Origin of the sequence: Mixta hanseatica, assembly GCF_023517775.1 — a bacterium.
Taxonomy (GTDB): Bacteria; Pseudomonadota; Gammaproteobacteria; order Enterobacterales; family Enterobacteriaceae; genus Mixta; species Mixta hanseatica.
Map to the genome: position 1 here is coordinate 973,498 of NZ_CP082904.1, position 55,843 is coordinate 1,029,340.

Here is a 55,843-nt window from a genome sequence, read left to right on the forward strand (position 1 = left end):
CGTCCGCCCCGTGCGGATGAAAAGGTCACGATACGTTTCCAGGCCCAGGGCCGTTTTGCCATTGAGGGGCGCAACGGCCATCGGCCGATAAAAAAACTGTGGCAGGAATGTGACGTTCCGCCGTGGCGACGTGAAAGCACGCCGCTGATTTTTTACAATGACACGCTTATCGCCGCGCTGAATACTTTCGTTTGCCGCGAAGGCAGCAGCGTCGCGGGAAATGCCTGGCATATTGCCTGGCATCGTTAAATGGAGAAGAGAGATGAAAGCCTTGATGGTGGTGCTGGCCTGTTTTGCCGCGCCCGTGCTGGCTGCGGGTAACGTTGCCGCTGGTCAGGAGAAATCCGCCGCCTGCCAGGCGTGCCACGGCGCGGAGGGAAAAGCTTCTGTTTCACTTTATCCTCACTTAGCCGGACAGCATGCGGACTATTTACAGCATGCGCTGCAGGCCTATAAGAAAGGGGAACGGAGTGGGGGGCAGGCAGAGGTAATGAAAGCGTTTGTCAGTGGACTCAGCGATGAGGATATGGCGGATTTGGCAGCATATTATCAGTCGTTAAAGCCGTGAAACCCGTGGGCGGGCAAGCCCGCCCAAAGGGTTAATCCGACTCGCTGACGACAACGGTGCCCAGCTCAGGATGGCTAAAGCTGGCAATATGATCAAGGCGCAATTCGCGCACCTCACCGGCCAGTTCAACCACCAGATACTCTACGTTTTTACGCATGACCATATCCTGAGCTTTCACCTTAAGCTGCTCGCCATTCTTGAGTTCAAGAATCAGTGACCACTGTTTTTGGCAGGCGAGCTCCAGACTATCGTAATCGTCGCAATTGATCGGTTTGTAGGCTTCATTCGTCAACATAATCGCTCACCAATAAGTTTGCAGCGGCATACGCCGCCTGTTCCCTGACAGAAGAGTTTAGCGCAGAATTGGCCGCTATCTCGTTCAGTGTTTTTAACGCGCAACCTATGGCGTCGGGCACGTATCCCAGTTCGCCGCCGCCGATTTCGGCGTACTTCTGACGAACCAAATCACAATATTTCTGCACATGCACCTCCTTCCAGAGCGTAAATCTCTGACTCCAGCGACTATAACATAGGCTTCTACGGGAAATCAGTCGTTCACAGCGTTTTATCCGTAGACAATAAGTATTGACCTTCAGCGCTGGCGAGTCACACTCTACGCTATCAGTAACGGCAAACAGCGCGCCCATATCAATGAAACACCGGAAGATGGGCGGCATAACGGTAAATTTTTATGATTGTACTATCACGCAATGTGACCATTAGCGACAGCGAGCTGGAGATTACCGCCATACGGGCGCAGGGCGCAGGCGGCCAGCACGTTAACAAAAGCTCGACGGCGATTCATCTGCGCTTCGATATTCGCGCTTCCTCACTGCCTGATTTCTATAAAGAGCGCCTGCTTAACGCTAATCATCATCTGATTACCTCAGACGGCATGGTAATTATTAAGGCGCAGGAGTATCGCAGCCAGGAGATGAACCGCGAGGCGGCGCTGAAGCGGCTGGAAAATTTGATCCGTGAGCTGACGGTGGTGGAAAAAGCCCGACGTCCGACGCGTCCGACGCTGGCATCAAAACGCCGCAGGCTGGAAGGCAAAGCGCAACGCAGCAACACCAAAGCGCTACGGGGAAAGGTGCTGTAGTTTTCAATATTTTAGATCGTAACAACTAAGATTGTAATGACGATTGAAAGCAATGCTTGAAGACAATTGCTGATGAAATTAACCATCAGCAAATCTGTAATTTTCGAGGATAGATGATATTGGTGGAAATTCCTCTTCCAGAGCATTGCGAAATGCCTTTGCTTTCGCGTAGAGACCACACTCAATCAGTAAAATAAGGATTGCAATATCGATATGGTATCCTGAGCTATGTAACATACCATAGTGGATTAGTTTGTCTTTTTCTCGATAACTGCTTAACGCCTCTAGTTTAACCATAAGCTCATTTCGTCGCTGCATAACTAGCGACATTGTTGAGTAATATAAATAATTGCTTTTATCCTCATTTAAATGAAACATTTGCTTTGATAAATCCATTAAACTAAGATAGTCACCTTTTCTTAGCATGATCTCTGCTAAAATAACCATAAAACTGAAAGTATATTGGTTTGCCATGACGTTTCTTTTAGTGATAGCATTTTGAGGGTAGTATAAAATGCAATCTTTAATCATTTTTTCTATTTCCTCATCAGGTAAGTAACCGGATCCATCTCGGCAGTAAAAGTACTTCCACCTTATTTCGCTTGGTTCTTTTTTTATTGTTTTCTTCAAGAGGTTTATGTTTCTTTTTACCTTTTCTTTGTTTTTTAAGATCTCACTCTTATATCCTTCATGTCTAATATTTATATCTACTGTAAGTTGATTAAGTAATCCATTTATGTTACGTACTTCCTCATGCACGTGGCCAAAGTAATAAAATTTTTTACTATTATAAAAGCATCTTCTAACGCCTACAGATTTATGATTATTGTGATCAATAATTACAGGGCATATTGTAATTTTCTCATTTAAATCTAGTAGTTCAAATTTACGAAGTAATTTTTTAAATAAAGTAAAGTCATGGGGTGGCATCACAGTTTCATCAGCATCTATATAGGATATCCATTTCCCTGTCGCTTTTGACTTTGCATAATTTCGTATTTGTGAAAAATTATCTTTCCATTTCCTTGTGAAAACCTTTATTTTATCGCACTGGTAAGTAGTGATTAAATTTAATGTATTATCAGTAGAGCCTGTGTCGATTATGACTAACTCATCTACGTAATCTTTTATACTTTCTATGCATTTAACAATATTATCTTCTTCGTTTTTTACTATAATGATGGCCGTTAGCGTTGTCAGTTCATCATTGAGTAAATATTTCATTTCCTCTTCGTCTAACTTTACTATTTTATTGTTTTTTTCATTCGAGATGCAGTTTATTACTTTAATTAAACTTATTTGCTCAAACCAACTTTTTAGTTGCGTTGATTCCAAAAGGAATTTGTTGTAATTTTTTTGATTTAACAACATTAGGCTTTTCATTGTAACCTCTATTTAAAGGCATATAATGCTTAAATATGCCTTTATTTGTGCTTATTTATCGTGAAGTACAAATAGGACTAGAACCAAAACCTGCGTTTTCGCCAGGCTTAGAAGGCGAGTAAAAATCCCCCGGCCATGAACAACTGAATCTCCCATTAAATATCCCGCTCATTATTGCTCCCCAGATCATAGACGGCCCAGGATTATAACAGCCAGAAACTTGCCTTAATTGAGCTTCGCTTGTGATTTCTTTTAATACTTCGTTCTTTTTTTTCATAAATTGATCCTTTTTTTATATAATCGTTTAGCCATTACCACCGAATGCTTTGGTTGGCATTTCAATGTTTATATTGTAAGGTATTCGATGGCTATTTTTTAATTTTCAATTTATAGGTGCCTGGCTTTCATTAGGTTTTCAACTAATTTAAAAGTATCTTTGAATAGGGTATAAATATCTTATTTTTTTCAAAGTACATAAGGAATTATAGAATATGGACATAGTTATTATAGTTTACGCGGCACCGCCGGTTTTAGGCGGAGGGTATTGCCCTTCTCCCTCTGTATTCTCTTTTCATCCGCCGGAGGAAAATTTTATTAAGGCGCTATCGGCACAGTTAAAAGAGGAAAATATGTCCTGGCAGGCCCATCTGGACGATACTTATAGCGATATTGATAAGTTAATGTATAAGGCTAAAGCGTTAGTATGCGCACCGGGGTTACAGTATCAGTTCAGAACCAGAGGTTTTGATAAGAGTCGCATTCTGTATCTCACTACTATGGAGTATTTTTACAGTGATACGAGACGTGTAATAGAGATGCTGCGCAAGGTAATGACTCCAACTTATTGATAGTGTTTTATGTTCAGATAATGCCCGATGACTTTGTCATGCAGCTCCACCGATTTTGAGAACGACAGCGACTTCCGTCCCAGCCGTGCCAGGTGCTGCCTCAGATTCAGGTTATGCCGCTCAATTCGCTGCGTATATCGCTTGCTGATTACGTGCAGCTTTCCCTTCAGGCGGGATTCATACAGCGGCCAGCCATCCGTCATCCATATCACCACGTCAAAGGGTGACAGCAGGCTCATAAGACGCCCCAGCGTCGCCATAGTGCGTTCACCGAATACGTGCGCAACAACCGTCTTCCGGAGCCTGTCATACGCGTAAAACAGCCAGCGCTGGCGCGATTTAGCCCCGACATAGCCCCACTGTTCGTCCATTTCCGCGCAGACGATGACGTCACTGCCCGGCTGTATGCGCGAGGTTACCGACTGCGGCCTGAGTTTTTTAAGTGACGTAAAATCGTGTTGAGGCCAACGCCCATAATGCGGGCAGTTGCCCGGCATCCAACGCCATTCATGGCCATATCAATGATTTTCTGGTGCGTACCGGGTTGAGAAGCGGTGTAAGTGAACTGCAGTTGCCATGTTTTACGGCAGTGAGAGCAGAGATAGCGCTGATGTCCGGCGGTGCTTTTGCCGTTACGCACCACCCCGTCAGTAGCTGAACAGGAGGGACAGCTGATAGAAACAGAAGCCACTGGAGCACCTCAAAAACACCATCATACACTAAATCAGTAAGTTGGCAGCATCACCGCTGCGCAAGATTGATGCTACAGGAAAATGAAGTGCTAATAATAAACGTTTGAATATCATTTACCAATACAGGATGGGCTAAAAACCCTTACTCACCGGCTGGCCGGTTTTCAGGGTTATCAGCGTGGCGCTACAGCAGGGGAATTACTTCTCGCCCTGAATCGCTTCTACCAGGAACTCCACAATACGATCGCGTTTGATCATCTGTTTTTCACCGGCGCGACGCGCTTTATATTCGATATCATCGTTATCCAGGTTGCGATCGCCCAGTACGATAGTGTGAGGAATACCGATCAGCTCCATATCGGCAAACATCACGCCCGGACGCTCTTTACGATCGTCCAGCAGTACGTCAATGCCTTTCGCGCGCAGTGTGGCGTACAGCTCTTCCGCCAGCTCTTTCACGCGGAAAGATTTATGCATATTCATCGGCAGAATAGCAACCTGGAACGGCGCCAGTGCGGCAGGCCAGATAATGCCGCGATCGTCATGGTTCTGCTCGATCGCTGCCGCAACGATACGGGTAATCCCGATACCGTAGCAGCCCATGGTCAGCGTCTGGTTACGGCCGTCTTCGCCCTGTACCGCCGCTTTCATCGCTTCTGAGTATTTGGTGCCCAGCTGGAAGATATGACCTACTTCGATACCGCGCTTGATCAGCAGCGTACCTTTGCCATCCGGGCTTTGATCGCCTTCCACCACGTTACGCAGATCGGCTACCTGCAGCGGCTCGGCCAGATCGCGGCCCCAGTTGATGCCGATAAAGTGCTTACCGTCGATATTCGCGCCTGCGCTGAAATCGCTCATTTTCGCTACGGTGCGATCGGCGATAACCGGCAGCGTCAAACCAACCGGACCCAGTGAACCCGGACCGGCGCCAACCGCGGCGCGAATCTCTTCTTCGCTGGCGAAAGTCAGCGGCGCGGCGACGATATCCACTTTTTCCGCTTTGATTTCGTTCAGTTCATGATCGCCACGTACCAGCAGCGCAACCAGCTGGTGGCCGCTCTCTTCGCGTGCTTTAACAATCAGCGTCTTAACTGTTTTCTCAACCGGCAGATTAAATTGCGCAACCAGCTCAGCGATAGTTTTGGCGTCTGGCGTATCAATCTGCGCTAACGACTGCGCAGGGGCAGGGCGCTCGCCGATCGGCGCAACGGCTTCCGCCAGCTCAATGTTCGCCGCGTAATCAGATTCGGTCGAGAAGACGATGTCATCTTCGCCGCTCTGCGCCAGCACCTGGAATTCATGCGACGCGCTGCCGCCGATAGAACCGGTATCCGCCTGCACCGCACGGAAATCCAGCCCCATACGGCTGAAAATTTCGCTGTAGGCGCGGTACATCGCATCGTAAGTTTCCTGCAGAGAGTCCTGCGAGGTATGGAAGGAGTAAGCATCCTTCATGATGAACTCACGTGAGCGCATTACGCCAAAACGCGGGCGCACTTCATCGCGAAATTTAGTCTGGATCTGGAACAGATTCAGCGGCAGTTGCTTATAAGAGCTCAGCTCATTGCGAATCAGATCGGTAATCACCTCTTCGTGCGTAGGGCCGAGTACGAACGGACGATCGCCGCGGTCAACCAGACGCAGCAGTTCCGGGCCGTACTGCTCCCAACGTCCGCTCTCCTGCCATAGGTCCGCAGGCTGTACCACCGGCATAGAAATTTCAATCGCACCGGCGTTGTTCATCTCTTCGCGCACGATGTTTTCAACTTTTTTTAGTACGCGTAAGCCCGTCGGCAGCCAGGTATAAAGGCCTGAGGCCAGTTTACGAATCATCCCGGCACGCAGCATCAGCTGATGGCTGATCACTTCGGCATCGGACGGCGTCTCCTTAAGCGTGGAGAGCAGATAGTGAGTAGTACGCATCTGTAATATTCCAGTTTGGGCGGAAAACAGTCAAAGCATGACCTGAAAATAGTGGCAGCTAGTGTACCAGCGAGTGATGCCCCTCAAAAGAGAGCGAGAACAAATTAGCGCGGATCAAGCGCCACGACTTCAGTGCCCTCAGCGGTAACGCGCCAGCGCACGTTAAAATCAAGCAGCCAGACGGCATATTCACGATCCGGCTCTTCGCCTTTGCGATAGGCCGGTCGCGGATCCTGCGCCAGCACCTGACGAATAAAACGCGCCAGCTGTGGATAACGCTGTTGGTGGCGAATCAGCTGCTGCTGCGCATGGGCAGAAAAACGCACCGGCATCTCGGCGGGGGGCGCGCTTTGTGCAAAACCGGCACGCGCGGACGGGATCGCTTCCGCGAAAGGCAGATAAGGTTTGATATCGACAATCGGCGTACCGTCGATCAGATCAAGACTGCCCAGTTCCAGGATAACCTGGCTTTTCTGACAGCGTACGGCTTTCAGTTCAACCAGCGACATGCCGATAGGATTAGGCCGGAACGTTGAGCGAGTAGCGAATACGCCCATACGGGCATTACCGCCCAGGCGCGGTGGACGCACCGTAGGACGCCAGCCGCCCTCCATGGTTTGATGGAAGACAAACAGCAGCCACAGATGGCTGAAATCTTCCAGGCCGCGCACCGCTTCCTGCTGATTATAGGGAGGAAGTAAGTGCAGCTCGCCGCCGCCATCTTCAATCAGGCCGGGCTGCCGCGGTACTGCGAATTTCTCTTTCCAGGGTGATTTAATCACGCCAACCTGCGCGAAAGAAAACTGGCTCATTTACCGGATACTTTTAGCGCCGTGCCCTGACAGATCGCCTGCCGATAACAGCCTTTGCTTTCGTTGACGATTTCACATTTATGCAGCAGCACCGCATTAGCTTTTAAATAAGAAGCACGGATCTGCATACGCTTACGCGCGGTATTGATGTTTGGCGGCGAGTCCTGACGGTTGGTCTGGCAATCTTCGCCTGATACTTCGCCTAAGTCGCGGAAAGGATTGCTGAGTAGCTCGGTCGTATCGGTATACAACTTCACCGGAGCGGGGCGCGCTACCGGGCGGGCAGGCGTTTCCGTGGTGGTCGGCCGGGCTTCGGGCGCGGTAATCGGCTTATAGGGCTTATGTAGCAAAGAGCAACCTGTCAGCGAAAGCGCCAACAAACAAAGCGGTAACGCGCGCATCTACTTATCCTCATTTCTAAAAATTGGCGTTATTGAAACAAGCAATGGGTTAAATAACAAGTTGCGATAACATTTGCTTAAACGTTAAAAAGGCGGCCCGGCGGATTAACCAGCAAGCGTAAAGCTTATACCGGTTAATCAGTGGGCCGCCTGATGGATGCGGATAATGCTCTGTTAAGGCAAGGGAATTACCAAAAAACGCTAAGCCTGAGCCGGTTACCAGCCTTTAACCGCACCGCCGTTAAAGATTTTGTTAGCGGCCTCTGCCACGGTGTCAGACTGATACGCCTGAACAAACTTCTTCACATTTTCCGCATCTTTATTATCTTCGCGCGCAACAATCATGTTCACGTAAGGAGAATCTTTATCCTCAACAAAGATACCGTCTTTGGCTGGCGTCAGGTTAATCTGGCTGGCGTAGGTGGTATTGATTACCGCCAGAGCAATCTGATCGTCATCCAGTGAACGCGGCAGCTGCGGTGCTTCCAGCTCAACAATCTTCAGCTTTTTCGGATTCTCGATAATATCCAGCGAGGTCGGCTGCAGGCCTACACCCTCTTTTAACTTGATCAGACCCACTTTTTGCAGCAGCAGCAGAGAACGGCCAAGATTAGTCGGGTCGTTCGGAATGGCAACCTGCGCGCCTTCCTGCAGCTCATCTAACGATTTTATCTTTTTAGAGTAGCCAGCAATCGGATACACAAAGGTATGACCTACGTTAACCAGCTTATAGCCGCGATCCTTGATTTGCGCATCAAGGTAAGGCTGGTGCTGGAAGGCGTTAACATCGATATCGCCCTTGCTTAACGCTTCGTTAGGCAGCACGTAGTCATTAAAAGTCACCAGCTCAACGTCCAGACCATATTTATCTTTTGCGACTTTCTGCGCGACTTCAGCAACCTGCTGTTCAGCACCAACAATAACGCCGACTTTAATATGGTTCGGGTCTTTCTCTTCCTGACCACATCCTGCCAGCGCCATAGCACTTAGCAGCGCGCCCACAGTGGCAATCTTTTTAAACAAAGACATATCCTTTCCTTAATAGAGAGTATTGAGGTTACTTATTTATGTGTGACAGCACGAACGATGCGGTCGCCACAGAATTGAATGAGATAGACCAGTACTACCAGTAAAACCAGAACGGTATTCATTACCGTGGCGTTATAGCCGATGTAGCCATACTGGTAACCAATCTGCCCTAAGCCGCCGGCACCTACGGCACCGCCCATAGCAGAATAGCCAACCAGCGTAATCAAGGTAATAGTGGCCGCATTTACCAGACCCGGCAAGGCTTCCGGCAGCAGAACTTTACGAATGATCTGCATCGGCGTGGCGCCCATCGCCCGTGAGGCTTCAATCAGCCCGGTAGGCAGCTCCAGCAAGGCGTTTTCCACCATACGCGCGATAAAAGGCGCGGCGCCGACGGTTAGCGGAACGATGGCCGCCTGTAGCCCGATGGAGGTGCCGACAATGGCGCGGGTGAAAGGGATCATCCAGACCAGCAGGATAATAAACGGAATCGAGCGGAAAATATTCACCAGCGCGGACAGTACCCGATACAGCTTGTTATTGGCCATAATCTGGCCTGGACGGGTGATATAAAGTAGAACGCCCACCGGCAAGCCCAGCACAAAGCCAAAAAAGCCAGAGACAAAGGTCATCATCAGCGTTTCCCATACGCCGCGACCCAGTAACCACATCATTGCCTCAGACATACCCTAATACCTCTACTTTTACATGATGCTGTTGTAAATAAGCAATTGCGCCTTCGGTCTCTGGTTGGCTGCCGTGCATTTCCGTCAGCATGATGCCGAATTTCACGCCGCCGGCGTAATCCATCTGAGCGCTGATAATATTGTTATTAACATTAAAGCGACGGGCGGTTTCCGACAGCAGCGGAGCATCAACCGACTGACCGGTAAACTCCAGACGCAGAAGAGGCACGCTGTTGGCGGTAGACTGCGCCTGCAAACGCTGCTGATAGTCCTCAGGAATATCAAGGTGCAGCGTCGACTGAATAAATTGCTGAGCCAGCGGCGTTTTCGGATGAGAGAAAACTTCGCTGACGCTGTCTTTCTCGATCAGCTGACCGTTGCTGATAACCGCAACCTGATCGCAGATGCGTTTGACCACATCCATTTCATGCGTAATCAGCAGAATGGTAATGCCAAGGCGGCGGTTGATATCTTTTAGCAGTTCAAGAATGGCGCGGGTGGTCGCCGGATCGAGCGCGCTGGTGGCTTCATCACACAGCAGGACTTTCGGGCTGCTTGCCAGCGCACGCGCAATCGCGACACGCTGTTTTTGACCACCGGAAAGGTTGGCAGGCCAGGCGTCTTGCTTATCGGCCAGGCCAACCAGATCGAGCAGCTCGGTCACGCGTGCTTTGATCGTGGCGCGCGGAGTGTTATCCAGCTCAAGCGGCAACGCCACGTTGCCAAACACGGTGCGGGAGTTAAGCAGGTTAAAATGCTGGAAAATCATGCCGATTTGACGGCGAGCCAGCGTAAGCTGACTTTCTGAAAGCGTGGTGAGCTCCTGCCCATCAACCAGAACGCTGCCGGAAGTAGGACGTTCCAGCAGGTTAACGCAGCGGATAAGCGTACTTTTACCGGCGCCAGATGAACCGATAACGCCATAAATTTGTCCAGCGGGCACGTGTAGGCTAACGTCTGACAACGCAGTGATGGTGCGCGTGCCCTGCTGAAAGACTTTAGTAATATTGGAAAGTTTTATCATTGAGTTATTAGTTATCTGTTGCGGTGAAGTTGTCCGTGGTGTTTTTTCTTTTGTCTTACTAACGCGACAAAATTTGAAACGGATGGTAAGGCATCCAGACGTCTAAATCAATCAGAGAGAGTCAATCTGCCATTCTCTCTTTTATTGCAATCATGCGATACTGAGCCACAAATTTGGCAGCAGGAGTTACTACGTGACGGCTAAAGTCCCGGCGATATTTCTTGATCGCGATGGCACAGTGAATGTGGACCATGGTTATGTCCATGAGATTGATGATTTTCAGTTTATCGACGGCGTCATTGAGGCGATGCAGGAACTGAAAAAAATGGGGTATGCGCTGGTGCTGGTGACTAACCAGTCCGGTATTGCGCGCGGTATGTATAGCGAAGATCAGTTTATGCAGCTAACAGAGTGGATGGACTGGTCGCTGGCGGATAGAGATGTAGATTTGGATGGTATCTATTATTGTCCGCATCATCCTGAAGCAGCGGTAGAGAGCTACCGTCAGCAGTGCGACTGCCGTAAACCGCAGCCGGGTATGCTGCTGAGCGCAATGAAAGAGCTGAACATCGATATGGCCGCTTCTTATATGGTTGGCGATAAGATTGATGATATTCAGGCGGGCAAAACAGCAGGCGTGGGCACAACGGTATTAGTGCGCAGCGGTGAAACCGTTACGGCGGAAGGCGAAAAAGCGGCTGATTGGGTAATAGATAGTCTTGCCGACCTGCCAAAACGGATAAAACAGGGGTAAAAACAGGCGTTCTGCGCGAAATTTCAGCGAACGGTAAAAAAGTTGAAATTAGCGCTTGCGAGGTCTCGAGAACTCCCTATAATGCGCCTCCATCGACACGGCACAACGGCTTACGCCACGCGGTGTTGAGCGGTTCAGCGAAGTCTGAATCGCCGGAGAAAAACTTCTGAAAAAGGGGGTTGACTCTGAAAGAGGAAAGCGTAATATACGCCACCTCGCGACAACGGCACGAAACGCCGGTCGCACCGCTCTTTAACAATTTATCAGACAATCTGTGTGGGCACTCACGGACGGGATATCGCAAAAATAATTGCAGTATCAAGTCTCAGAGTGAACACGTAATTCATTACGACGTTTTTCTCGAGCATCAGACTTTTAATTGAAGAGTTTGATCATGGCTCAGATTGAACGCTGGCGGCAGGCCTAACACATGCAAGTCGAACGGTAACAGAGAGCAGCTTGCTGCTCTGCTGACGAGTGGCGGACGGGTGAGTAATGTCTGGGGATCTGCCCGATGGAGGGGGATAACCACTGGAAACGGTGGCTAATACCGCATAACGTCGCAAGACCAAAGTGGGGGACCTTCGGGCCTCACACCATCGGATGAACCCAGATGGGATTAGCTAGTAGGTGGGGTAACGGCTCACCTAGGCGACGATCCCTAGCTGGTCTGAGAGGATGACCAGCCACACTGGAACTGAGACACGGTCCAGACTCCTACGGGAGGCAGCAGTGGGGAATATTGCACAATGGGCGCAAGCCTGATGCAGCCATGCCGCGTGTATGAAGAAGGCCTTCGGGTTGTAAAGTACTTTCAGCGGGGAGGAAGGGAGTGAGGTTAATAACCTTATTCATTGACGTTACCCGCAGAAGAAGCACCGGCTAACTCCGTGCCAGCAGCCGCGGTAATACGGAGGGTGCAAGCGTTAATCGGAATTACTGGGCGTAAAGCGCACGCAGGCGGTCTGTCAAGTCGGATGTGAAATCCCCGGGCTCAACCCGGGAACTGCATTCGAAACTGGCAGGCTAGAGTCTCGTAGAGGGGGGTAGAATTCCAGGTGTAGCGGTGAAATGCGTAGAGATCTGGAGGAATACCGGTGGCGAAGGCGGCCCCCTGGACGAAGACTGACGCTCAGGTGCGAAAGCGTGGGGAGCAAACAGGATTAGATACCCTGGTAGTCCACGCCGTAAACGATGTCGACTTGGAGGCTGTGAGCTTGACTCGTGGCTTCCGGAGCTAACGCGTTAAGTCGACCGCCTGGGGAGTACGGCCGCAAGGTTAAAACTCAAATGAATTGACGGGGGCCCGCACAAGCGGTGGAGCATGTGGTTTAATTCGATGCAACGCGAAGAACCTTACCTGGCCTTGACATCCACGGAATTCTGCAGAGATGCGGAAGTGCCTTCGGGAACCGTGAGACAGGTGCTGCATGGCTGTCGTCAGCTCGTGTTGTGAAATGTTGGGTTAAGTCCCGCAACGAGCGCAACCCTTATCCTTTGTTGCCAGCGGTTCGGCCGGGAACTCAAAGGAGACTGCCGGTGATAAACCGGAGGAAGGTGGGGATGACGTCAAGTCATCATGGCCCTTACGGCCAGGGCTACACACGTGCTACAATGGCGCATACAAAGAGAAGCGACCTCGCGAGAGCAAGCGGACCTCATAAAGTGCGTCGTAGTCCGGATCGGAGTCTGCAACTCGACTCCGTGAAGTCGGAATCGCTAGTAATCGTGGATCAGAATGCCACGGTGAATACGTTCCCGGGCCTTGTACACACCGCCCGTCACACCATGGGAGTGGGTTGCAAAAGAAGTAGGTAGCTTAACCTTCGGGAGGGCGCTTACCACTTTGTGATTCATGACTGGGGTGAAGTCGTAACAAGGTAACCGTAGGGGAACCTGCGGTTGGATCACCTCCTTACCATGCTGAATCCCGCCCGTGAAGTGCTCACACAGATTGTCTGATAGAAGTAACGAGCAGTAAAACCCCGGCAGGCTTGTAGCTCAGGTGGTTAGAGCGCACCCCTGATAAGGGTGAGGTCGGTGGTTCAAGTCCACTCAGGCCTACCAATTCCTTCCAGCACTGCGTTATGGTTTCGGCTCGCATAGTTGACTATGCGTCGCAAAACCATGCCTTGTTCTGAAAGGAATGAAGGTAACCGGCGGTTTTACGAACACATCTGGGGCTATAGCTCAGCTGGGAGAGCGCCTGCCTTGCACGCAGGAGGTCAGCGGTTCGATCCCGCTTAGCTCCACCATCAACCTGTGGTTGATGAACACTCCAGAGTGCATTTGCGAATGTACTGTGTAGTTTTGCTCTTTAACAATCCGGAAACAAGCTGAAAATTGAAAACGGAACAACGTTATGTTGTTCACGATTCTCTCAATGCTCACACCTCAGGTGTCGGAAGACGTCTGTGGGTTGTGAGGTTAAGCGAATAAGCGTACACGGTGGATGCCCTGGCAGTCAGAGGCGATGAAGGGCGTGCTAATCTGCGATAAGCGCCGGTAAGGTGATATGAACCGCTATCAACCGGCGATACCCGAATGGGGAAACCCAGTGCAATCCGTTGCACTATCATGTCATGAATACATAGTGGCATGAGGCGAACCGGGGGAACTGAAACATCTAAGTACCCCGAGGAAAAGAAATCAACCGAGATTCCCTGAGTAGCGGCGAGCGAACGGGGAACAGCCCAGAGCCTGAATCAGCATGTGTGTCAGTGGAAGCGTCTGGAAAGGCGCACGGTACAGGGTGACAGTCCCGTACACGAAGATGCATGTGCTGTGAGCTCGATGAGTAGGGCGGGACACGTGGTATCCTGTCTGAATATGGGGGGACCATCCTCCAAGGCTAAATACTCCTGACTGACCGATAGTGAACCAGTACCGTGAGGGAAAGGCGAAAAGAACCCCGGCGAGGGGAGTGAAAAAGAACCTGAAACCGTGTACGTACAAGCAGTGGGAGCCTCTTTATGGGGTGACTGCGTACCTTTTGTATAATGGGTCAGCGACTTATATTCTGTAGCAAGGTTAACCGTATAGGGGAGCCGCAGGGAAACCGAGTCTTAACCGGGCGCTAAGTTGCAGGGTATAGACCCGAAACCCGGTGATCTAGCCATGGGCAGGTTGAAGGTTGGGTAACACTAACTGGAGGACCGAACCGACTAATGTTGAAAAATTAGCGGATGACCTGTGGCTGGGGGTGAAAGGCCAATCAAACCGGGAGATAGCTGGTTCTCCCCGAAAGCTATTTAGGTAGCGCCTCGTGAATTCATCTCCGGGGGTAGAGCACTGTTTCGGCTAGGGGGCCATCCCGGCTTACCAACCCGATGCAAACTGCGAATACCGGAGAATGTTATCACGGGAGACACACGGCGGGTGCTAACGTCCGTCGTGAAGAGGGAAACAACCCAGACCGCCAGCTAAGGTCCCAAAGTCATGGTTAAGTGGGAAACGATGTGGGAAGGCCCAGACAGCCAGGATGTTGGCTTAGAAGCAGCCATCATTTAAAGAAAGCGTAATAGCTCACTGGTCGAGTCGGCCTGCGCGGAAGATGTAACGGGGCTAAACCATGCACCGAAGCTGCGGCAGCGACACTGTGTGTTGTTGGGTAGGGGAGCGTTCTGTAAGCCGTCGAAGGTGTGCTGTGAGGCATGCTGGAGGTATCAGAAGTGCGAATGCTGACATAAGTAACGATAAAGCGGGTGAAAAGCCCGCTCGCCGGAAGACCAAGGGTTCCTGTCCAACGTTAATCGGGGCAGGGTGAGTCGACCCCTAAGGCGAGGCCGAAAGGCGTAGTCGATGGGAAACGGGTTAATATTCCCGTACTCGGTGTTACTGCGAAGGGGGGACGGAGAAGGCTATGTTGGCCGGGCGACGGTTGTCCCGGTTTAAGCGTGTAGGCTGACTTTCCAGGCAAATCCGGAGAGTCAAGGCTGAGGCGTGACGACGAGGCACCACGGTGCTGAAGCAACAAATGCCCTGCTTCCAGGAAAAGCCTCTAAGCATCAGGTAACAACGAATCGTACCCCAAACCGACACAGGTGGTCAGGTAGAGAATACCAAGGCGCTTGAGAGAACTCGGGTGAAGGAACTAGGCAAAATGGTGCCGTAACTTCGGGAGAAGGCACGCTGGCATGTAGGTGGAGGGACTTGCTCCCCGAGCCGAAGCCAGTCGAAGATACCAGCTGGCTGCAACTGTTTATTAAAAACACAGCACTGTGCAAACACGAAAGTGGACGTATACGGTGTGACGCCTGCCCGGTGCCGGAAGGTTAATTGATGGGGTTATCGCAAGAGAAGCTCCTGATCGAAGCCCCGGTAAACGGCGGCCGTAACTATAACGGTCCTAAGGTAGCGAAATTCCTTGTCGGGTAAGTTCCGACCTGCACGAATGGCGTAATGATGGCCAGGCTGTCTCCACCCGAGACTCAGTGAAATTGAACTCGCTGTGAAGATGCAGTGTACCCGCGGCAAGACGGAAAGACCCCGTGAACCTTTACTACAGCTTGACACTGAACATTGAGCCTTGATGTGCAGGATAGGTGGGAGGCTGTGAAGTGCGGACGCCAGTTCGCACGGAGCCATCCTTGAAATACCACCCTTTAATGTTTGATGTTCTAACCTGGCGCCGTGAACCGGCGTGGGGACAGTGTCTGGTGGGTAGTTTGACTGGGGCGGTCTCCTCCCAAAGTGTAACGGAGGAGTACGAAGGTCAGCTAATCACGGTCGGACATCGTGAGGTTAGTGCAATGGCATAAGCTGGCTTGACTGCGAGAGTGACGGTTCGAGCAGGTGCGAAAGCAGGTCATAGTGATCCGGTGGTTCTGAATGGAAGGGCCATCGCTCAACGGATAAAAGGTACTCCGGGGATAACAGGCTGATACCGCCCAAGAGTTCATATCGACGGCGGTGTTTGGCACCTCGATGTCGGCTCATCACATCCTGGGGCTGAAGTAGGTCCCAAGGGTATGGCTGTTCGCCATTTAAAGTGGTACGCGAGCTGGGTTTAGAACGTCGTGAGACAGTTCGGTCCCTATCTGCCGTGGGCGCTGGAAGACTGAGAGGGGTTGCTCCTAGTACGAGAGGACCGGAGTGAACGCACCGCTGGTGTTCGGGTTGTCATGCCAATGGCACTGCCCGGTAGCTAAGTGCGGAAGAGATAAGTGCTGAAAGCATCTAAGCACGAAACTTGCCTCGAGATGAGTCTTCCCTGAGACCCTGAGTCTCCTTAAGGGACGTTGAAGACGACGACGTTGATAGGCCGGGTGTGTAAGCGCAGCGATGCGTTGAGCTAACCGGTACTAATGACCCGTGAGGCTTAACCTTACAACGCCACAGGCGTTTTGAGTTGAGAGATTTTCAGCTTTGTTGACGGATAAACGTGCGCGGCCGTGAGGGCGGCGGACGGAAACAGATTTGCCTGGCGGCAAGAGCGCGGTGGTCCCACCTGACCCCATGCCGAACTCAGAAGTGAAACGCCGTAGCGCCGATGGTAGTGTGGGGCTTCCCCATGCGAGAGTAGGGAACTGCCAGGCATCAAATTAAGGTTATACCTGAAAAGGTAACACCGGTTATCAGCGAGACCCCGCTGGTAATGCAGTATTCGGTGGTGCGGTAGTTCAGTCGGTTAGAATACCGGCCTGTCACGCCGGGGGTCGCGGGTTCGAGTCCCGTCCGCACCGCCACTCTATTAGCAATAGCCCTGACAGCAATGTCAGGGCTTTTTGCTTTTCTGCGTCCATTTTTTCCTGCTTCTATGCCAGGTTATTATTCTTATGGCGATAGGGTTCTTACCGCTTTTACTGCTTCAGTCTGCTTAGTTCGCGCTCCCCGCTAAGTTAAAACGCGAACCGGGCGCGTTATCATATGCTGCGCAGGTTAATCCACTCGCTCAGAAAATCGATAAATGCTCGTACGCGGTTATTAACGGCGCGATCGCTGTAATAAACTGCATTAAACGGCATCGCAACCGGTAAGCGTTTATCAGCTAACACCTCAACTAAACTGCCCAAAGCCAGCTCTTTATCGATCATATAATCAGACAAACAGGCAATGCCGTTGCCGGCGAGGCACAGCTGTTTCAGCGTCTCGCCGCTATTCGCTGAGATCGTAGGCTGAATGGTATAAAGCTCGCCGTCCGGCTGAGCCACGGGCCAGCGGTTAAGCGCGGGGGTCTCAATAAACCCAAGACAGCTGTGTTGAGCCAGTTCATCCACCTTTAGCGGAGCGCTATGGCGGGCAAGATAAGCAGGGGAGGCGACCAGTTTCCGGTAGCTGCTAAACAGCGGGCGGGCGCGCAGGCTGGAGTCGGTTAAATTACCGGCGCGAATAGCGACATCCACCTTGCGCTCAATCAGATTAATAAAAGTTTCCGAAGAGAGCAGCGATAAAGTGACTTCCGGATAGCGTTGACGAAAAGGCTCGACCATTGGCGTCAACAGATGCAGCACGACGGGCGTCGCCGCATCTACCCGTAACAGACCACGCGGCACCTGACGGCTTTCCATCAGTTCATTTTCCGCTGCGGCCATCTCCTGCAGCAGTTTTTGCACTTTCCGAAAATAACCTTCGCCTTCCTGCGTCAGATTGATTTGCCGTGTCGTCCGCGTCAACAGTTCCACGCCCAGCTTCGTCTCCAGCTTTTTTACTGCGCGACTCACGGCGGAAGGCGCCAGCTCAAGCTGCTTTGCTGCCCGGCTAAAGCTACCGCTTTCCACCACGGCGACAAAAATTTTAAGCTCTTCTGAAGACGCTTTCACACCTGCTCCTTGTTATAAATTGTTTTATCCCCACGCTGATGTGGATAGCCTGTGTTGCTATCGTAACATTTGCTTGCCTGTCCGAAAGTTAAATTCGGTGGCTTTGATTGAAAGTCTCTGCTGAAGCCCCTATAACTGAAAGCAGTAACTAGATGACAGGCATTTTCACTAACGGGCGGTATTGTGCGGAAAAAAACCTATGCCATGAGGTATGTAGCTGGACAGCCAGCGGAAAGAATTTTCCCGCCTGGCGCTATGCTGCATGTTGGGCAAGCGCTTCCGCCGGGTGCGCCTATTACCCCTGGTGAAACGCTACGCGTGCTGGTCTGGAATATTTTTAAGCAGCAACGAGCGGATTGGATGTCGGTGCTACAAACCTTTGGCAAAGAAGCTCAGCTGGTGTTATTACAGGAAGCGCAAACCACGCCAGAGCTGGTCCGTTTTGCCACCTCTAATTACCTGGCGGCCGATCAGGTGCCGGCTTTTGTTCTGCCGCAGCATCCGTCTGGGGTGATGACGCTGGCGGCGGCGCACCCGGTTTACTGTTGTCCGCTGCGCGAGCGTGAGCCGCTGCTGCGTTTAGCGAAATCAGCGTTAATAACCGCTTATCCCTTACCGGATGGCAGGATGCTGATGGTGGTTAACATTCATGCGGTTAACTTCAGCCTCGGCATTGATGTTTACAGTAAACAGCTGGGACCAATCGGCGAGCAGCTGGCGCACCATAACGGGCCGGTGATTATGGCTGGCGATTTTAATGCATGGAGCCGACAGCGCATGAATGCCCTGTATCGCTTTGCGCGGGAGATGGGGCTACGGGAAGTACGTTTTACTGAAGATCATCGACGTAAGGCCTTTGGGCGGCCGCTGGACTTCGTTTTCTATCGCGAGCTGCAGGTAACGGAAGCCTCGGTACTGGTCACGCGCGCTTCCGATCATAACCCACTGCTGGTCGAATTCGCCTCTTCAGGCTCCGCAAAATCATAAAAAAAGCCGATCAAAAGATCGGCTTTTTCATACGGTACGGCAAATTTAACTGTCTGGCGTCGCGCTGTTTTTCACGAACAGGGTAATTTTATCACCCGGCTGAATCGAACTGCTGTCGCTCAGCACGCTGTTCCAACGCTTGACGTCTTTGATCTCTACACCATGTCGACGTGCAATACTGGCAAGAGAATCACCCTTACGAACTTTGTAGGTGATGCTGTTGCCGTTATCGGCCAGTTCACTTCCTGTCACGCCACCGCTAAAGGTGAGCGTCTGTCCTGGTTTAATCGTGTTGCCGCGTAAATTATTGGCGCGCTGCAACGCTTTTACCGAAACGCCCATCCGGCTGGCGATGCCCGACAGCGTATCGCCATTGCGCACCTTATAGCTATTGGCGCCGGTAACGTTCGCGGCTAAACGCGTTGGCTGTACGGCTGCGATATCACCTGAAGCCAGCGAATTACGCAATTTGGCAACATTCGCTTTAGGGACCATAATATAGTGAGGTCCGTTAGGCGCAGTCGCGCCGCGTTTGTAGCCGGTGTTGTAGTTCTTCAGCTTGGCCACCGACAAGCCGGCCATTTCTGCCGCCTGCGTCAGCTTGATCTGCTGGCCTACTTCAACACGCGCCAGCGCACGGCTTTCATTCGGCGCCGGTAAACGTACCCCATAGCGCTTGTTGTTTTTCAGGATATCCTGCAACGCCAGCATTTTAGGCACGTACAGCGTGGTTTCACGCGGCAGAGACAGATGCCAGAAATCGGTTGGTTTGCCGCGCGCTTTATTTTGTTTAATCGCTTTCAGCACACGCCCCTCGCCGCTGTTATAGGCAGCGATGGTCAACAACCAGTCTCCGTCGAACATCCCGTTCAGACGTTCCATCATATCTAAAACTGCGCGGGTCGAAGCGACAATATCGCGTCGTCCGTCATACCACTGATTTTGCTTTAAACCGTAATTCCGTCCCGTACTCGGCACAATCTGCCAGATGCCTGCGGCATTAGCAGCGGATGTGGCGTGGGGGTTAAAAGCGCTCTCCACTATGGGTAGTAGTACCAGTTCCATCGGCATCTTACGTTGCTTAATCTGCTCGACTATCCAGTACATATACGGCTCTGCCCGTAAAGTTACATCGTGGAGATAGCTCTTGTTTCTTAAGTACTTTTGTTTCTGCTCTCGGATCCGGGGATTTTCCGGAACCTCCATCTTCAGCCCGTCGCGAATGTAATTCCACAAATCCTGGTCCTGGGTCAGGGCCGTTCCATCATCCTGCCAACGCGGGGATAACATGCGATCTGTAAATTTGTCATTCTCATTTTGACCAGCTGAAGACAGACTCTGGGCATGCTGTTCAGGAACGTTAGCATCATGTCGCGATGCCTGGCATCCCATCAGCAAGACCGAGGCGAGAAGGATAATCGCTCTAGTCTTCATGTGTGTGTCAATGGTTGCTTAAAAGACGAGCAATCATACGTGCTAGCGCCTAACAACACAACCAGAAAAATCAAAAATCGTCTTTCTTCTGGCGTAGCAGGGCAAAAATGTCCCATGCGTGCGATGGTGGCACATTGAAGCCAAGGGCGCTTTGTAAATCAGCGTCTTGCGTGCGTAAAAATAAATTTATTTGCCGTTCGTGCCCCAATTTTGTGGGCAAACTACTGCTATTTTTGGCCCGCAACTCCTTAATTTCCTGATAGTAGCGCTTTATTTCCATATCTTGCGGCAGCGTAGCGTTAGCAAATTTTAAGTTAGAGAGCGTGTACTCGTGGGCGCAACAAACCAGCGTATCATCGGGAAATTCAGCAAGTTTTTGAAATGATTCGTACATCTGTTCCGGCGTGCCTTCAAACAGACGTCCGCAACCGCCTGAAAACATCGTGTCACCACAGAAAAGATAAGGTGCGCTGTAATATGAGATATGTCCCAAAGTGTGGCCGGGCGTAAAAATTACCCTAAATTCGCAGCCCAAAACAGGCAGGGTATCGCCTTCATAAACGATTTGCGTCGCGCCTTTATCTTGTGTCTCCTGCGGGCCATAAACCACAAGATCTGGCCATTTCGTTAACAGTTCTTTTACGCCGCCAACATGGTCTTGATGGTGATGGGTGAGCAAAATCGCTACCGGCATCCACTGATTTTGCTCAATGGCGGCCAGCACCGGCGCCGCTTCGCCCGGATCGACAATCAGGCATTGACCCTGGCTATCGTTTAATGTCCAGATGTAGTTATCCTGAAATGCTGGGATACTGTTAAGATTCATACACACCTCTCGCACGTCGTGAAGGAACACTGATGGTAAAACATGAAGCCTGCTAAAACACGTCAAATTCTGACCGCGCCGCGTTCATGGCGTGATATGCCGTGGGGAGAATCGTTCCGCGATGCGCTAAGCCAACATTTGCAGCCCTGTCTCGGCAAGCTGTATGGCTTTCATCTGTTAAAAATTGGCAACCTGAGCGTAGAGATCGATACGCAGGCCTGTGCGATTTCGCATCAGGTCAACGTAGGGGATGAAGGGCAGGAGGTGCAAGTGATTGCTGACCCGATGCATTTGCCCTTTGAAGCGAAATCGATCGACGCCTGCTTGCTGGCGCATACCTTAAGCTGGAGCCAGGACCCACACCGCATTCTGCGTGAAGTAGACCGAGTATTGATTGATGATGGCTGGATAGTGCTGACTGGTTTTAATCCGCTAAGCCTGCTGGGCGTGGGCAAGCTGATTCCAGGCCTGCATCGCCGTCCGCCGTGGAGCGGACGCATGTTCAGCCAGATGCGCCTGTTTGACTGGCTCAGCCTGCTTAACTATGAAGTGGTTTACCGCAGCAGTTTTCAGGTGGTGCCCTGGAATCGCCAGGGGGGGAGCATGATGAGCCGGCATGTACCTGCGCTGGGCTGCCTGAATATTATGGTGGCCCGCAAGCGTACGCTGCCGCTGATCATGACGCCGGCACGCAAGCTGGCCGGCAAAGTAAAAATTCGCGCGACGGTTAACGCCACGCGTCAGGCGCATTCGCTGGACGATCAGGATTCCGGCTGATAGCCGATATCTTCAAATGATGGATTGGCGGCGGCAGAGCGCGCCAGTTCATCGCAGCGTTCATTCTCCGGGTGGCCGGCGTGCCCTTTAACCCATTCCCAGTTAATCTGATGATGGCTAAGCGCGGTATCGAGCCGCTGCCATAAATCGACATTTTTCACCGGTTTTTTATCCGCGGTTTTCCAGCCGCGCTTTTTCCAGTTGTGGATCCAGCTGGTAATTCCCTGACGCAGATACTGGCTATCGGTGCTGAGGGTAATTTCACAGGGCTGAGTCAGCGCTTCCAGCGCGACGATTGCCGCCATCATTTCCATGCGATTATTGGTGGTACGATAAAAACCGGCGCTAAAGGTTTTTTCATGCTGGCGATAGCGTAAAATAGCGCCATAGCCGCCAGGGCCGGGGTTACCGAGGCAAGAGCCATCGGTGAAAATTTCTACCTGTTTGCGCATCTCTGGTAGACTTCCTCCTGATAAAACGCCAAGTCTGACATAAACGAGCCATATGAGCACAGCAATTACACGCCAGATCGTTCTCGATACAGAAACCACCGGTATGAACATGGTGGGCGTTCACTACGAGGGCCATCGCATTATTGAAATCGGTGCGGTGGAGATCATCAACCGCCGTCTGACCGGCAACAATTTCCATATGTACCTGAAGCCGGATCGGCTGGTGGACCCGGAAGCATTCGGCGTTCATGGCATTGCCGATGAGTTTCTGATGGATAAGCCGACCTTCGGCGAGATCGCGGACGAGTTTCTTGATTACATCCGCGGCGCTGAATTAGTGATTCATAACGCGTCGTTCGATATCGGCTTTATGGATTATGAGTTCGGCAAGCTGAACCGTGGCATCGGTAAAACGGAAACCTTCTGTCAAATTACTGATAGCCTGTTAATGGCGCGTAAGTTGTTTCCGGGCAAACGTAACAGCCTTGATGCGCTCTGCTCCCGCTATGAGATTGATAACAGCAAGCGAACCCTGCACGGGGCGTTGCTCGATGCCGAAATTTTGGCGGAAGTGTTCCTGACCATGACCGGCGGACAGACGTCGCTGGCGTTCTCCCATGAGGGCGAGCAGCAGCAGAATGCTGACGGCGGCGAGCATATTCAGCGTGTGGCGCGCACTTCCGGCCTGCGCGTAGTAGCGGCCAGCGATGAAGAGATTATGGCGCATGAACAACGCCTCGATCTGGTGATGAAAAAGGGCGGTAGCTGCCTGTGGCGCGCGTAAGCGCTTTATTTTGCGTTAAAAAGAGCCAGTTCGATGAAAAAGCAGGCAAACGATCGCGCTGGTGAGAAAAATCGTTGACGGCCAGGCGCGCTGCCCTTAATATGCGCCTCGTTCCCGACGGGGAACACAGCGCGGTGCGGTAGTTCAGTCGGTTAGAATACCGGCCTGTCACGCCGGGGGTCGCGGGTTCGAGTCCCGTCCGCACCGCCAACTATTCAGAAAGGCCGATTCAGCAATGAATCGGCCTTTTGCTTTTTATTCTTCCTGTACCGCTACGCGCGGCATAACGCGTTGCCGTCGCCTCTTCACGCTCCGCACGCGCCAGCCAGCGATAACAGCCGCCGCCGAGCGCCACGCCGATAAACCAGCTGAAGTTGGCAACCCCATGCATCGCAGGCACGAAGCTAATCAGCACACCGATGGCTACCGACGGCAGCAGGGCGGCGATCGCTTTCGGGTTAAATCCGCTGCGATACCAGTAGCGACCTGATGGCGTCGCGTTAAACAGATCGTCTACCACAACCTTGCCGCGCTTAATCAGATAAAAATCCACCAGTAAAATACCAAACAGCGGCCCAATAAACGCACCCAGCACGTCAAGCGTATAGTGAATCAGCTCTGGCGACTGAAACAGGTTCCACGGCGTCAGCAGCACCGAGCCCACCGCGGCAATCATGCCGCCGGCGCGGAAGGTAATTTTCTGCGGCGCGCAGTTAGAGAAATCGAAGGCGGGCGAGACAAAGTTCGCCACGATATTAATACCGATGGTGGCGGTAATCATGGTTAGCAGGCCGATCGCCACCGCCAGATCGTTGCCCACCATACTGACGGTTTCAATCGGATCGGTAATCATCTTGCCAAACAGTGAACGGGTGCCGGAAACAATCACCACCGTCACCACAGAGAACAGCAGAAAGTTAAACGGCAATCCCCAGCGGTTGCCGCGACGGATATGCTGCATACTTTTGCCGTAGCGTGAAAAGTCGCCAAAGTTCAGCAGCGGGCCGGAGAAATAAGAGACCACCAGCGCGGTGGCGGTAATCATCTGCCAGCTCTGTTCGCTGACGCTCAGGCTTTTGCTGGTCAGGGTCAAAGAGATGCCGTCAAAACCGGTCTTGTATACAATCCAGCCGGCCAGCGCCAGCATCACGACATAAACGGCGGGACCGGCGATATCGATAAAGCGCTTAATGGCGTTCATGCCGTGCCAGAACACCGCCGCCTGCAGCAGCCACATCACCGTGAAGCAGATCCACCCCAGCAGCGACAACCCCAGCCAGGCGGGCTGCGTCAACGACGAGAGCGCAGGCCAGAATTTTAGCAATACCAGCATCAAAGCATTAGAAGCCAGCCAGGTTTGAATGCCGTACCAGGCGAAGGCGATCAGCCCACGGATAATCGCCGGAATGTTCGCGCCAAATACGCCGAAGGCCTGCCGACAAATCACTGCATAAGGCACGCCAGCCATCTGGCTGGGTTTCGCCACCAGATTGGCGCACAGCTGCACAATACAGATTCCCGCCAGTAAACAGATCAGTACTTGCCAGCTCGCCAGCCCCAGCGTAAAGAAGCTGGCTGCTACCACATAGCCGCCCATGCTGTGCACATCCGACATCCAGAAAGAGAAAATGTTGTACCAGCTCCAGTTCTGTTGCGGGACAGGAGCAAGATCTTCATTGGTCAGACGCGGACTGTAATGCGCCTCGCTATTGGGCGCTGAAGAAACGTTGGAATAATTTGGCATGAAACCTGCTCCTCTTTAACAGGGGTAACGGAGAAACCTTGTTTGTCCGTACCTGCAGGATTCAGGCCAAAAGTAAAATTATGTATACAAGGCTGTTTCATCTAAGAGGGATTCTTGTATACAACTCTCGCCAACGGAGTAGGTAATGAAGCATGAACCCGGCCCGAAAACGGCCTCAGACCTGAGCGACAGCCATGAGCCGGTCTATCAGGCATTACTGACCGCAATAGTGGAGCATCAGCTGCCGCCCGGCAGCCGCCTGCCAGAGGAAGCGCTGGCTGAGGTCTTTGGCATCAGCCGCACCGGCATTCGTAAAGTGTTACAGCGCCTCGCGGCAGTGCAAATGATCTCTTTAACGCCCAGACGTGGTGCGCATGTTGCTTCGCCCGATGCGCAAGAAGCGCGCGATATCTTTCACACCCGCTCGCTGATCGAGTGCGCCAATCTGCCTGCGGTTATCGCTCACTGCCAGCCGCCGCATCTGGCGGCGCTGGAGCAATTACTGGCAGAGGAGCGACAGGCGCATCAGCAACACAACGGCGCGGCGGCGATTCGCCTTTCCGCCGCGTTTCATATCCAGCTGCAGGCGATTTCCGGCAATCAGGTGCTGACAGATTTGGTCACGCGCCTGGCGCAGCGGTCGTCGCTGGTGATCGCCGCCTGGGGCGCGCCCTGGCAGCAGGGATGCCGCTGCGATCATCACGACAGGCTGGTGGATTATTTACGCGCTAAACGGCTGACATCGCTGACTGACGCAATGCAGCAACATTTCCAACATATTCTGGCGTCACTGCGCTTTGAGCGTGGCGGCGAGGTTCTGCCCGATTTTTCCCGACTGTTCGCCCCTAAAGGAGTGCCGCACAAATGAGTTCCCTTTGTATACAGGTTATCAATCCCAACACTACGCAGACGATGACCGATACCATCGCCAGCGCCGCGCGCGTTGCGGCATCGCCCGGCACGGAGATTATTGCCGTCTCGCCCACGCAGGGAGTGCCCTCGATCGAAGGGCATGCCGATGAGGCGATCGCCGCGCTCGGCGTGCTGGATCTGGTGAAGCGCGGACGTGAGCAGGGCGTACAGGGGCACGTGATCGCCTGTTTTGGCGATCCCGGCCTGCTGGCGGCGCGCGAACTGGCCAGCGGCCCGGTTATCGGCATCGCCGAAGCGGCGATGCATATGGCGACGATGGTGGCGACGCGTTTTACGGTAGTTACCACCTTGCCGCGAACGCTGATTATCGCCCGTCATCTGTTGCAGCAGTATGGCTTTACGCATCACTGCGCCGCGCTGCATGCCATCGATCTGCCGGTGCTGGCGCTGGAGGATGGCAGCGGCCTGGCGCAGGAAAAGGTACGCAGCCGCTGTCTGCAGGCGCAGCGGGAGGATGGCTGCGGAGCGATAGTGCTGGGCTGCGGCGGGATGGCGACGCTGGCGCGCGATCTTACCCAGGAGTTGGGCATGCCGGTTATTGATGGCGTCGGCGCGGCGGTAAAAATGGTGGAATCGCTGGTGTCGTTGGGGTTAGGCACCAGTAAATATGGTGATTTAGCCTTTCCACGCGAAAAAAAGATAACGGGCGCTTTCCAGCACCTAAACTAACGGAAGTCATCTGCTCAAGAAAGGAGCCAGAGAATGAGTGAATCTCCAGAGAAGAAAGAATACAGCTTCAATAAAAACTATCCGCGCGATCTGCGCGGCTATGCCGGCCATCCACCGCATGCCGCCTGGCCCGGTGAAGCGCGTATCGCGGTGCAGTTTGTTCTCAACTATGAAGAGGGCGCGGAAAATAACGTGCTGCACGGCGATGCCGGCTCTGAGCAGTTCCTGTCAGATATTATCGGCGCGGCCAGCTATCCTGACCGCCATATGTCGATGGACTCGCTGTATGAATATGGCTCGCGCGCTGGCTTCTGGCGTATACACCAGGAGTTTCAGAAGCGCGGCCTGCCGCTAACGGTATTTGGCGTGGCGATGGCGCTGGCGCGTCATCCGGAAGTGGTGCAGGCGATTGCCGAGGCGCAATATGATGTCGTCAGCCACGGCTGGCGCTGGATTCATTATCAGTCGATGGATGCCAAAACCGAGCGTCAGCATATGCAACAGGCGGTAGATGTGTTGATGGATCTGTTTGGCAAAGCGCCGACCGGCTGGTACACCGGACGTGATAGCCCGAACACGCGGCGGCTGATCGTTGAGCAGGGCGGTTTTAGCTATGACAGCGACTATTACGGTGACGATCTGCCGTTCTGGACGCGTGTCACCTGCCAGGACGGCACGGTTAAACCCCATCTGATTATTCCCTACACGCTGGAAACCAACGATATGCGGTTTGCCACGCCGCAGGGATTTAATACTGCCGAGCAGTTTTACACTTACCTGAAAGACAGCTTTGACGTGCTGTATGAAGAGGGCGAAACCGCGCCGAAAATGATGTCGGTCGGGATGCACTGTCGCCTGCTGGGTCGACCTGGCCGTTTTCGGGCGCTGACGCGTTTCCTGGATTATATTCAGCAGCATGAGCGGGTGTGGATCTGCACCCGTCAGCAAATCGCCGATCACTGGATTAAGCATCATCCGGCTCCCGAGGTCTGATGTTACCGGCTTACCTGCCGCGAGCGTAAACCGCGCCCGCGGCTTTTTTATTGTCCGCCGAGCAGGCTGACCTGCGCGGCGACGATGCGCCAGCCCTCCGGCAGACGCACCCAGCTTTGCTGCTGACGGCCGGGGCGCTCGCTGCCGGGACGGGTAAACTCGGTGCTACAAACGGCAAAATCGCTGCCGAAGGTTGTAATCACCGTATTGTGTAACTGGCGATAAAGGCCGACGCTGGGGCGTGCGGCGCGAAAGGCGCGTATCGCCTCAATGCCGTACAGGTTCTCACCAGCTCCCAAACGTACCGTACGATCGTCATGCCAGAACAGCGCATCCAGTACCGCTATATCGTTGCTAATCAGCGCCTGTTCATAGCGTTGAAAGGCGGCGGACACTTCAGCCACTACCGCCGGAAGATTAATCTCGTTGTTGGTCATACGCTGCGCTCCGTGCATGAAGGAATAGTGTTTGTTGAACTGTCGGGTAGCTTCAGCTGCGCTGCCAACGCCACCGCAATCCCCTTCTGTTCCAGCGCACGAGCCGCCCGTAGGCAGTTCGCTTCCTGAAACGGCGCGGCGATCAGTTGCAGACCAATCGGCAGGCCGCCGGCGGTGCGTAACGGCACGGTGGTGACCGGCAGGCCGAGAAAAGAGATCGGCTGCGTCAGCATGCCCATACTGGCGCGCACCGGCAGCGTTTGCCCGTTAATCTGCATAGTTTCCTGACCGATAAGCGTGGCGCAGCAGGGCGTGGCGGGCGCAATCAACACATCAAAATCATTAAACAGCGCCAGCACTTTCTGCTGGAAGTAGCGGCGGAAGCGTTGCGCCTGCACGTACCAGGCGGAGGGCAGCATGGCACCGGCCAGCAGTCGCTCGCGCGACAACGGCTCAAAACGCTCAGGCTGACTACGCAGCGCCGGTAAATAGCGGTTGCCGCCTTCTGCGGCGGTAATAATAAACGCCGAGGCGCGGGCAATATCCATCTCTTCCAGCTCCAACAGCTCGCTGGCTTCCAGCGCGCGCGCCGCCGTGGCAACGGCCTGCTGCGCGTCGCTATCGCTGAACCGTTGGAAATAGCCGCCAAGCACCGCGCAGCGCAGCCCTGACAATCCTTTATCCAGCTGGGCAAGCGCTGGCTGGGGCGCCACTCCGGACTGAAAAGCATCTTCAGCATCGTGGCCCTGCAGGGCATCATAGACGCGTGTCAGATCTTCACAGCTGCGGGCAAACGGGCCGATATGGTCAAGGCTGGCGACGAAGGGATGGGTGCCGTGCCGCGACAGGCGACCAAAGGTGGGCTTCAGGCCGTAAATACCACATAGTGAAGCGGGCACGCGAATTGAACCGTTGGTATCACTGCCAAGAGAAAAATGAACCAGTCCCGCCGCCACGGCTGCCGCCGATCCGCCGGAGGATCCGCCGGCGATACGCTGTAAATCGTGAGGATTGCGCGTCGCGCCATAGTGACTGTTTTCGGTGGTGAAGCCGTAGGCGTAAGCATCCATATTAAGCATGCCGCTCAGCAGCGCGCCCGCCTGGCTGAGCTGGTTTACTGCCCAGGCATCGCGCTCCGCGGGTGGACGATTGCTAAACAGGCTGGCGCCGGCCAGCGTACGCTCACCGGTCACATCAAACAGATTTTTTACCGCATAAGGCACGCCCGCCAGCGGCGGCAGCGCTTCACCCTCGCGGCGCAAACGATCAAGACGATCCGCCTGCCGCCGCATGCGATCGGCAACGATCGTCGTCCAGGCATTAATTTGCGGATTTTGCTGCTCAATGGCGCGCAGGGTGGCATCCGCAATCTCCCTGGCGCTCAGCTCGCCGCTTTGCAGCGCCTGCTGCAATTGGCTGATGGATAATTCAGTTAATTTCATGCCTGATAGACTCCCGCCACGTCCAGCCGTTCATCCAGCGGGAAAGCCAGCAGCGGCTCAGCCATCTGTGCAATCCGGCTGAATTGCAGCAGCAGCTCGGCGCGGCGCGTCTCATCCAACTCAATCTCCAGCATCGCCGTCATTTGGTCGAGGTAGCTTGTCCAGTCGTTTACCTTCATTTTTCTCTCCTGTCAGAAACCCGCCGCGCTGCCGTTGCTGCGCGGATCGAAAGCGCCTTCCAGCATGCCGTTGGTATGACGCACAATCGCGCCAGCGTGACCCACCGCTTCGCTAAAGTCCGGCAGCGTATCTACCTGATGGCCTAACGCCGCCAGCCGGGCCAGCGTATCGGCGCTGAAGCGGCCCTCCAGCTTCAGGCTGTCTGAGGATTCACCCCATGTTCTGCCCAGCAGCCAGCGTGGGGCGCTTACCGCCTGCTGAAGCGGCATGCCCTGAATCACATGGCGGGTGAATATTGCTGCCTGGGTCTGCGGCTGGCCGTCGCCGCCCATCGATCCGTAAACCATCAGGCGGCCATCGTTCAAACGCGCCGCGGCGGGGTTAAGGGTGTGGAACGGCTGTTTACCGGGCAGCAGCGTCAGTAAGTGGTCAGGCTGCAGGCTGAAGGCTGCGCCACGGTTTTGCCAGACAATGCCGGTATCGGGCAGCACCACGCCGCTGCCGAATTCATGATAAATGCTCTGAATAAAGGAGACGGCCATGCCGCTGCTATCCATTACCCCCATCCAGACGGTATCGCCGGGTCCGCGTCCGCTTCCCCACGGCGCGGCGCGATGCGGATCGATTTGCTGTGCGCTGGCCGCCAGCAGGCCGCTGTCCAGCAGCGTCTGCATCTCTTCGCGCATATGCAGCGGATCGGTGATATAGCGGTCACGCAGGGCAAAGGCCTGTTTCGTGGCTTCGACAATACGATGAATTGTTTCTACTTCATCCGCCTGGGCCATATCCAGGCTGTCGGTAATACCGAGGATCGCCAGCGAAACCAGTCCCTGGGTGGGCGGCGTCATGTTATAAATCTCGCCGTGCTGATGAGTCAGGCGCAGCGGCCTGCGGCGTTTTGCCCGATGGCGCTGTAAATCTTCCAGCATGATCGGCATTTCCAGCTGCGCCATGCCCTGCGCCAGGCGATGCGCCAGCGGGCCGCGATAAAAGCTCTCCAGTCCGTGCTCGCAAAGTTCCGCCAGCGTCGCGGCCAGCGCGGGTTGGGTAAAGCGGCTGCCGGGACGCGGCGGAGCGCCGTCAGGCATAAAGGTGGCGGCGAAGCCGGGCTGATGGGCCAGTTCCTGTTGTTTGGCCTGGGTTGCGGCGGCCTGCGAGGTCGTAACCGGAATGCCGTCGGCGGCGTAGCGAATCGCATCGCGCAGCAGGCGCGGCAGCGGCAGGGCGGATCCGCCATATTCATGGGCCAGCATCAGCGCTTCAGACCAGCCGCTAACGGTGCCTGCCACCGTCAGCGCCGCCTGCGGGCCGCGATGAGGAATGTGCGTCATTCCCTGATAAAAATCGGGATGCGCCAGCGAGCCGGCTGCGCCGCTGGCGTCGATAGCTATCGGCTCGCCCTGCGGCGGCACGATCAGCCAGAAGCCGTCGCCGCCGAGGCCGTTCATATGCGGATAGACCACGGCGATAGTCGCGGCGGCGGCCACCATCGCTTCGATGGCGTTCCCGCCTTCGCGCAGCACGGCCAGCGCGCTTTCGCTGGCGAGGTGATGCGGCGTAACCACCATCCCCTGAGGCGCCATATTACTCTGAATCATCGCGTTCCCTTATTTGATCTGGACAAAAGGGTTAAGCAAGAGCTGTTCCAGGTTTGACCCGACCGAGGATGGATCGATTTATGCTATGGTCAGATTGAAACAAAAGTTACAGGGAAATTTATGAAGCAGCTTGATGAACGCCTCCGACAACATTACGGTCAGCTTTCGCCGCAGGAGCAGCGCATTGCCAATTTTGTTTTTGACCATTTCGACGATCTGATTAGCTATAACAGCGCCGAGCTGGCGCGCCTGAGCGGGGTCTCTAAAGCGACCGTCAGCCGCCTGTTTAAGCGTCTTGGCTATGAAAAATATAAAGATATGCGCGATGAGCTGCGCACGCTGCGTCAGAGCGGCATGCCGCTGACCGATAACCGCGATGCGGTACAGGGCAATACGCTGCTGTCGCGCCACTATAAGCAGGAGATGGCCAACCTGACGCAGTGGGTGAACAGCATCGATCCGCAGCGTTTCAGCGAAATTATCGCGGCATTGGGGCAGGCGCGGCGTATCTTTATTATCGGCATGCGTAACGGTTGGCCGGTAGCGCTGCATTTACGTCAGCAGCTGCTGCAGGCGCGGGCGCAGGTACATGTTCTGCCACAGCCGGGCCAGACGCTGAGCGAAGAGCTGGTGGATATCGGCGCGGAGGATCTGGTGGTGGCCGTCGCCTTTCGGCGGCGGCCGCGCCTGATGAAAGCCGTGCTGCAACAGCTGCAGCAACAGGCGGTGCCGGTAGTATTGCTGTGCGAGCCGCAGGCGCAATCGATTATTCCACTGGCGCGCTGGTCGCTCTGCACGCCGCTCGACAGCGTTTCCGCCTTTGACAGCTACTCTGCCGCCATGAGTCTGGTCAGCCTGTTAGCTAACGCGTTGCTGCATGAGGGGCTGGCGCAGGGACGTCAACGCATCCACGCTATCGCCGATCTTTATCAGCAACTGGACGAGCTGGAACAGCGTTAATGGGGCACCATTTTGGTGCCTTGCCCTTTTACAGTACACGACTTTTTCTCTTTTCCCCTGTTGCTGATGGCCCGTTAAACGGGCCGTTCTGCGCTTTTCTTCGCTGTCATCCCTTGCGTTTATCACCTGGCACATTAGTTGCAAAAAGCTTTATGACGAACCTTTTGTTGCAACATTTCACTCCGGGGCAAAGCAGATATGAAAAAATTAACCATGGTCATGATGGGCGCGGCGTTGATGGTTATGCAGTTGGGCAGTGCGCTGGCCGACGGGCTACAGGCGATTGAGCAGCGCGGCGTGCTTCGCGTGGCGGTGCCACAGGACTTCCCGCCGTTTGGTTCGGTCGGCACCGATCTGCAACCGCAGGGATACGACATCGATATGGCGAAATACCTCGCCAGCCAGATGAAACTAAAGTTGCAGCTGGTGCCGGTAACCAGCGCCAACCGCGTGCCCTATCTGCAAACCGATAAGGTCGATTTAGTGATCTCCAGCCTCGGTAAAAATCCCGAACGCGCCAACGCCATCGATTTCAGCCGCGCCTATGCGCCGTTCTTCCTGGGCGTATTCGGACCGAAAGGCGAACAGAAGCTGAACGATGCGGCGGCGCTGAGCGGCAAAAGCATCGGCGTTACGCGCGGCGCGGTGGAGGATATGGTGCTGAGCGGCGTGGCGCCGAAAGAGGCGACGGTAAAACGCTACGAGGATAACAACACCACGCTTTCCGCGTATCTCTCCGGGCAGGTGCAGTATGTCGCCACCGGCAACCTGGTGGTGGCCGCCATCGCGCGTCAGAACGCCGATAAAGCGCCGGTCGCGCAGTTTATGCTGAAAGATTCGCCCTGCTATATCGGCCTGAAAAAAGGCGAACCGGTGCTGAAGGCGAAGATCGACGCGTTAATTGAACAGGGCATTCAGGACGGCACGCTGAACAAACTATCGCAGCAGTGGCTGAAAGCACCGCTGCCGGCCAATCTCGGCGCTTAAGGGCAACCTGATGAGCGGGCAACTCAACTTTAGCGCGCTGTGGCCTTACTGGCCGCAGCTGCTGGCGGGGGCGTGGGTCACTATCCAACTGACCGTGCTGGCCACGCTGGGCGGCGTGGCGTTGGGCATCCTCGGCGCGGCGCTGCGCAGCGGCAAACCGAACTGGCTGAGCCGCCTGTGGGGCGGCTATGTCGAGCTGATCCGCAACACACCATTTGTGGTGCAGCTCTTTTTTATCGTCTTCGGCCTGCCGGCGACCGGGCTGAAGCTGACGGCGGGAGAAGCGGCGCTGTTGGCGATGCTGATCAATCTCGGCGCCTACAGCACCGAGATTATCCGCGCCGGCATTCAGGCGACGCCGAAAGGACAGTGGGAGGCGGGGCGCGTGCTAGGGCTGAGCTATACGCAAACCTTTCTGCGCATCGTGCTGCCGCCCGCCATGCAGCGCATCTATCCGGCACTGGTCAGCCAGTGCATTATCGTGATGCTCGGCTCGTCGGTGGTATCGCAGGTCTCTTACGAGGAGCTGACCTTTGCCGCCAACCTGATCCAGTCACGCACCTTTTTAAGTTTTGAAGTTTATCTGGTCTCGACGCTGATCTATCTGCTGTTGTCGATGATGATGCGCCAGCTGCTGCTGGCAGCGGGCCGAAAATGGTTTGGAGCCATGCGATGAACACCTTTACCGACTGGGATATCGTGCGCAATTTGCTACTGGCGGCGCGCTGGACGGTGCTGCTATCGCTGACGGCGTTTCTTGGCGGGGCGCTGATGACGCTGCCGCTGCTGCTGCTACGCCTGACGCGCCGTCGCTGGCCGCAGCGCCTGGTGCGCGGCTATACCGAGCTGTTTCAGGGCACGCCGCTGCTGATGCAGCTATTTCTCGCCTTTTTCGGCCCGGCGCTGTTCGGCATCGACCTGTCGCCCTGGACCGCCGCCGCGCTGGCGCTAACGCTCTACAGCAGCGCCTTTCTGGTGGATATCTGGTACGGCAGCATTCGGGCGCTGCCGCCGGGACAATGGGAGGCGTCGCGCTGTCTGGGGCTACATTTCGGCCAGACGCTGCTGCGCGTTATCGCGCCGCAGACGCTGCGCATCGCCATCGCACCTACCGTCGGCTTTGCGGTACAGGTAATCAAGGGCACCGCGCTCGCGTCGATTATCGGCTTCGTCGAACTGACCAAAGCCGCCACCATTCTCACCAACGTCACCTACCAGCCGTTCCGGGTTTTCGGGCTGGTGGCGCTGGGCTATTTCCTGATGTGTTACCCGCTGTCGCGCTACAGCCAGTATCTGGAGAAGAAATGCCATGCCGCTGATCACCGTTAATCAGGTTCAGAAATATTACGGCGCAAACCACGTGCTGAAGGGGGTCGATTTGGATATCGAAGGCGGCGAAGTGATTTCGATCATCGGCCGCAGCGGCTCGGGAAAAAGCACGCTGCTGCGCTGCATGAATGGGCTGGAAGGGTATCAGGAAGGCAGCATCAAACTGGGCGGCATGACCGTGACCGATCGCGAATCGCAGGCGCGCGAAATCAGCCGCTCGGTGGGGATGGTCTTTCAGAGCTTTAACCTTTTCCCCCATATGACGGCGCTGGAGAACGTGATGCTGGCGCCGCGCCGGGTGCTGAAGATGAAACCGAACGAGTGCCGGGCACTGGCGCGGCAGATGCTGGAAAAAGTGGGGCTGGGCGATCGCATCGACTACTACCCGTCGAACCTCTCCGGCGGTCAGCAGCAGCGGGTGGCAATCGCCCGCGCGCTGGCAATGAAGCCGAAAGTGCTGCTTTGCGACGAGATCACCTCCGCGCTCGATCCCGAGTTGGTAGGCGAAGTGCTGAAAGTGCTGGAGCAGCTGGCAGCGGAAGGCATGACGCTGATCCTCGTGACCCATGAAATGAATTTCGCTCGTGAAGTGGGCGACCGCGTGGTGTTTATGCACCAGGGGCGCGTCTGGGAGCAGGGCGAGAGCAAAACGCTGTTCGCCAGCCCACAGACAGCAGAGCTGAAACAGTTTATCTCTTCAGTTCGCGGACTTAACTGATAAGGAACAACGCATGGATATCTCCCAATTCGATCAAATCAATCCACCGCCGCGCCTGCTGATGGGGCCGGGACCGATTAATGCCGATCCGCGTGTGCTGCGCGCTATGTCGACGCAGCTGATCGGCCAGTACGATCCGGCGATGACGCAGTACATGAATGAGGTGATGACGCTGTATCGCGGCGTTTTTCGCACCGAGAACCGCTGGACGATGCTGATTGACGGTACCTCTCGCGCCGGTATCGAGGCGATCCTGCTGTCGGCGATCCGCCCGGGCGATAAGGTTCTGGTGCCGGTGTTTGGTCGTTTTGGCCATTTGCTGTGTGAGATTGCGCGTCGCTGCCAGGCCGAAGTGCACACTATCGAGGTGCCATGGGGCGAAGTCTTTACGCCAGACCAGATTGAAGACGCCATCAAGCGCGTGCGTCCGCGTCTGCTGCTGACGGTACAGGGCGATACCTCAACCACCATGCTGCAACCGCTGGCGGAGCTGGGAGCGATTTGTCAGCGCTACGGGGTGCTGTTTTATACCGACGCCACCGCTTCGCTGGGCGGCAACCCGCTGGAGAGCGATGCCTGGGGGCTGGATGCGGTATCGGCCGGTATGCAGAAATGCCTGGGCGGCCCGTCTGGCACCGCGCCGATTACGCTCAGCCCACGCATGGAAGAGGTGATCCGCAAGCGTAAGCGTGTAGAAGAGGGGATTCGTACCGCCGAGCATCAGGACGGCGACGACCAGATGATTTTGTCCAACTATTTCGACCTCGGCATGATTATGGATTACTGGGGGCCGGAGCGGCTGAACCACCATACCGAAGCGACTACCGCGCTGTTTGGCGCCCGTGAATGCGCCCGCTTAATTCTGCAGGAGGGGCTGGATAACACTATTGCGCGTCATCAGCTGCACGGCGAGGCGCTATTGTCCGGCATTCAGGCAATGGGGCTGGAGGTATTTGGCGACGTGCGACACAAGATGAACAATGTGCTGGGTGTGGTGATCCCGGCGGGCATCAACGGCGAGCAGGTACGCAAGCTGATGCTGGAAGATTTCGCCATTGAAATCGGCACCTCTTTTGGCCCGCTGATCGGCAAGGTTTGGCGTATCGGCACCATGGGATATAACGCGCGTAAAGATTGCGTGATGCAGACGTTGAGCGCGCTGGAAGCGGTGCTGAATCATCTGGGCTTTAAAAGCGTTCAGGGCGCGGCGCTGCAGGCCGCGTGGGAACGCTATGCCAGCGAGGGCCGCCTATGAGTTATCTGATGGACGCTTACGGGGCGGAGCAGGCGGCCGCCCGCGTGCTGGCGCGTTGTGACGCGCTGGCGCAGATCAGCGAAAGCCCGGATGGCCTGACGCGGGTTTATCTTTCGCCGGAGCATTTGCAGGCTAACGCGCTTGTCGGTGAGTGGATGCAGGCGGCGGGCATGCGCGTCTGGCAGGATGCGGTAGGCAATATCTGTGGCCGCTATGAAGGCGCGGAGCCGGGTGCGCAGGCGCTGCTGTTGGGCTCGCATCTGGATACGGTGCGCAACGCCGGGCGCTATGACGGCATGCTGGGCGTGCTGAGCGCGATTGAAATTGTTAGCTGGCTACATCAGCAGCGGCGACGTCTGCCGCTGGCGATTGAGGTGGTTGGCTTTGGCGATGAAGAGGGCACCCGCTTCGGCATTACTTTGCTGGGCAGCCGGGGGCTGACCGGCAGCTGGCCGGAGAGCTGGCCAGCCGTAGCTGACGGCAACTCTATTACCGTCGCGCAGGCGATGGAGGATGTGGGGTTGGATGCGGCCCATATTGGCAAGGCCGCGCGCGCGCCGGAAGAGATTGCCGCCTATCTGGAGCTGCATATTGAACAGGGACCGTGCCTGGAGCGGGCCGATCTGGCGCTGGGCGTGGTAACGGCGATTAACGGTGCGCGCCGCCTGAGCTGCCGTTTTCAGGGCGAAGCAGGGCACGCCGGCACCGTGCCGATGGCGCAGCGCAAAGATGCGCTGGTCGCCGCCGCCGAATGGGTGATGGATATTGAACAGACCACCTGCCGCTTTGGGCAGCAGCGCGTCGCTACCGTCGGCACCCTGCAATGTCCTTCCGGCGCGGTGAATGTGATCCCAGGCGAGGTAGAGCTTTCTTTGGATGTGCGCGGCCCGGATGATATGCAGCTGGCGGAACTGCTGGCTGAGCTGCTGATACAGGGCGAAGCGATAGCGCAGCGGCGCGGCGTCACCTTTCAGGCTACGGAGTATTACGCGATCAACGCCACCGTCTGTGATGTCGGGTTACAGCAGGCGCTAAGCGAGGCGGTAACACAGGTGCAGGGGCGCTCGCTCTCTTTACCCAGCGGCGCCGGGCACGATGCTATCGCCATCGCCGAGCGCTGGCCGGTCGGCATGCTGTTTGTGCGCTGCGCCGGTGGCGTCAGCCATCATCCGGCCGAGGCGGTCAGCCAGCCCGACGTGGCGCAGGCGGTACGGGCCGCGCTGCTGGCGGTAGAACACTTCGCTGCTGGTTTTACGTCGCTGACGGCGCCAGCCCAGGAGGCGGTGTGATGACGCTTTCACAATTTAATCAGCTTTCCGCTGAACAGGCGCAGGCCGCGCTGGCGCACTGCGTAGCGATTAAGCGCTGGCAGCAGGCGATGGTCGCGGCGCGTCCGTATGCCTCGGCAAAGGCGCTTTATCAGCAGGCGCGTTTGCTGGCGGAAACCTGGGGAGACGAGGATTTTACGCAGGCGCTGGCGGCGCATCCGCGCATTGGCGAGCGGGCCAGCGGAGAAGATAAAGAGGCAGCGCTGTCGCGGCAGGAGCAGGCTGCGGTTGGGGACGATGCAGAGCTACAGCAGGCGCTGCGCGAGGGCAATGGTGATTATGAGCAGCGTTTTGGCCATCTGTTTTTGATTCGCGCCAAAGGGCGCAGCGGTCAGGAGATGCTGGCGGAGCTGCGGCGGCGTTTGGCCAATACGCCTGCTCAGGAGCAGGAAGAAGCGTTAGCCCAGCTGCGTGAGATTACCCTGTTGCGTTTAGAGGAGAGTATCGCATGAGTTCGATATCCACCCATATTCTTGATACCGCGCTGGGCACGCCGGCTGCGGCGGTTAACGTGACGCTGGAGCAGTGCAGCACCGAAGGGTGGCTGAGGTTAACTCAGGCGCAGACCGATGCGGATGGCCGTATTAAGAGTCTGATGACGGAGCCGCTGACGCCGGGCCACTATCGTTTAACGGCGGAGATTGGTGATTATTTTGCCGGTGGCGGACGCGATGCGCTGTATGTCAGCGCGCAGATCGATTTCGTTATTGCGCAGGCGGGCAGTCACTATCATTTGCCGTTTTTGATTTCCCCCTGGAGCTGGTCAACCTATCGCGGCAGCTGAACGGTCGCGTTGATTTCCCGTCTGTCCGGTGTTGTACCGGCCCGCAACAGCAAAAGGTATCAAGATGAACGAGAATCGCGTCAGACCTGAAGATACGCGTTACCCGCTGGGTAAGACTTTCGCCTGGGGAATGCAGCATGTGTTGACCATGTACGGCGGCATTATCGCGCCGCCGTTGATTATCGGCAGCGCCGCCGGGCTTTCCGCGACGGATATTGGACTGTTGATTACCGCCGCGCTGTTTGTCAGCGGCGTGGCGACGCTGTTGCAGTCGCTGGGTTTGCCGGGGTTCGGCGCGCGCTTGCCGCTGGTACAGGGCGTTTCTTTTGCCAGCGTTTCCACGCTGGTAGGGATCGCTTCCGGCGCCGGCGGGTTGCCGGTGGTTGCCGGCGCGATTATTGGCTCGGCGCTGTTTGGGTTGTTGATTGCGCCTTTTTTCGCGCATGTGATCCGCTTTTTCCCGCCGCTGGTGACCGGTACGGTGATTACGGTAATCGGGCTATCGCTGATGCCGGTAGCGGCGCGCTGGGCAATGGGCGGCAATGCAAAAGCGGCGGACTGGGGATCGCCGGAGAATATCGGGCTGGCGGCCTTGACGCTGGCGCTGGTTTTGCTGTTAAGCAAGGTGGGCGGCGGCGGGCTGAAGCGGCTGGCGGTACTGTTGGCGATGGCGCTTGGCACGTTGCTGGCGGCAACAACGGGCAAGGCGGATTTTTCCGGGGTAATGCGCGGCGATTTTTTCGCGCTGCCGGGCATACTGAGTTTTGGCCTGCCGCAGTTCGACCTGGCGGCGATGTTGTCGATGGTATTGATTGTGCTGGTGTTGCTGACGGAGACCACCGCCGGGCTGATGGCGATTGGCGAGATTGTCGGGACGCCGGTTGATGAGAAGCGTATCGCGCGCGGTTTACGCGCCGATATGTTAACCAGCGCGCTGTCGCCGCTGTTCAATTCGTTTCCGCAGAGCGCTTTCGCGCAGAATATCGGTTTGGTGGCGATGACCGGCATTAAGAGCCGGTTTGTAGTGGCCGCAGGCGGCGTGATTTTGATTTTGCTGGGGCTGCTGCCGGTGTTAGGCAGAGTAATTGCAGCCATTCCGCTGCCGGTGTTGGGCGGGGCCGGCGTGGTGTTGTTTGGCACGGTTGCCGCCAGCGGGATCCGCACGCTGGCGAAGGTGGATTATAAGGACAATATGAATTTGGTGATTGTCGCCACTGCTATCGCTTTCGGCACGATTCCGGTAGTGATGCCGGGCTTTTACGATCGCTTTCCTGGCTGGGTGCAGACGCTATTGCATTCCGGCATTAGCGCCGCCTGTTTGGTTTCCGTGCTGCTGAATGCGTTGTTTAATCCGTTGCCGAAGCGGCTGGTGGTGGCGGATCGGGGTTGAGCCGTATGGTCTGAAGGTTAGCGGGGCGACAGCGGCGGGTTGGCGTGGCCTGGCTGGTTCCGGGGGCGTCAGCGGTGGGCGGCCGTTCCGTAAAGACGCAAAAAGCGTCATCCCTGACAGCTCGGCCCGCGCCTTCCATGGCGCGGGACGCTTTACTCCACCGTCCGCCCGCCGCTTCCCATACTATCGAGTTGTCCGTTTGCCGCTTCCCATCCAGCTATTTAACGCCAGTCAAACGCGTCGGCATCACGCCAGGCCGGGAAGCGCTCGCGATATGCCCGCAGCTCTTCCAGCGATAGCTCGGCATGTAACACCGCCGGCTGATGCGCTTCGCCGCGGTCCAGGATGATTCCCTGCGGAGAAATAATCTGGCTATCGCCACTGTAGCGCAGCGACTTGCCATCCTCGCCTACGCGGTTGCAGCCGGCAACGTAAGCCTGGTTTTCGATCGCGCGCGCCATCAGCAGCGCCTGCCAGTGATGAGTGCGCGCCTCCGGCCAGTTGGCGACATACAGCGCCAGATCGTAATCATCGCGGTTACGGGAAAACACCGGAAAACGCAGGTCATAGCAAACCTGCGGCAGAATACGCCAGCCGCGCCATTCCACAATTTCACGCCTATTGCCCGCCACATAATGGTGATGCTCATCGCCCATGCGGAATAGGTGGCGCTTATCGTACTGGTGGACACGGCCGTCCGGCTCCACCAGCAGAAAACGATTCACCGCGCCCTGTTCTGTTTGCAGCGCCGCGCTACCGCCTACCAGCGCGTTAAGCCGACGCGCATGCTGAGCCAGCCAGGCAACTACCCGATCCTGCGGCAACGATTCACGCGCCGCCTCCATGGCAAAGCCGGTAGTAAACATTTCCGGCAGCACGATAACATCGCAGCCGGAAAGCGACGCCAGCTGCGTATCAAAATGGGCGAGATTCGCCTCGCCATCCATCCATACCAGCGGCTGTTGTAACAGTGAGAGAGTTAAATTTGACACAGGCGCTCCGCAGCGGCGATCAGGGTACTTTCCTGCTTGGCAAAACAAAGACGAATCAAACGATGAGGAAAGGCTCCGGCGCAAAACACCGACAGTGGAATCGCCGCCACGCCGACTTCCTCGGTCAGCCAGCGGCAGAAACTGACATCATCCAGATCGGAGATAGCGCTGTAATCCGCCAGCAGAAAATAGGTGCCCTCGCAGGGCAGGATATGAAAACGGCTACCGCTTAGCGCCTGCACAAAACTATCGCGACGCGCCTGATAAAACGCAGGCAGATCGCGGTAATGCTCCGGCTCGGCGCGCAGCATATCGGCCAGCGCCAGCTGCGCCGGCGTGTTCACCGCAAAGGTCAGGTATTGATGCACCTTGCGGATCTCAGCGCTTAACGGCGCGGGCGCCACACAGTAACCCACTTTCCAGCCGGTCATATGGTAAGTCTTGCCAAAAGAGGAGACGGCTATCGCCCGCTCGCGCAACTGCGGATGGGCTAACACGCTATGATGGCCCTCGGCGGTAAAGCAGATATGTTCATACACTTCATCGCTCAGCACATAAATCTCTTCATCGGCAATCTCCTGCCACAGCGCGTCAAAGTCGCTCTGCTGCCAGACGGTGGCGGAAGGATTGTGCGGCGTATTGAGAATAACCAGCCGGGTGCGCGGCGACAGCAGCTGGCGAAATGCTGGCCAGTCAACGCGAAAGGCGGGCGGCTGCAGCGTCAGACGTTTCATTATGCCACCGGAGAGCGTAACGGCTGGGGCATAGCTGTCATAGCTGGGATCGAAACAGATCACCTCATCGCCCGGACGCACCAGCGCGGTAATGGCGGCGTATAACGCCTCGGTAGCGCCAGCGGTAACGGTAATCTCGTCGTTGGCGTCAGGATAGTGACCGTAGAGCGCCGCCGTTTTATCGGCAATCGCTTCACGCAGCGCCGCTACGCCGGTCATCGGCGCGTATTGGTTCGCGCCCTGGCTAACGTGATGTGCCAGCCGTTGCTGCAAGTAACGCGGACCGTCAAAATCGGGAAACCCCTGCGAGAGATTAATCGCGTTGTGCTGCTGCGCCAGCGCGCTCATCTGAGTAAAAATGGTGGTGCCGAGCGACGGCAGCTTACTTTCTGGAATCAATGGGTTAGAACGCATAACTAGCTCACCTTCAGTGCGGGTAGCGGCCCGGTGTTACGGCTGTGTTGAGCCACTATAATCATGATGTTAGTATTTGGCAATCAAGACGGGTAGACGTCTAAATGCGAAGTTTCCCCCGCAACGGCGAGGCCGATAAAAGGAGCGCAATGACAGTAACTCTACAACTGGCGCAGCTGGTGGCTGCCTGCCACTGGATTGGACAACAGGGTTGGGCACCGGCGACCGGCGGCAATATGTCGGTACGCGCCGGGGAAGGGGTTTGCCTGCTCAGCGAATCCGGCAAGGACAAAGGCAGCCTGACCGCCGCTGATTTTATCGAGGTCGATATCGCCAGCGGCCAGGCGCCGTCAGGGCGCAAACCCTCTGCCGAAACCGGCCTGCACACGCTTATCTATCGGCTGTTTCCGGAAGCGGGTGCGGTATTGCATACTCACAGCGTGAACAGCACCGTGCTGTCACGAATTGAAAAGGGAACGGCGCTGCGGCTGCAGGGCTATGAAATGCAAAAGTCGCTCTCCGGGCAGACCAGCCATCTGGATAGCGTGGCGATTGCGCTGTTTGATAACGACCAGGATATCGCTGCGCTGGCGGCACGCATTGAAGACTGGGCGCAAACCCACTCCTTGCGTTACGGCTTTCTGCTGCGCGGGCATGGCCTGACCTGCTGGGGCCGGGATGTGCAGGAGGCGCGTCGCCATCTGGAAGGGCTGGAGTTCTTGTTTAATTGTGAAATGCAACGCCGTTTGCTGGAGAGATCATGATCCGCGCGATTGTTACCGATATTGAAGGCACTACCAGCGACATCCGCTTTGTGCATAACGTTCTGTTTCCCTGGGCGCGCCAGCATCTGGCGCAATATCTGCGTACGCATATGGCCGATCCGGCGGTGGCCGCCGCGCTGGACGAGTTGCGCCAGGAGATCGCTCAGCCGCAGGCGGAGACGGAACAGCTGATCGATGTGCTCTACCGCTTTATGGATGAAGACCGCAAGTCCACCGCGTTAAAAGCGCTGCAGGGCATGATCTGGCGCAGCGGCTACCTCAACGGCGATTTTACCGGGCATCTCTACCCCGACGTCTTGCCGGCGTTAAAAAAGTGGCACGAACAGGGGATTTCCCTGTACGTTTATTCGTCTGGCTCGGTTGCTGCGCAAAAGCTGCTGTTCGGCTATAGCGATCAGGGCGATATTACGGCGCTGTTCAGCGGTTACTTCGATACCCATGTCGGGGCCAAACGTGAGGTGAGCGCTTACCAAAATATTGCCCGCCAGATTAACCTGCCCGCCAGCGCGCTGCTGTTCCTGTCTGATATTCGTCAGGAGCTGGATGCCGCGCAGCAGGCTGGTTGGCAGACTTTGCAGTTAATTCGCGGCGAAGCGGATAATGAGAGCGTCCATCGCCAGGTAAACCGTTTTGATCAGATTAAGCTGGAGCTGTTTTCCTTATGAGTGAATTGACCATCTATACCGAAACAGAAACCACGGTGCCGGTGTGGCACAGCACCGATCCAGAGGCGATTCGCGATCAGCTGAACGCGCGCGGCGTCCGCTTTGAGCGCTGGGAAGCCAACCGTGAGCTGGGCGAAAATCCCGACGCAGAGACCGTGATTAACGCTTACCAGCATGCGATCGATCGGCTGGTGGCGGAAAAGGGCTATCAGAGTTGGGACGTGATCAGCATGCGCGCCGATAATCCGCAAAAAGAGACGCTGCGCACCAAATTCCTGGCGGAGCATACGCATGCAGAAGATGAAGTGCGCTTTTTTGTCGAAGGGGCCGGGCTGTTCTGCTTGCATCTGGAGGGGCGCGTCTATCAGGTGCTGTGCGAGAAAAACGATCTGATCTCCGTACCGGCTGGCACGCCGCACTGGTTTGATATGGGATCGAACCCGCACTTTACCGCGATCCGTATTTTCGATAATCAGGAAGGGTGGATCGCCAACTTTACCGGCGATCCGATTGCCGTGACCTATCCACGCTTGCCCTGATGGCGCGTTTTACCGCGGCTGGAAATAACCGGCCGCCACCTCTTGCGGCGTGACCACGCCGGTATCCAACACCCAGCCGCTAATCAGTTCCGCAGGCGTGACGTCGAACGCCGGATTCCACACCTGCGTATTTTCCGGTGCCCACTGTAGCTGACCAAAGCTGCCGGATACGCCGGTCACCTCGCAGGCGGCGCGCTGCTCAATCGGAATGGCGCTGCCGTCCGGGCAGTGCGGATCAAGCGTGGTATGCGGCGCCGCCACGTAAAAAGGGATCTGGTGATAGCGTGCCAGCACCGCCAGGCTGTAGGTGCCGATTTTGTTAGCGACATCGCCGTTGGCGGCAATGCGATCGGCGCCGACCCAGATGGCATCCACCTGTTTTTGCGCCATCAGTGCCGCCGCCATTGAATCGCAGATTAAGCGGTTGGGAATGCCCAGCTCAGCCAGTTCCCAGGCGGTTAGGCGGCCTCCCTGCAGCAGCGGGCGCGTTTCATCCACCCAGACCTGTTCGATTTTCCCCTGCTGAAAGGCGCGCGTGATAACGCCGATGGCGGTGCCGACGCCGGCGGTCGCCAGCCCGCCGGTGTTGCAGTGGGTTAATACCCGACTGCCGGGCGTAACCAGTTCGCTGCCCGCCTGAGCGATGCTATCGCATAACGCTTTATCTTCTTCTACCAGCCGCAGCGCCTCGGCGCTGAGCGCCGCCACAAACTCTTCCTGCGCTAACGCCTGCTTCATGCGATCCAGATTGTTCATCAAGTTGACGGCGGTAGGGCGGGCGGCGCGCAACACCTCCAGTGCCTGGCTCAGCTCGCTTTTGGCCATGCCGTTTTCCGCCAGCAGCGCCAGCAGCAGACTGGCGGAGAGGCCAATCAGCGGCGCACCGCGCACCCGCAGCGCATGAATATGATCGACCAGCGCCGTAACGCTGCTCGCGTCCAGCCAGTTTTTTTGCTGCGGCAGAGCCTGCTGATCGAGGATCCACAGCTGGTTATCGCGCACCTGCAGACTGGTGGTATGAAGAGTTTGCATAACAGTGAAATCCATGTTGCGTTAATGCAGCATATTGTGCCAACATGCGGAACGGAAGTATAGACGTCTGAACGGCTTTTACTACAGATTTGCAGAGGAAACGGATCATGTCGCAATACCGGACGTTCACTGCCGCCGATGCGGTGGAATATGCGCAACGATTTGGCGGGCTAAGCGATGCTTCTTCGCTGGTGACGGCTGAAGAAGTCGGTGACGGTAACCTTAATCTGGTATTTAAAATCTTCGATCGTGACGGCAACAGCCGCATTGTGGTGAAACAGGCGCTGCCTTATGTGCGCTGTGTAGGTGAGTCCTGGCCGTTAACGCTGGAGCGGGCGCGGCTGGAGGCGGAAACGCTGGTGGAACACTATCGTCATTGCCCGCAGCATACGGTAAAAGTCGTGCATTACGATGCCGATCTGGCGGTAATGGTGATGGAAGATCTCTCCAGCCATCGCATCTGGCGTGGCGAGCTGGTGCAGGGACGCGACTATCCGCAGGCGACGCGTCAGTTGGGGGAATACCTGGCACAAACGCTGTTCCATACCTCTGATTTCTATCTGCATCCCCACGAAAAAAAGGCGCGCGTTATCCGCTTTACCAATCCTGAAATGTGCGAAATCACTGAGGATCTCTTTTTCACCGATCCCTATGAAGATCACCCGCGTAACGATTACCCGGCGCAGCTGGAAGCTGACGTGGCGGCGTTACGCCATGATGAACGGCTGCGTAATGAGGTTGCCGGGCTAAAGCATCGCTTTTTTTCTCATGCTGAAGCGCATCTGCACGGTGATATTCACAGTGGTTCCATTTTTGTTGCCGAGGGTAGCCTGAAGGCGATCGATGCTGAGTTTGGCTATTTTGGGCCGGTCGGTTTTGACGTTGGGACTGCGCTGGGCAACCTGCTGCTGAACTACTGCGCGCTGCCGGGCCTGTTGGCGACGCGTGAAGCCGCCGACGGGCGCGAGCAGCGCTTGCAGGATGTGCGCACCCTGTGGCTGACCTTTGCCGAACGTTTCCAGGCGTTGGCGACGGAAAAAAGCCGCGACCGCACGCTGGCCTGGCCGGACTATGTGGGCACTTATCTGAAGAAGGTGCTGACGGACAGTATCGGCTACTGCGGCAGTGAATTGATTCGCCGCACGGTAGGGATGTCGCACGTGGCCGATCTGGAAACTATTAAGGATGAAGCGATGCGCATTGACTGTATCCGTCACGCTATCAGCCTGGGGAAAACGTTAATCGTCGCCGCGCCGCATATCGATAATATCGATACGCTGATTGCCCGTATTCGACAGAACGGCTAGGGGAATAAATATATTTTTAGGGCTGATTAAAAAGAGCTGTATTGGCCATGCCCGAAGCGATATTTTCCGTTATTGCTTCGAGCGACACGAAAATTCAATGCAATGAAACTGCGCCAACGCTTAACAGCGAGGCGCGGCTGTCACCAAATCTTAACGGGTCAGTAGCCAGCGGGCGGTATGTTCATCTGTAACCAAGCCATTAATCCATTTTCCCTTTAACGCGGCAAAAATAACCGGCCGTTTATCTTCACCGCAGGCGGCTGCAATCCGGGGGCACTGGCTGCGGCGAATATCATAACTCGTGATCAATTTATTGATATCACTCTTCACAACTTCTCCGTCAGCATCAATAAAGCGTCCAAGAATTTCGCCGATAGCCCCGTGTAACGTTAGTTTCTCAAGTTGATCAAGAGTAATGAATCCATCTTTATATATCGGGCTTTCCTGTGTAAGTGCGCCGATGCCGACAAAGATAACGTCAGCTTGCTGTGCAACGTTGAGTACATTGTTGAACAGACGATTTGAACACCACATTTGATGCTCAAGGGGCGTATGTGCATAACGCGGTGCGGGCCATTGATAATAATTAGCCTGAATTTTGCTTGCCAGTAGTAAAGGCACATCATCGTAATAGTTACATTTACCCTCTGCGTCCATCGCGCTAATTAAGGCCACGCAACGTGCGTTAGGGCTGTCGAAGTCAATACGTCTAATGGTTTTTTTCAGGGTTAAACCTGAACCGATGCCGATAACTTTTTCGTTATCACTGCTCAGGTATTTTTCCATAAGTTGATAACAGCCGAAGGAAACACTGTCGAGCGTGACATCGCTGGTAAAAGCGGGCACGACATTACATTCCACTAAATCATATTTTTCTTTGAGCATCAGCGCATAGTCAAGGCAGCTGGCGACAGGGTGATTTAGACCAATGGAAACGATGCCTTCTTCTTTCGCTGCCGCTAACAGGCGTTGCACTACGGGGCGTGATGTACCCAGTTGAAGGGCTATTTCGCTCTGGTTTTGCCCCGCAATGTAATACATCCACGCGGCGCGGACCTTCTGATCCAACCGGATATTTTCTTCAGTTAGCAATCTATTCAACACCTTATGATGTAAACGGAGAGGTGAACTCTTCCGTGTGAGTGCTTGCATTTTGGCGCGTGCAGATGCTGTAGGCAACCCTATTTTAACGCTTGTTGATCAAAAGTATTTTTTTTGGTCATTTGTTCTTTTGTGACGAATAGCTCTTATATTTGATAATTGTTCTATTACATTCTTTATACAAACTGATAGGGAGAGTAACGCTATGACTACGCAAAATACCTGGTTACATATTGGCATGGGTTCTTTTCACCGCGCTCATCAGGCTTGGTATCTACACCGTTTGCTTACACAAGGTAATGCAGGCTGGCATATCGCGGCCGGTAATATTCGTAACGATGCAGAACATGTGATTGCCGCTCTGATCGCGCAACAGGGCCGATATGTATTAGAAACCGTGAGCCCTGAAGGCGAGCGGGTATACGAGGAGATAACCTCTGTTCAAAAATTGCTGCCCTGGCAGGCGGATTTACAACCTCTGATTGATGAAGGCGCGAAGCCTGAAACAAAAGTGATTGCCTTCACGGTGACGGAAGGGGGGTACTACCTGAACACTGCGCATAAATTAGCATTGGGTAATGCTGATCTGATTGATGACTTGCGGGGGAATAACAAAACGATTTATGGGGTGATTACGCGCATTCTTGAGCGACGCATGGCAAATAACGCCGGGTCGTTAACGCTGCTTAACTGCGACAACGTGCGCCATAACGGTGAGCGCTTCCATAACGGACTGGTCGAGTTTCTTACCTTGCAAGGTAAGGAGACCGTTATCAGCTGGCTGGAAGCTAATGCGACTTGCCCCAATACCATGGTAGATCGAATTACTCCGCGCCCGACGGCCGATCTGCCCGCACGCATTAAAGAGAAAACCGGTATTGATGATAAAGCGCCTGTCATGAGCGAAACCTTTATTCAGTGGGTGATTGAAAACAATTTCCACGGTGTCCGCCCTGACCTTGAAGCGGTAGGCGTGGAAATGGTTGAGTCTGTCATTCCCTATGAAGAGGCAAAAATTCGCATCCTGAATGCGTCCCATAGCTGCATCGCCTGGGCCGGAACATTGATGGGCAAAAAGTTTATTCATGAAAGTACGCTGACTGAAGCTATCTATGCCATTGCAGAGCGCTATGTCACAGAAGATGTGATTCCAAGCCTTGGGGACAATGGAATCAATTTATCGAAATACCGTGATGTTGTCCTTAAACGCTTCACCAATCCTCATATCAAAGATACCAATCAGCGTGTGGCTGCGGATGGTTTCTCTAAAATTCCGGCGATGGTTACCCCAACAATGCTCGAATGCTACCAACGAGGCGCAGTGCCACACGCCACAGCCATGCTCCCGGCATTGTTCTTTGTTTTCATGGAGCAGTGGCATCAAGGGCTACTGCCTTATGAATACCAGGACGGCATTTTAAATGCGGATGCGATACACGCCATGTTTCAGGCAGAAGATCCGATAGCACTTTTTGCCAGTGATAAAGCCCTGTTTGGGGAATTAGCCGCCCGCGACGATTTTGCCGCGCTATTGCGTGAAAAAGTTCAGGCTGTTTATGCACTGATCCGCTAAGAGGTGAACCATGTATTTAGGCATCGATCTTGGAACGTCCGAAGTTAAGGCTGTAGTGATTAATGAGGATGGGACCATTGTAACCAGTCAAAGTACGCCGCTAACGATTCAGCGGCCTCATCCGCACTGGTCAGAGCAAAGCCCGCAGGCATGGTGGGAAGCTACCGACCACCTCATGACCACGCTCAAAGAAAAATGTGAGAAAACGTGGGCCGCGATTAAAGCCGTGGGACTTTCCGGTCAAATGCACGGCGCAGTATTGCTTGATGTGGCAGGGGAGGCCATTCGTCCCGCGATTTTATGGAACGATACCCGCAGCGCCCTGGAATGTGCGGAGCTTGAAGAAATTTTCCCTGAGTTGCATGCGATAGCCGGCAATCTTGCTATGCCTGGTTTTACCGCCCCGAAATTGCTATGGGTCCGCAGGCACGAGCCTGAAAACTTTAAACGAATCGACACCGTTTTGTTGCCAAAGGACTTTTTGCGTTTCCGAATGACAGGCGAAAAAATTTCTGACCTGTCCGACGCTTCAGGAACCCTCTGGCTCGATGTTGCCAGGCGTGACTGGTCTGACGCTCTGCTGGAAAAATGCAGCCTTTCAAGACACAACATGCCTAAATTGGTCGAAGGTAACGAAATATCCGCAACCATTGCGCCGGATATAGCCAAACGTTGGGGACTAAACCCGTCAGTCGTTGTTGCTGGCGGCGGAGGCGATAACGCGGTCAGTGCGGTTGGCGTTGGCGCGATAAACCCGGGAGATGCCTTTATTTCCCTTGGCACGTCCGGCGTTTTATTTGTGGTTAATGAAACCTATCGCCCGGCGCCAGCCTCAGCCGTTCATGCATTTTGCCATGTATTACCCAAACGTTGGCATCAGATGAGCGTAATGCTGAGCGCCGCAAGCTGCTTGCAATGGTTCTGCCGTCTGGTAGGAGTAACCGAAATGGCGTTACTGGAAGAAGTAGCGCAACTGAGCGACAGCGAAAAAGGCACTGCCCCGATGTTCCTGCCTTATCTGTCTGGCGAACGAACGCCTCATAACGATCCGGATGCCAAAGGCATGTTTTACGGTCTGACCCATGCCAGCAATCGCGCAACGATGGGGTACGCCGTGTTGGAAGGCGTTAGCTTCGGCCTCGCCGATGGGCTAAGCGCGTTGCTCGAAAGCGGCACGCATATTGAGCAGTGTCCGTTGGTTGGGGGCGGGGCGCGAAGCCCGTTTTGGGCGCAATTACTGGCGGATATTCTCAATATGCCGATTATAACGCATAAAGGGGGAGAAACCGGTGGTGCGCTAGGCGCCGCGCGGCTGGCATACCTGGCCACGGGTAAAAATTTGGATACGGTTTGCAAGAAACCAGAAATCCACCAGACCTGGCTAGCTCGTCCTGAGCAACATGACAGTTTAATGAAAAGATACAGGCAATTTAAGACGCTGTATCTGAACGACCTGCACCTTAGAAATAATTGATTTCTTTTAAATAAAAATTCCCCGGTACCGGCCGGGGGAACACCCCTGTATAAAAAATGAGGTCACTATGTCTGTTACTAATAAACAGTGGTTTGGGTTACCGCTACATCTGCTGTGGGGTTACCTCGCTATCGCTGTATTTATGACCGGCGACGGTTTCGAACTGGCATTTCTGTCTCACTACATCAAGGAGTTGGGATTTTCACCCGCTCAGGCTTCATTTGCCTTTACCCTATATGGTTTAACTGCGGCACTTTCGGCCTGGGTTTCAGGGGTTATCGCTGAAATTATCACGCCGCAGAAAACAATGTTTATTGGCTTTGTGCTGTGGTGCGTTTTCCACGTACTGTTCCTGGTCTTCGGACTGGGGCACGCAAACTATACGCTAATACTGCTTTTTTACGGCATCCGTGGCTTCGCTTACCCTTTGTTTCTTTACGCTTTCATCGTAGTGATTATTCACAACGTAAAAAGCGAAAACGCCAGTTCGGCGCTGGGTTGGTACTGGGCGGTCTACTCCATCGGGATCGGCGTGGCGGGCAGCTATATTCCAAGCTTTACTATTCCGTTGGTTGGCGAGCTTGGTACACTGTGGATAGCGCTGCTCTTCTGCCTGGCGGGCGGATTGATTGCTGCTATCGCGCTGCGTAACGTGAAAACCCCAACGCATATGCATAATCTCACCACGCGTGAGAAATTTGTTGAGCTGAGCCGCGCAATCACTTTGCTCTTTACTAACCGCAGCATTATGTATTCAAGCATGGTACGAATTATTAATACGCTTTCTCTGTTCGGTTTTGCGGTGATCATGCCACTGATGTTTGTTGATGAGCTGGGCTTTACTACTTCTGAATGGTTACAGGTTTGGGCTGTCTTTTTCTTTACCACCATTTTTTCCAATATCTTTTGGGGGATAATCGCTGAAAAAATGGGCTGGATAAAGGTTGTCCGCTGGTTTGGCTGTCTTGGCATGGCGGCATCAAGCATGGCGTTTTACTATGTACCGCACTACTTCGGCCATAATTTCGGTATGGCACTGATCCCGGCAATTGCATTAGGTATTTTTGTAGCGGCATTTGTGCCTATGGCGGCCGTATTCCCGGCGCTGGAGCCTCGTCACAAAGGTGCGGCTATTTCGGTCTACAATCTTTCCGCAGGTATGTCTAACTTCTTCGCTCCGGCTATTGCAGCGGTTCTGCTGCCTTATTTCAGTACCATTGGCGTAGTGATTGCCTATACGGCGTTATACCTTATCGCTTTTTTCCTATGTCACTTTATCCGTGTCGAGCAGCCTGGTTTTAAAAGCGCTGTTGCTGATACGGCAGAAATCACAGTAAGGGCATCTTAATATATAACTGCTGGCCTTCGGGCTTCGATACAGCCGAAGGATCACGAAACGTAAAAAAGCGGGCCGTCATTTGACGGCCCGCTCTGTTATGCAGCTTCACGCCTAGGCGGCTTCGCTTTTACGCTCCGGCGTCTGCGCCTGCTTTACCGGCTGGGTGGCCAACGCATCGGCCTCAAACTCATCAACGTTAATGGAGCGTAAACGGCTGGCTTCGGCACGCACCAGCACGTCCGCTTCCTGTGGGGTAATCCACTCCTCATGCAACGCGCGCTGCGCCAGCTCATCAAGCCGGGTAAACGACAGATGCTTTTTCAGCTGCTTGCAGAGGCGGTCGTGAATCACTTCCGCTGCCATCACATCCTGCAGCGCCGCTTCCAGCTGCCCGGCGGGGTTATGCTCGCTCGGCGTCAGATACTGACCGCGACCCAGGCGGGAGCGGGTCGCGGACGGCGCCTGTAACAGCTTCGCCAGCTGATGGTCAAGTCGATCCGATGGCGCGCGGCAATGACGGCCCGCCGGGAAGATCGTCAGGCGCAGCATCGCCGCGACCGCCGTGTTGGGGAAGTTACGCAGCAGATCGTCAATGGCGTTCTCCGCCTGATTCAGTGCATCCTGTACGCCCCAGTGCAGCAGCGGCAGATCCGCTTCATTCCGGCCCTCATCTTCATAGCGTTTTAACGCCGCCGAGGCGAGGTAAAGCTGGCTCAGGATATCGCCCAGGCGGGCCGAAATGCGCTCGCGTCGCTTCAGACTGCCGCCCAGCACTGACATTGACACATCCGACAGCAGCGCGAGGTTAGCGCTAATGCGGTTCAAATGCTGATAGTAGCGGCGGGTAGCGTCGCGCGTCGGGGTCGCGCTGCCGTAGCCAGCGGTAATGCCCAGCCACAGGCTGCGCACCAGGTTACTGCCGACATGGCCGATATGGCTGAACAAGGCGCGATCGAACGCGGGTAAATCGTTACGTTCGGCGGCGCCCATTTCACGCAGGATATAAGGATGACAGCGGATAGCGCCCTGACCAAAAATAATCATGCTGCGCGTCAGGATATTCGCTCCTTCCACGGTAATGGCGATCGGCGCGCCCTGATAAGCACGGGCAAGGAAATTGCTCTTGCCGAGCATAATGCCTTTACCGCCGGCAATATCCATCGCATCGATGATGGCGCGTTGGCCGCGATGAGTGCAGTGGTATTTCACAATCGCGGAGAGCACCGCAGGTTTTTCGCCCTGCATGATGCCGTAGGTGATCAGCGTGGCGGCGGCATCCATCACGTAAGCGTTACCGGCAATCCGTGCCAGCGATTCCTCAATTCCTTCCATCTTCCCGATAGAGACCTTGAACTGACGACGGATGCGCGCGTAAGCCCCGGTGGCCAGCGCCAGGCTTTTCAGGCTACCGGTAGAGTTAGAGGGCAGGGTAATACCGCGGCCGACCGACAGACATTCCACCAGCATACGCCAGCCCTGACCAGCCATTTTCGGGCCGCCAATAATGAAATCGATAGGAACGAAAATATCTTTGCCGCGCGTCGGGCCGTTCTGGAACGGGACGTTCAATGGGAAATGACGTTTGCCGATCTCGACGCCCGGCGTATGGGTAGGGATTAACGCACAGGTAATGCCCAGCTCTTCGGTATCGCCCAGTAAATGCTGCGGATCGGAGAGCTTAAACGCCAGGCCGAGCACGGTGGCGATCGGAGCCAGGGTAATATAGCGCTTGTTCCAGGTGAGACGCATGCCCAACACCTGTTGGCCTTGCCAGTCGCCCATACAGACGATGCCGGTATCGGGAATCGCGCCCGCATCGGAACCCGCTTCCGGGCTGGTCAACGCAAAGCAGGGGATCTCAAGGCCCTGCGCCAGGCGCGGCAGATAATGTTTTTTCTGTTCGTCGGTGCCGTAGTGCTGCAATAGCTCTCCGGGACCGAGCGAGTTAGGTACGCCAACGGTGATTGCCAGAATACCGGAAACGCCCGCCAGCTTTTGCAGCACGCGTGACTGCGCGTAGGCTGAAAACTCCAGACCGCCATATTCCTTTTTGATGATCATAGCGAAGAAACGATGCTCTTTCAGGTAAGCCCACAGCTCCGGGGGTAAATCGGCCATTTCGTGGGTGATCTGAAAATCATTGGCCATGCGGCAGGCTTCTTCTACCGGGCCGTCCAGAAAGGCCTGTTCTTCTGCCGTCAGGCGCGGTTGCGGGTAATTGTGCAGCTTTTGCCAGTCAGGATTACCGCGAAACAGATCGCCTTCCCACCAGGTAGTACCGGCGTCAATTGCCTCTTTCTCGGTGCGTGACATTGGCGGCATCACTTTACGAAAGGTGCGCAGCATCGGGGCGGAGACCATCGAACGACGCATCGACGGCAGGTTTAACGGCAGAAGAATCAGGGCCAGCGGAAGCAGCAGCCAGGGCGTCCAGAGATCGAACAAGGCCATAGCCGCCGTCCACAACAGCAGAATTGCGCTACTGGCGGGAAGCGAAACGCGGTGCCAAAAAAGCGCGCCGACCAAGGCCAGCGTCGCGACAATGCTAAGAACCATCATAATGAACCGCTCCGTAACAAGTAAGAGGTCTGACCTGTTGGTCTGGATACAGGTTTAAAGCAGTTATGGTTATTTAGCAATCAGGCAACAAAATAATTACAACCTGGCTCACATTCCATGCGCATCATTAGTCAACGCGCCGATATCGTCGTGGCGCCGTTGGTCGATTGATCTTTTTCTCGCCAGGCGCGCATAAATCTTCAGCGCCCGCGCCGTGCCAGCCATAGCGGGCGCCTCAGCGGTTTTATGTTGCTAACCGTGCCGCAGCTTTACCGGGTAACGCTTTGCGACCCGTTGTCATTTCGGTAAACTTGCGCGGACTCTTTCTCCTCAAAGGACCTCCCTATGTACCAGGATATTATTCGTTCAGAACTTAACGAAGCAGCGGATACGCTAAATAAATTCCTGAGCGAAGATGCCAATATTCATGCGATTCAGCGTGCTGCCGTGCTACTTGCCGACAGCTTTAAAGCGGGCGGCAAAGTGCTTTCCTGCGGCAATGGCGGTTCGCATTGCGATGCGATGCATTTTGCGGAAGAGCTGACCGGCCGCTATCGCGAAAACCGTCCGGGCTATCCGGCAATTGCCATCTCTGACGTTAGCCATCTTTCCTGCGTCAGTAATGACTTTGGCTACGACTATGTCTTTTCACGCTATGTTGAGGCGGTAGGTCGTGCGGGCGACGTGCTGCTGGGCATCTCAACGTCAGGCAACTCAGCCAATATCATTAAGGCGATTGACGCGGCGCGCGCGCAGGGCATGAAAGTGATTACCCTTACCGGCAAAGACGGCGGCAAAATGGCGGGCAGCGCGGATATCGAAATTCGTGTGCCGCACTTCGGCTATGCCGATCGCATTCAGGAAATCCACATCAAAGTGATTCATATCCTGATGCTATTGATCGAAAAAGAGATGGAAAAGAAGTAACGGCATAGCTGCCGTTAATCCTGCCGCGTCAGCCCCGGCGCGGCTTGTTGTTGTCTGACAGGGCGTTCTGCGCGCTGTTAACAAATACGTTCTCCCGCTGCTACTCTGCGCCTGATTCGTTATAATCGTAACAAAATCGCGCCGGAGGCCCGTCTATGTGTGAACTGCTCGGTATGAGCGCTAATGTCCCAACTGATATTTGCTTTAGCTTTACCGGACTGGTGCAGCGCGGCGGCGGCACCGGGCCGCATAAAGATGGCTGGGGCATCACTTTTTATGAAAATAAGGGCTGCCGTACCTTTAAAGATCCGCAGCCCAGCTATAACTCGCCTATTGCGCGCCTGGTACAGGAGTATCCGATTAAGTCCTGTTCGGTGGTGGCGCATATTCGTCAGGCGAATCGTGGTCA

Annotated in this window: 55 protein-coding genes, 4 tRNA genes and 3 rRNA genes (2 of these 62 running past the window's edge); 37 read left to right on the forward strand and 25 right to left on the reverse strand. The window is 54.9% G+C overall.

The annotated features are described in order from the left end of the window. Together tilS and K6958_RS04505 are read left to right on the forward strand one after the other, a co-directional pair. Window positions 1-249: the 3' portion of a tRNA lysidine(34) synthetase TilS gene (tilS, locus tag K6958_RS04500; protein WP_249893539.1), read on the forward strand. It extends 1,050 nt beyond the left edge of the window; the window shows 249 of its 1,299 coding nt (coding positions 1,051-1,299); its start codon lies off the left edge, out of view; its stop codon occupies window positions 247-249. Window positions 250-262: 13 nt separating this feature from the next. After that, window positions 263-568, forward strand: a complete 306-nt coding sequence (locus K6958_RS04505; protein WP_249893540.1) for a c-type cytochrome — start codon at window positions 263-265, stop codon at window positions 566-568. Window positions 569-599: 31 nt separating this feature from the next. On the opposite strand, the gene rof is transcribed toward K6958_RS04505, so the two are convergent. Both rof and K6958_RS04515 read right to left on the reverse strand, forming a co-directional pair. Next, entirely contained in the window at window positions 600-863 is a 264-nt protein-coding gene (rof, locus tag K6958_RS04510) for a Rho-binding antiterminator (protein ID WP_249893541.1), read from the reverse strand. Further along, complete coding sequence (locus K6958_RS04515; RefSeq protein WP_165786514.1) at window positions 850-1,050, reverse strand: YaeP family protein; 201 nt, start codon at window positions 1,048-1,050, stop codon at window positions 850-852. The genes rof and K6958_RS04515 overlap by 14 nt, the downstream gene beginning before the upstream one ends. A gap of 209 nt (window positions 1,051-1,259) precedes the next feature. On the opposite strand from K6958_RS04515, the gene arfB reads away from it, so the two are divergent. Continuing rightward, window positions 1,260-1,670: an alternative ribosome rescue aminoacyl-tRNA hydrolase ArfB gene (arfB, locus tag K6958_RS04520; RefSeq protein ID WP_249893542.1), complete on the forward strand. Its 411-nt coding sequence runs from the start codon at window positions 1,260-1,262 to the stop codon at window positions 1,668-1,670. A gap of 78 nt (window positions 1,671-1,748) precedes the next feature. On the opposite strand, the gene K6958_RS04525 is transcribed toward arfB, so the two are convergent. Both K6958_RS04525 and K6958_RS04530 read right to left on the reverse strand, forming a co-directional pair. Continuing rightward, window positions 1,749-3,041, reverse strand: coding sequence for a glycosyltransferase family 2 protein (locus K6958_RS04525; RefSeq protein WP_249893543.1), 1,293 nt, complete (start codon window positions 3,039-3,041; stop codon window positions 1,749-1,751). Window positions 3,042-3,108: 67 nt separating this feature from the next. Then, window positions 3,109-3,330, reverse strand: coding sequence for a hypothetical protein (locus K6958_RS04530; RefSeq protein WP_249893544.1), 222 nt, complete (start codon window positions 3,328-3,330; stop codon window positions 3,109-3,111). Window positions 3,331-3,544: 214 nt separating this feature from the next. Between K6958_RS04530 and K6958_RS04535 the strand changes: the two genes are divergently transcribed. Continuing rightward, a complete protein-coding gene (locus K6958_RS04535) occupies window positions 3,545-3,901 on the forward strand; it encodes a hypothetical protein (RefSeq protein ID WP_249893545.1) in 357 nt (118 codons plus the stop codon). Here K6958_RS04535 and K6958_RS04540 read toward each other — a convergent pair. The 7 genes from K6958_RS04540 to metN form a co-directional block, all read right to left on the reverse strand. Beyond that, window positions 3,895-4,592, reverse strand: a protein-coding gene (locus K6958_RS04540) for an IS1-like element IS1A family transposase (protein ID WP_103215986.1) whose coding sequence is annotated in 2 segments (ribosomal slippage) — window positions 3,895-4,343 and window positions 4,343-4,592 — 699 coding nt in all. Because the reading frame shifts where the segments join, the coding sequence is not laid out codon by codon here. The two genes, K6958_RS04535 and K6958_RS04540, sit on opposite strands and share 7 nt — an antisense overlap. A gap of 199 nt (window positions 4,593-4,791) precedes the next feature. Beyond that, window positions 4,792-6,519, reverse strand: a complete 1,728-nt coding sequence (gene proS, locus K6958_RS04545) for a proline--tRNA ligase (RefSeq protein WP_249893546.1) — start codon at window positions 6,517-6,519, stop codon at window positions 4,792-4,794. A gap of 104 nt (window positions 6,520-6,623) precedes the next feature. Then, on the reverse strand, window positions 6,624-7,331 hold the full coding sequence (gene tsaA, locus K6958_RS04550) for a tRNA (N6-threonylcarbamoyladenosine(37)-N6)-methyltransferase TrmO (protein ID WP_249893547.1): 708 nt from the start codon (window positions 7,329-7,331) through the stop codon (window positions 6,624-6,626). Next, complete coding sequence (gene rcsF / locus K6958_RS04555) at window positions 7,328-7,732, reverse strand: Rcs stress response system protein RcsF (protein WP_249893548.1); 405 nt, start codon at window positions 7,730-7,732, stop codon at window positions 7,328-7,330. Before rcsF ends, tsaA begins: the two co-directional genes overlap by 4 nt. Before the next feature lie 216 nt (window positions 7,733-7,948). Further along, window positions 7,949-8,761 carry a MetQ/NlpA family lipoprotein gene (locus K6958_RS04560; RefSeq protein WP_249893549.1) on the reverse strand — a complete coding sequence of 271 codons (813 nt, stop codon included), beginning with the start codon at window positions 8,759-8,761 and terminating at the stop codon, window positions 7,949-7,951. A 32-nt stretch (window positions 8,762-8,793) separates the two neighbouring features. After that, entirely contained in the window at window positions 8,794-9,447 is a 654-nt protein-coding gene (locus K6958_RS04565) for a methionine ABC transporter permease MetI (RefSeq protein ID WP_249893550.1), read from the reverse strand. Further along, window positions 9,440-10,471, reverse strand: coding sequence for a methionine ABC transporter ATP-binding protein MetN (gene metN / locus K6958_RS04570; RefSeq protein ID WP_249893551.1), 1,032 nt, complete (start codon window positions 10,469-10,471; stop codon window positions 9,440-9,442). Before metN ends, K6958_RS04565 begins: the two co-directional genes overlap by 8 nt. A gap of 193 nt (window positions 10,472-10,664) precedes the next feature. Between metN and gmhB the strand changes: the two genes are divergently transcribed. The 7 genes from gmhB to K6958_RS04605 all read left to right on the forward strand — a co-directional run bounded on the left by gmhB (window position 10,665) and on the right by K6958_RS04605 (window position 16,912). Next, the gene (gmhB, locus tag K6958_RS04575) at window positions 10,665-11,225 is read left to right on the forward strand and encodes a D-glycero-beta-D-manno-heptose 1,7-bisphosphate 7-phosphatase (protein ID WP_249893552.1); all 561 of its coding nucleotides are present in this window, start codon (window positions 10,665-10,667) and stop codon (window positions 11,223-11,225) included. Between the two features lie 376 nt (window positions 11,226-11,601). Further along, window positions 11,602-13,143: ribosomal RNA gene (locus K6958_RS04580) — 16S ribosomal RNA — on the forward strand. Window positions 13,144-13,215: 72 nt separating this feature from the next. Beyond that, window positions 13,216-13,292 (forward strand) — tRNA-Ile (locus K6958_RS04585). A 112-nt stretch (window positions 13,293-13,404) separates the two neighbouring features. Further along, window positions 13,405-13,480: transfer RNA gene (locus K6958_RS04590), tRNA-Ala, on the forward strand. A 170-nt stretch (window positions 13,481-13,650) separates the two neighbouring features. Beyond that, window positions 13,651-16,553, forward strand: a 23S ribosomal RNA gene (locus K6958_RS04595). Between the two features lie 93 nt (window positions 16,554-16,646). After that, window positions 16,647-16,762, forward strand: a 5S ribosomal RNA gene (gene rrf, locus K6958_RS04600). The 16S, 23S and 5S rRNA genes sit together here with 3 tRNA genes alongside, the layout of an rRNA operon. A gap of 73 nt (window positions 16,763-16,835) precedes the next feature. After that, a tRNA-Asp gene (locus tag K6958_RS04605) sits at window positions 16,836-16,912 on the forward strand. A 177-nt stretch (window positions 16,913-17,089) separates the two neighbouring features. On the opposite strand, the gene yafC is transcribed toward K6958_RS04605, so the two are convergent. Beyond that, window positions 17,090-17,986: a DNA-binding transcriptional regulator YafC gene (gene yafC / locus K6958_RS04610; RefSeq protein WP_249893553.1), complete on the reverse strand. Its 897-nt coding sequence runs from the start codon at window positions 17,984-17,986 to the stop codon at window positions 17,090-17,092. 183 nt (window positions 17,987-18,169) lie between these two features. Here yafC and K6958_RS04615 point away from each other — a divergent pair, with 183 nt between their 5' ends. Continuing rightward, window positions 18,170-18,973 carry an endonuclease/exonuclease/phosphatase family protein gene (locus K6958_RS04615; protein WP_249893554.1) on the forward strand — a complete coding sequence of 268 codons (804 nt, stop codon included), beginning with the start codon at window positions 18,170-18,172 and terminating at the stop codon, window positions 18,971-18,973. A 45-nt stretch (window positions 18,974-19,018) separates the two neighbouring features. Here K6958_RS04615 and mltD read toward each other — a convergent pair whose 3' ends face one another. Further along, a complete protein-coding gene (gene mltD, locus K6958_RS04620; RefSeq protein ID WP_249893555.1) occupies window positions 19,019-20,407 on the reverse strand; it encodes a murein transglycosylase D in 1,389 nt (462 codons plus the stop codon). Window positions 20,408-20,477: 70 nt separating this feature from the next. Further along, window positions 20,478-21,233: a hydroxyacylglutathione hydrolase gene (gloB, locus tag K6958_RS04625; RefSeq protein ID WP_249893556.1), complete on the reverse strand. Its 756-nt coding sequence runs from the start codon at window positions 21,231-21,233 to the stop codon at window positions 20,478-20,480. 42 nt (window positions 21,234-21,275) lie between these two features. Here gloB and K6958_RS04630 point away from each other — a divergent pair, with 42 nt between their 5' ends. After that, window positions 21,276-22,010: a class I SAM-dependent methyltransferase gene (locus tag K6958_RS04630; protein ID WP_249893557.1), complete on the forward strand. Its 735-nt coding sequence runs from the start codon at window positions 21,276-21,278 to the stop codon at window positions 22,008-22,010. Here K6958_RS04630 and rnhA read toward each other — a convergent pair. After that, window positions 21,995-22,561 (reverse strand): ribonuclease HI, encoded by a 567-nt coding sequence (gene rnhA / locus K6958_RS04635; protein ID WP_249893558.1) that lies wholly within the window; start codon window positions 22,559-22,561, stop codon window positions 21,995-21,997. The genes K6958_RS04630 and rnhA overlap by 16 nt on opposite strands. Between rnhA and dnaQ the strand changes: the two genes are divergently transcribed. Further along, entirely contained in the window at window positions 22,515-23,246 is a 732-nt protein-coding gene (gene dnaQ, locus K6958_RS04640; RefSeq protein WP_249893559.1) for a DNA polymerase III subunit epsilon, read from the forward strand. The two genes, rnhA and dnaQ, sit on opposite strands and share 47 nt — an antisense overlap. 133 nt (window positions 23,247-23,379) lie before the next feature. Then, a tRNA-Asp gene (locus tag K6958_RS04645) sits at window positions 23,380-23,456 on the forward strand. Window positions 23,457-23,475: 19 nt separating this feature from the next. Here the strand turns inward: K6958_RS04645 and K6958_RS04650 are convergent. Continuing rightward, window positions 23,476-24,990: an NCS1 family nucleobase:cation symporter-1 gene (locus K6958_RS04650; RefSeq protein WP_249893560.1), complete on the reverse strand. Its 1,515-nt coding sequence runs from the start codon at window positions 24,988-24,990 to the stop codon at window positions 23,476-23,478. 145 nt (window positions 24,991-25,135) lie between these two features. Here K6958_RS04650 and K6958_RS04655 point away from each other — a divergent pair, with 145 nt between their 5' ends. From K6958_RS04655 to puuE, 3 genes are read left to right on the forward strand one after another with little or no spacing between them, the layout of a single operon-like run. Then, entirely contained in the window at window positions 25,136-25,858 is a 723-nt protein-coding gene (locus tag K6958_RS04655; RefSeq protein ID WP_249893561.1) for a GntR family transcriptional regulator, read from the forward strand. Then, window positions 25,855-26,592, forward strand: a complete 738-nt coding sequence (locus K6958_RS04660; RefSeq protein WP_249893562.1) for an aspartate/glutamate racemase family protein — start codon at window positions 25,855-25,857, stop codon at window positions 26,590-26,592. The genes K6958_RS04655 and K6958_RS04660 overlap by 4 nt, the downstream gene beginning before the upstream one ends. A gap of 33 nt (window positions 26,593-26,625) precedes the next feature. Next, entirely contained in the window at window positions 26,626-27,585 is a 960-nt protein-coding gene (puuE, locus tag K6958_RS04665; RefSeq protein ID WP_249893563.1) for an allantoinase PuuE, read from the forward strand. A 47-nt stretch (window positions 27,586-27,632) separates the two neighbouring features. Here puuE and hpxZ read toward each other — a convergent pair whose 3' ends face one another. The 4 genes from hpxZ to K6958_RS04685 are packed head-to-tail and all read right to left on the reverse strand — an operon-like array spanning window position 27,633 to window position 31,242. After that, window positions 27,633-28,022, reverse strand: a complete 390-nt coding sequence (gene hpxZ, locus K6958_RS04670; RefSeq protein WP_249893564.1) for an oxalurate catabolism protein HpxZ — start codon at window positions 28,020-28,022, stop codon at window positions 27,633-27,635. Further along, window positions 28,019-29,464, reverse strand: a complete 1,446-nt coding sequence (locus tag K6958_RS04675) for an AtzE family amidohydrolase (protein WP_249893565.1) — start codon at window positions 29,462-29,464, stop codon at window positions 28,019-28,021. Before K6958_RS04675 ends, hpxZ begins: the two co-directional genes overlap by 4 nt. After that, window positions 29,461-29,643: an oxalurate catabolism protein HpxX gene (hpxX, locus tag K6958_RS04680; RefSeq protein ID WP_249893566.1), complete on the reverse strand. Its 183-nt coding sequence runs from the start codon at window positions 29,641-29,643 to the stop codon at window positions 29,461-29,463. Before hpxX ends, K6958_RS04675 begins: the two co-directional genes overlap by 4 nt. Window positions 29,644-29,655: 12 nt before the next feature. Continuing rightward, entirely contained in the window at window positions 29,656-31,242 is a 1,587-nt protein-coding gene (locus K6958_RS04685; protein WP_249893567.1) for a gamma-glutamyltransferase family protein, read from the reverse strand. 120 nt (window positions 31,243-31,362) lie between these two features. Between K6958_RS04685 and hpxU the strand changes: the two genes are divergently transcribed. The 10 genes from hpxU (at window position 31,363) to K6958_RS04735 (ending at window position 39,993) form a co-directional block, all read left to right on the forward strand. Continuing rightward, entirely contained in the window at window positions 31,363-32,202 is an 840-nt protein-coding gene (gene hpxU, locus K6958_RS04690; RefSeq protein ID WP_249893568.1) for a MurR/RpiR family transcriptional regulator HpxU, read from the forward strand. 198 nt (window positions 32,203-32,400) lie between these two features. Then, entirely contained in the window at window positions 32,401-33,189 is a 789-nt protein-coding gene (locus K6958_RS04695; RefSeq protein ID WP_249893569.1) for a transporter substrate-binding domain-containing protein, read from the forward strand. A 10-nt stretch (window positions 33,190-33,199) separates the two neighbouring features. Further along, window positions 33,200-33,865, forward strand: coding sequence for an amino acid ABC transporter permease (locus tag K6958_RS04700; protein WP_249893570.1), 666 nt, complete (start codon window positions 33,200-33,202; stop codon window positions 33,863-33,865). Continuing rightward, window positions 33,862-34,518 (forward strand): amino acid ABC transporter permease, encoded by a 657-nt coding sequence (locus K6958_RS04705; protein WP_249894599.1) that lies wholly within the window; start codon window positions 33,862-33,864, stop codon window positions 34,516-34,518. The genes K6958_RS04700 and K6958_RS04705 overlap by 4 nt, the downstream gene beginning before the upstream one ends. Then, the gene (locus K6958_RS04710; RefSeq protein ID WP_249893571.1) at window positions 34,499-35,236 is read left to right on the forward strand and encodes an amino acid ABC transporter ATP-binding protein; all 738 of its coding nucleotides are present in this window, start codon (window positions 34,499-34,501) and stop codon (window positions 35,234-35,236) included. The genes K6958_RS04705 and K6958_RS04710 overlap by 20 nt, the downstream gene beginning before the upstream one ends. A 13-nt stretch (window positions 35,237-35,249) precedes the next feature. Next, entirely contained in the window at window positions 35,250-36,491 is a 1,242-nt protein-coding gene (locus K6958_RS04715; protein ID WP_249893572.1) for a pyridoxal-phosphate-dependent aminotransferase family protein, read from the forward strand. Further along, window positions 36,488-37,780, forward strand: a complete 1,293-nt coding sequence (gene hpxK, locus K6958_RS04720; RefSeq protein ID WP_249893573.1) for an allantoate amidohydrolase — start codon at window positions 36,488-36,490, stop codon at window positions 37,778-37,780. The genes K6958_RS04715 and hpxK overlap by 4 nt, the downstream gene beginning before the upstream one ends. Further along, window positions 37,780-38,271 (forward strand): 2-oxo-4-hydroxy-4-carboxy-5-ureidoimidazoline decarboxylase, encoded by a 492-nt coding sequence (uraD, locus tag K6958_RS04725; RefSeq protein ID WP_249893574.1) that lies wholly within the window; start codon window positions 37,780-37,782, stop codon window positions 38,269-38,271. The genes hpxK and uraD overlap by 1 nt, the downstream gene beginning before the upstream one ends. Then, the gene (gene uraH / locus K6958_RS04730) at window positions 38,268-38,603 is read left to right on the forward strand and encodes a hydroxyisourate hydrolase (RefSeq protein ID WP_249893575.1); all 336 of its coding nucleotides are present in this window, start codon (window positions 38,268-38,270) and stop codon (window positions 38,601-38,603) included. Before uraD ends, uraH begins: the two co-directional genes overlap by 4 nt. Window positions 38,604-38,667: 64 nt before the next feature. Beyond that, entirely contained in the window at window positions 38,668-39,993 is a 1,326-nt protein-coding gene (locus K6958_RS04735; RefSeq protein ID WP_249893576.1) for a nucleobase:cation symporter-2 family protein, read from the forward strand. Between the two features lie 221 nt (window positions 39,994-40,214). Here the strand turns inward: K6958_RS04735 and K6958_RS04740 are convergent, their stop codons facing one another. Continuing rightward, window positions 40,215-40,940 carry an amidohydrolase gene (locus K6958_RS04740; protein ID WP_434085210.1) on the reverse strand — a complete coding sequence of 242 codons (726 nt, stop codon included), beginning with the start codon at window positions 40,938-40,940 and terminating at the stop codon, window positions 40,215-40,217. 32 nt (window positions 40,941-40,972) lie between these two features. After that, window positions 40,973-42,133, reverse strand: a complete 1,161-nt coding sequence (locus tag K6958_RS04745) for a pyridoxal phosphate-dependent aminotransferase (RefSeq protein WP_249893578.1) — start codon at window positions 42,131-42,133, stop codon at window positions 40,973-40,975. Between the two features lie 149 nt (window positions 42,134-42,282). On the opposite strand from K6958_RS04745, the gene K6958_RS04750 reads away from it, so the two are divergent. From K6958_RS04750 to K6958_RS04760, 3 genes are read left to right on the forward strand one after another with little or no spacing between them, the layout of a single operon-like run. Continuing rightward, complete coding sequence (locus K6958_RS04750; RefSeq protein ID WP_249893579.1) at window positions 42,283-42,897, forward strand: methylthioribulose 1-phosphate dehydratase; 615 nt, start codon at window positions 42,283-42,285, stop codon at window positions 42,895-42,897. After that, complete coding sequence (gene mtnC / locus K6958_RS04755; protein WP_249893580.1) at window positions 42,894-43,583, forward strand: acireductone synthase; 690 nt, start codon at window positions 42,894-42,896, stop codon at window positions 43,581-43,583. Before K6958_RS04750 ends, mtnC begins: the two co-directional genes overlap by 4 nt. Further along, the gene (locus K6958_RS04760) at window positions 43,580-44,122 is read left to right on the forward strand and encodes a 1,2-dihydroxy-3-keto-5-methylthiopentene dioxygenase (RefSeq protein WP_249893581.1); all 543 of its coding nucleotides are present in this window, start codon (window positions 43,580-43,582) and stop codon (window positions 44,120-44,122) included. Before mtnC ends, K6958_RS04760 begins: the two co-directional genes overlap by 4 nt. A gap of 9 nt (window positions 44,123-44,131) precedes the next feature. On the opposite strand, the gene mtnA is transcribed toward K6958_RS04760, so the two are convergent. Then, complete coding sequence (gene mtnA, locus K6958_RS04765; RefSeq protein WP_249893582.1) at window positions 44,132-45,154, reverse strand: S-methyl-5-thioribose-1-phosphate isomerase; 1,023 nt, start codon at window positions 45,152-45,154, stop codon at window positions 44,132-44,134. A gap of 107 nt (window positions 45,155-45,261) precedes the next feature. Here mtnA and mtnK point away from each other — a divergent pair, with 107 nt between their 5' ends. Then, on the forward strand, window positions 45,262-46,461 hold the full coding sequence (gene mtnK, locus K6958_RS04770; protein ID WP_249893583.1) for an S-methyl-5-thioribose kinase: 1,200 nt from the start codon (window positions 45,262-45,264) through the stop codon (window positions 46,459-46,461). Window positions 46,462-46,611: 150 nt separating this feature from the next. Here mtnK and K6958_RS04775 read toward each other — a convergent pair whose 3' ends face one another. Then, window positions 46,612-47,502: a sugar-binding transcriptional regulator gene (locus K6958_RS04775; RefSeq protein WP_434085211.1), complete on the reverse strand. Its 891-nt coding sequence runs from the start codon at window positions 47,500-47,502 to the stop codon at window positions 46,612-46,614. 265 nt (window positions 47,503-47,767) lie between these two features. On the opposite strand from K6958_RS04775, the gene dalD reads away from it, so the two are divergent. The 3 genes from dalD (at window position 47,768) to K6958_RS04790 (ending at window position 51,957) form a co-directional block, all read left to right on the forward strand. Continuing rightward, complete coding sequence (gene dalD, locus K6958_RS04780; RefSeq protein ID WP_249893585.1) at window positions 47,768-49,135, forward strand: D-arabinitol 4-dehydrogenase; 1,368 nt, start codon at window positions 47,768-47,770, stop codon at window positions 49,133-49,135. Between the two features lie 10 nt (window positions 49,136-49,145). Continuing rightward, entirely contained in the window at window positions 49,146-50,609 is a 1,464-nt protein-coding gene (gene xylB / locus K6958_RS04785) for a xylulokinase (RefSeq protein WP_249893586.1), read from the forward strand. Between the two features lie 67 nt (window positions 50,610-50,676). Next, window positions 50,677-51,957 carry an RbtT/DalT/CsbX family MFS transporter gene (locus K6958_RS04790; RefSeq protein WP_249893587.1) on the forward strand — a complete coding sequence of 427 codons (1,281 nt, stop codon included), beginning with the start codon at window positions 50,677-50,679 and terminating at the stop codon, window positions 51,955-51,957. 102 nt (window positions 51,958-52,059) lie between these two features. Here K6958_RS04790 and fadE read toward each other — a convergent pair whose 3' ends face one another. Then, window positions 52,060-54,507, reverse strand: a complete 2,448-nt coding sequence (gene fadE, locus K6958_RS04795; protein ID WP_249893588.1) for an acyl-CoA dehydrogenase FadE — start codon at window positions 54,505-54,507, stop codon at window positions 52,060-52,062. A 345-nt stretch (window positions 54,508-54,852) separates the two neighbouring features. Here fadE and lpcA point away from each other — a divergent pair, with 345 nt between their 5' ends. Then, window positions 54,853-55,434, forward strand: a complete 582-nt coding sequence (gene lpcA / locus K6958_RS04800; RefSeq protein WP_104956413.1) for a D-sedoheptulose 7-phosphate isomerase — start codon at window positions 54,853-54,855, stop codon at window positions 55,432-55,434. 155 nt (window positions 55,435-55,589) lie between these two features. Further along, window positions 55,590-55,843: the start of a class II glutamine amidotransferase gene (locus K6958_RS04805; RefSeq protein WP_249893589.1), read on the forward strand. 514 nt of this gene lie beyond the right edge of the window; the window shows 254 of its 768 coding nt (coding positions 1-254); its start codon is at window positions 55,590-55,592; its stop codon lies beyond the right edge, outside the window.

Excerpts from the sequence above, each read along its gene's own strand:
- K6958_RS04505 (WP_249893540.1), top strand. The coding sequence starts at position 263 with ATGAAAGCCTTGATGGTGGTGCTGGCCTGTTTTGCCGCGCCCGTGCTG.
- rof (WP_249893541.1), bottom strand. The coding sequence starts at position 863 with ATGTTGACGAATGAAGCCTACAAACCGATCAATTGCGACGATTACGAT.
- arfB (WP_249893542.1), top strand. The coding sequence starts at position 1,260 with ATGATTGTACTATCACGCAATGTGACCATTAGCGACAGCGAGCTGGAG.
- K6958_RS04525 (WP_249893543.1), bottom strand. The coding sequence starts at position 3,041 with ATGTTGTTAAATCAAAAAAATTACAACAAATTCCTTTTGGAATCAACG.
- K6958_RS04530 (WP_249893544.1), bottom strand. The coding sequence starts at position 3,330 with ATGAAAAAAAAGAACGAAGTATTAAAAGAAATCACAAGCGAAGCTCAA.
- K6958_RS04535 (WP_249893545.1), top strand. The coding sequence starts at position 3,545 with ATGGACATAGTTATTATAGTTTACGCGGCACCGCCGGTTTTAGGCGGA.
- proS (WP_249893546.1), bottom strand. The coding sequence starts at position 6,519 with ATGCGTACTACTCACTATCTGCTCTCCACGCTTAAGGAGACGCCGTCC.
- tsaA (WP_249893547.1), bottom strand. The coding sequence starts at position 7,331 with ATGAGCCAGTTTTCTTTCGCGCAGGTTGGCGTGATTAAATCACCCTGG.
- rcsF (WP_249893548.1), bottom strand. The coding sequence starts at position 7,732 with ATGCGCGCGTTACCGCTTTGTTTGTTGGCGCTTTCGCTGACAGGTTGC.
- K6958_RS04560 (WP_249893549.1), bottom strand. The coding sequence starts at position 8,761 with ATGTCTTTGTTTAAAAAGATTGCCACTGTGGGCGCGCTGCTAAGTGCT.
- K6958_RS04565 (WP_249893550.1), bottom strand. The coding sequence starts at position 9,447 with ATGTCTGAGGCAATGATGTGGTTACTGGGTCGCGGCGTATGGGAAACG.
- metN (WP_249893551.1), bottom strand. The coding sequence starts at position 10,471 with ATGATAAAACTTTCCAATATTACTAAAGTCTTTCAGCAGGGCACGCGC.
- mltD (WP_249893555.1), bottom strand. The coding sequence starts at position 20,407 with ATGAAGACTAGAGCGATTATCCTTCTCGCCTCGGTCTTGCTGATGGGA.
- gloB (WP_249893556.1), bottom strand. The coding sequence starts at position 21,233 with ATGAATCTTAACAGTATCCCAGCATTTCAGGATAACTACATCTGGACA.
- K6958_RS04630 (WP_249893557.1), top strand. The coding sequence starts at position 21,276 with ATGAAGCCTGCTAAAACACGTCAAATTCTGACCGCGCCGCGTTCATGG.
- dnaQ (WP_249893559.1), top strand. The coding sequence starts at position 22,515 with ATGAGCACAGCAATTACACGCCAGATCGTTCTCGATACAGAAACCACC.
- K6958_RS04650 (WP_249893560.1), bottom strand. The coding sequence starts at position 24,990 with ATGCCAAATTATTCCAACGTTTCTTCAGCGCCCAATAGCGAGGCGCAT.
- K6958_RS04655 (WP_249893561.1), top strand. The coding sequence starts at position 25,136 with ATGAAGCATGAACCCGGCCCGAAAACGGCCTCAGACCTGAGCGACAGC.
- K6958_RS04660 (WP_249893562.1), top strand. The coding sequence starts at position 25,855 with ATGAGTTCCCTTTGTATACAGGTTATCAATCCCAACACTACGCAGACG.
- puuE (WP_249893563.1), top strand. The coding sequence starts at position 26,626 with ATGAGTGAATCTCCAGAGAAGAAAGAATACAGCTTCAATAAAAACTAT.
- hpxZ (WP_249893564.1), bottom strand. The coding sequence starts at position 28,022 with ATGACCAACAACGAGATTAATCTTCCGGCGGTAGTGGCTGAAGTGTCC.
- K6958_RS04675 (WP_249893565.1), bottom strand. The coding sequence starts at position 29,464 with ATGAAATTAACTGAATTATCCATCAGCCAATTGCAGCAGGCGCTGCAA.
- hpxX (WP_249893566.1), bottom strand. The coding sequence starts at position 29,643 with ATGAAGGTAAACGACTGGACAAGCTACCTCGACCAAATGACGGCGATG.
- K6958_RS04685 (WP_249893567.1), bottom strand. The coding sequence starts at position 31,242 with ATGATTCAGAGTAATATGGCGCCTCAGGGGATGGTGGTTACGCCGCAT.
- hpxU (WP_249893568.1), top strand. The coding sequence starts at position 31,363 with ATGAAGCAGCTTGATGAACGCCTCCGACAACATTACGGTCAGCTTTCG.
- K6958_RS04695 (WP_249893569.1), top strand. The coding sequence starts at position 32,401 with ATGAAAAAATTAACCATGGTCATGATGGGCGCGGCGTTGATGGTTATG.
- K6958_RS04700 (WP_249893570.1), top strand. The coding sequence starts at position 33,200 with ATGAGCGGGCAACTCAACTTTAGCGCGCTGTGGCCTTACTGGCCGCAG.
- K6958_RS04705 (WP_249894599.1), top strand. The coding sequence starts at position 33,862 with ATGAACACCTTTACCGACTGGGATATCGTGCGCAATTTGCTACTGGCG.
- K6958_RS04710 (WP_249893571.1), top strand. The coding sequence starts at position 34,499 with ATGCCGCTGATCACCGTTAATCAGGTTCAGAAATATTACGGCGCAAAC.
- K6958_RS04715 (WP_249893572.1), top strand. The coding sequence starts at position 35,250 with ATGGATATCTCCCAATTCGATCAAATCAATCCACCGCCGCGCCTGCTG.
- hpxK (WP_249893573.1), top strand. The coding sequence starts at position 36,488 with ATGAGTTATCTGATGGACGCTTACGGGGCGGAGCAGGCGGCCGCCCGC.
- uraD (WP_249893574.1), top strand. The coding sequence starts at position 37,780 with ATGACGCTTTCACAATTTAATCAGCTTTCCGCTGAACAGGCGCAGGCC.
- uraH (WP_249893575.1), top strand. The coding sequence starts at position 38,268 with ATGAGTTCGATATCCACCCATATTCTTGATACCGCGCTGGGCACGCCG.
- K6958_RS04735 (WP_249893576.1), top strand. The coding sequence starts at position 38,668 with ATGAACGAGAATCGCGTCAGACCTGAAGATACGCGTTACCCGCTGGGT.
- K6958_RS04740 (WP_434085210.1), bottom strand. The coding sequence starts at position 40,940 with ATGGATGGCGAGGCGAATCTCGCCCATTTTGATACGCAGCTGGCGTCG.
- K6958_RS04745 (WP_249893578.1), bottom strand. The coding sequence starts at position 42,133 with ATGCGTTCTAACCCATTGATTCCAGAAAGTAAGCTGCCGTCGCTCGGC.
- K6958_RS04750 (WP_249893579.1), top strand. The coding sequence starts at position 42,283 with ATGACAGTAACTCTACAACTGGCGCAGCTGGTGGCTGCCTGCCACTGG.
- mtnC (WP_249893580.1), top strand. The coding sequence starts at position 42,894 with ATGATCCGCGCGATTGTTACCGATATTGAAGGCACTACCAGCGACATC.
- K6958_RS04760 (WP_249893581.1), top strand. The coding sequence starts at position 43,580 with ATGAGTGAATTGACCATCTATACCGAAACAGAAACCACGGTGCCGGTG.
- mtnA (WP_249893582.1), bottom strand. The coding sequence starts at position 45,154 with ATGCAAACTCTTCATACCACCAGTCTGCAGGTGCGCGATAACCAGCTG.
- mtnK (WP_249893583.1), top strand. The coding sequence starts at position 45,262 with ATGTCGCAATACCGGACGTTCACTGCCGCCGATGCGGTGGAATATGCG.
- K6958_RS04775 (WP_434085211.1), bottom strand. The coding sequence starts at position 47,502 with ATGTATTACATTGCGGGGCAAAACCAGAGCGAAATAGCCCTTCAACTG.
- dalD (WP_249893585.1), top strand. The coding sequence starts at position 47,768 with ATGACTACGCAAAATACCTGGTTACATATTGGCATGGGTTCTTTTCAC.
- xylB (WP_249893586.1), top strand. The coding sequence starts at position 49,146 with ATGTATTTAGGCATCGATCTTGGAACGTCCGAAGTTAAGGCTGTAGTG.
- K6958_RS04790 (WP_249893587.1), top strand. The coding sequence starts at position 50,677 with ATGTCTGTTACTAATAAACAGTGGTTTGGGTTACCGCTACATCTGCTG.
- fadE (WP_249893588.1), bottom strand. The coding sequence starts at position 54,507 with ATGATGGTTCTTAGCATTGTCGCGACGCTGGCCTTGGTCGGCGCGCTT.
- lpcA (WP_104956413.1), top strand. The coding sequence starts at position 54,853 with ATGTACCAGGATATTATTCGTTCAGAACTTAACGAAGCAGCGGATACG.